Origin of the sequence: Streptomyces sp. NPDC096324, assembly GCF_044763015.1 — a bacterium.
In the GTDB taxonomy this organism is placed as follows: Bacteria; Actinomycetota; Actinomycetes; order Streptomycetales; family Streptomycetaceae; genus Streptomyces.
Genome location: NZ_JBIWFK010000011.1, coordinates 1 through 57,671 on the forward strand (window position 1 = coordinate 1; position 57,671 = coordinate 57,671).

The following is a 57,671-nucleotide window of genomic DNA, read 5'->3' on the forward strand; positions in this document are numbered from 1 at the left end:
GGTTACATTCCGAACCCGGAAGCTAAGCCTCACAGCGCCGATGGTACTGCAGGGGGGACCCTGTGGGAGAGTAGGACGCCGCCGAACAAATTTTATAGAGCTGGTCCCCGAACTTCGGTTCGGGGACCAGCTCTTTTTTGTTTGGTGTCACTTGAAGTTCACGTTACGCGACCAATATCCCCACCATGAGTACTGCTGCCATGCTCACCGCCGCGGGCGTCGGAGCCGGTGACGAGGTCGTCGTCCCGGCCTTCGGGAACGCGGAGGTCGCCGAGGCCGTCACCCGGGCCGGCGCCACCGTCGTCTTCGCCGACATAGACCCCGTGACGTACTGCCTCGACCCCGACGCGGTCGAGGCGGTCATAACCCCGCAGACGGCGGCACTCGTCGTCGTGCACCGCTTCGGGCGGACCGCCGACCTGGCGCGGCTGCGGGAGCTGGGGCAGCGGCACGAGGTGCTGGTGCTCGAACAGGGCGAGTCCCAGGCGCCGTACGACGAGATCGCGCAGCGCAGGGAGCGCGCCGCCTACCTCGACAGCCGGCTGAGGGGCGTCCGTACGCCGCTCAGCGGCGACGGACACACCTACCAGCAGTACGTGGTGCGGGTGCCCGGCAACGGGCGTCCGGACCGTGACGCCTTCGCAGCGGCCGTACGGGCCAGGGGAATCGAGTGCCGGGTGCCGGTGAAGACTCCGGTGCACCGCCTGCCCGCGTTCCGCCGGGACGTACACCTTCCCGAGACCGAGCGGGCCGCCGACGAGACCCTCTCGCTTCCTGTGGACGGGACGTTGACGAAGCGGGAGATGCAGCGGATCGTCTCCGCATGCAACGCGCTCGGCGGACTGCTGCAACCGGCCTTCTGATCAGGGCCGGACTGGTTGGGAACACGGTCCAATTCAGGGTATGATCTCTCTTGTTGCCGCGAGGGAAACCTCGAAAGCGACAGGCCCCCCTAGCTCAGTCGGCAGAGCGTCTCCATGGTAAGGAGAAGGTCAACGGTTCGATTCCGTTGGGGGGCTCAAGAAAGAAAAGGCCTCCGCCCTTGTGGGCGGGGGCCTTTCGCGTTTCCCGTGTTCCGAGCCGAAGGCCGAAGGACGTCGGCTCCCGGGATCCAATTCCCGGGAGCGTCGGTCCTGCGGTTCTCAGTCCGTGTGGAGGCCGGGGACGCGCATCGCCAGGATCGCCATGTCGTCCGACGGGGCGTCGGAGGCGAAGCGTTCGACCGCGCGCATGATGCGTGCGGCGACCGCGCCGGCCGTCAGCCCCGTGCAGGTGGTGAGGACGTCCGCGAGGCCGTCGTCGCCGAGCATGCGGGTTCCCTCGCGCCGCTCCGTGACGCCGTCCGTGACGCACAGCAGGACATCGCCCGGATCGAGCGTGACCCTCTGCTCGTACAGCTCCAGGTCCTCCATGACACCGAGGAGCGGCTGCGGTTCGGCGGCCGGCTCGACCGTTCCGTCCTGGCGCAGGCGCAGCGGGAGCGGATGGCCGGCGCAGACGACCTTCAGGACGGCGCTGCCGTCCTCCTGGGGCCACAACTCGCCGTAGAGGAGCGTCAGGAAGCGACTGCGGGCGCCCTCGTCGAGGATCGCGGAGTTCAGCCGCTCCAGGACCGCGGGGCCGCCGTAGCCCTCGCGGGCCAGCAGGCGCAGTGCGTGCCGTGCGAGGCCCGTGACCGCCGCCGCCTCCGGGCCCGTACCGCAGACGTCGCCGATGGCGAAGCCGTACGCGCCGTCACGGATCGGGAAGAGGTCGTAGAAGTCGCCGCCGACCTCGTTGCCCTCGCCGGCCGCCCGGTAGATCACCTCGACCTCGACGCCGTCGATCTGGGGGAGTTCGGGAGGCAGGAGGCTGCGCTGGAGGGACTGGCTGATGGCCGTGCGCTCCGAGTACAGGCGTGCGTTGTCCAGCGCGAGAGCCGCTCGCCGAGACAGGTCCTCGGCCAACTCCAGGATCTCCTGGCGGAAATGCTCGTCCGACGGCTTGCCGAGGGTCAGCATGCCGATGACGCGGTTGCGGGCGACCAGGGGAAGGACGACGGTCTCGCCGCCGACCGCCGCGGCCGTCGCCAGGGTCGGGCCGATGCCGGAGCTCACCGACGTCTGCCCGCCGAGGCCCAGGCTGCGCATCGACGTCCGCAGGGCGGCGTCGTGGGCGGACGCCGCCGGAGCCGACCAGACACGGGCGCCCGGGGTGGGCACCGGGTCCGGCGGGGCGATCTTGCAGAGCAACGCCTTGAGGCCGTCGATGAGTTCCTCGTCCTCGTGCAGGACGTACGAGAGGTACGGCTCGGAGGCCTGGTCGGCGATCGTGTACACGGCGCACCAGGTGGCCAGGGTCGGGACCGTCATCTGGGCCATGAGGGCGAGCGTCTGGTCGCGGTCCAGGGTGCCGGCGAGCAGGTCCGAGGCCTCGACGAGGAAGGACAGCGAGCCGCGGCGCAGGCGTTCCAGCTCGCCGAGGCGGGCCGATTCCACCGCCAGGGCGATGCGGTCGGCGGCGAACTGGAGGCGTAGGGCCTCCTCGTTGGAGTAGCGTCCCGGCGATTCGGCGGCGACGCCGAGGGAGCCGGTGAGGCGGCCCTCGACCTTCAGCGGGACGGTGACGACCGAGCGCATGCCGGTGCCGCCGAGGAGCGGTACGGCGCCGGGGACGAGGGTCAGGTCCTCGTGGACGGCGGGCATCCGGGCCGAGCCGTAGCGGCCGGGGCCCGCCTCGACGGGGACGCGCGCGAAACGCTGGCGGGCGGAGGGCAGGCCCGTGGAGGCGCGTACCTCCAACTCCGTCTCGTCGTCGGTGGCGAGGAGCAGGAAGGCGGAGTCCCCGTCGAGCATGTCGCGGGCCCGTTCCACCGTGCGCTGGAGGAGACCGTCGAGGTCGTCCGGGGCCGGTGATCCGATGAAGACCTCGAACGGATCGGTGGCCTGGCCCTCTGTGTGGGCGCCCGCGTCGGAGGCGGGTCCGCGCAACGGGGTCTGGAGCACGGCGCGTTCGTGGTCGCGGACGAGGAGGCAGACGGTGGAGGGTTCGCCGGTCGTGTCGCGGACCCGAAGGTGCGAGGCGTACACCGGGGTGACGCGGCCGTCGGCGCAGCGGACGCCGTAACTGCCTTCCCAGCGCGAGAGTTGGAGGGCCTCGGCGATGCCGGTGCCGGTGCCGGGGGTGTGCGGCCAGGCCGCGAAGTCGGTGAGCGGTTTGCCGATGACCTGCTCGGCCGCGTAGCCGAAGAGTTCCTCGGCGTCCTCGTTCCAGGCGTTGACGGCGCCGGTGCGGTCGATCTGGACGACCGCCACGCGGACGCGGCCGTCGGCCAGGGGGAGGAGGTCGGCGGGGAGCGAGGGGCCGGCGGTCCGGGTGCCGATGGCGCGCTCGGGGAGGTCGAGCTGGAACCAGACCTGCTTGTGGGTGGGCGTGTAGTCGACGCCCCAGCGGCGGGCCAGGGCCGCGCAGAGCTGGAGGCCGCGGCCGCCCTCGCGGTCGGGGCTTCCCATGTTGATGGCCGCGGCCTGGAGTGGAATCTCACGTTCCGGGTAGCGGTCCGCCACCTCGATGCGCACGCCGTCGTCGCTGCGCAGACACAGAACGTCGGCGGAGGTGCCCGCGTGCACGACGGCATTGGTGACCAGCTCGCTGGTCAGAACGACGGCGTCGTCGACGATGTCGGCGAAGCCCCAGCCCTGGAGGGTGTCCCGGACGAACGAGCGGGCGGTCGCGACGGACCGTCCCACGGGTTCGAAACTGGCGGCCGCGCGCGCGGTGATCACAGAACTCCTTGTCCGGTCGTCGGCGGCGTGCGGGCTTCCGTGGCCGACCCGCTCCTGCGTGGGCAGAGCGTGGTGCCCTGTCGGCCGGGGATCCTGGGGTGTCTCCCCGGGATGCAGTCCGGTGGTCATGGTGCGGTGCCCCTCCGATGCCTGCCCGCTCGTACTCGTGCCACCGCCCAGGCCGGACGGGACCGGCACGGCTGGACAGCCAATGCAAGGTTACTTACCTTCGCGGGCCCTGCGGATGCCGGTCACGGGTGTTTCCGTCTTGAAGAGTGCGGTGTTCCGTTCGGACAGGTGCGTGTGATTGCCTCCGACCGGGGCCGGAGGATTGTCCCGCGGGTGTGCGGACGATGTGCGAAGCTGCCGAACTGTTATGGCCTGGTTCGGCCGGGGTGAAACACTGGGCAGGCTCCAGGAGAAGGTCCGGGCAGGTCGCATGCCTCCCGCGCACCACGAGAAGAAGTACCCGAGTACGCCGAGCAGTATTGGTCGACCCTTGCGGGAGGGACACAGTGGAGTCTGGCGCAGCGACGCGGGGCGGTAGGACGCGCGCGAAGGGCGGACAGTCCCTGAAGAGCGGGCGCACACCGCGCACCGGCACCACCGAGGTGGACACGGCGGCCCTGAACCGGCTGCTGGCGGCCCTGGTGTCGATGAGGGACGGCAACTTCCGCAAGCGGCTCACTGTTTCCGGCGACGGCGTGATGTCCGAGATCTCGGCGGTCTTCAACGAGGTCGCCGACCGGAACATGCACCTGACGGGTGAGCTGTCGCGGGTGCGGCGCGTGGTGGGCCGTGAGGGAAAGCTCACGGAGCGCCTGGAGGCGGGCGCGGGTGAAGGCGCCTGGGCGGCCGCCATCGACGCGTCGAACGCGCTGGTGGACGATCTCGTACGGCCCGTCTCCGAGGTCGGCCGGGTGCTGTCCGCTGTCGCGGAGGGCGATCTGTCGCCGCGCATGGACCTGCGCGCGCAGGCGGCGGACGGGAACGGGCATCCGCTGCGCGGTGAGTTCCTGAAGGTCGGCCGGACCGTCAACAATCTGGTGGACCAGCTCTCGACGTTCACCGACGAGGTCACCCGCGTGGCCAGCGAGGTGGGTACCGAGGGCAAGCTGGGCGGGCAGGCCCGGGTCCGCGGTATGTCCGGTTCGTGGAAGGACCTCACGGACTCGGTCAACACGATGGCGTACCGGCTCACCGCCCAGGTGCGTGACATCGCTCTCGTGACCACGGCGGTCGCCAAGGGCGACCTGTCGCGGAAGGTCACCGTTCACGTGGCCGGCGAGATGCTGGAGCTGAAGAACACCGTCAACACGATGGTGGACCAGCTGTCCTCCTTCTCCTCCGAGGTGACACGCGTCGCTCGCGAGGTGGGTACGGAGGGTGAGCTGGGCGGTCAGGCGCAGGTGCCCGGTGTGGCCGGCGTGTGGAAGGACCTCACCGATTCGGTGAACCTCATGGCCGGCAACCTGACGGCCCAGGTGCGCGGGATCGCGCAGGTGACGACGGCGGTCGCGAGCGGTGACCTGTCGCAGAAGGTGACCGTCTCCGCGCGCGGTGAGGTCGCTCAGCTCGCCGAGACGATCAACCAGATGACCGAGACGCTGCGGACGTTCGCCGACGAGGTCACCCGCGTCGCCAACGAGGTCGGTGGCGAGGGCCGGCTCGGCGGTCAGGCGAACGTGCCGGGGGCGGCGGGGACGTGGAAGGACCTCACGGACTCCGTCAACACGGTCTTCCGGAACCTCACGACCCAGGTGCGCGACATCGCCGCCGTGACGACCGCCGTGGCCAACGGCGATCTGTCGCAGAAGGTCAGTGTCCAGGTCGCCGGCGAGATGCTGGAGCTGAAGAACACCGTCAACACGATGGTCGACCAGCTCTCGTCGTTCGGTGTCGAGGTCACGCGCGTGGCGCGCGAGGTCGGCGTCGAGGGTGAGCTGGGCGGCCAGGCACAGGTTCCGGGAGTGGCCGGCACCTGGAAGGACCTGACGGACTCCGTCAACACGGCGTTCCAGAACCTGACCGGCCAGGTGCGCAACATCGCCCAGGTGACCACGGCGGTCGCCAACGGCGATCTGTCGCAGAAGGTCACCGTCGAGGTCGCCGGCGAGATGCTGGAGCTGAAGGTCACCGTGAACACCATGGTGGACCAGCTCTCGAGCTTCGCCGACCAGGTGACGCGGATGGCCCGTGACGTGGGTACGGAGGGCCGCCTCGGCGGCCAGGCCCGGGTGGACGGTGTGTCCGGCACCTGGAAGGAACTCACGGACTCCGTCAACTTCATGGCGGGGAACCTGACCTCGCAGGTGCGGCAGATCGCGCAGGTGACCACGGCGGTGGCCCGCGGTGACCTGTCGCAGAAGATCGACGTGGACGCGCGCGGCGAGATCCTGGAGCTGAAGAACACCATCAACACGATGGTCGACCAGCTCTCCGCGTTCGCCGACCAGGTGACGCGGGTGGCCCGTGACGTGGGTACGGAGGGCCGGCTCGGCGGTCAGGCGCAGGTGCCCGGCGTCGCCGGTGTGTGGCGCGACCTGACCGACTCGGTGAACGGCATGGCCGGCAACCTCACCGCCCAGGTGCGCAACATCGCGCAGGTCGCGACCGCGGTGGCCCGCGGTGACCTGTCGCAGAAGATCGACGTGGACGCGCGCGGCGAGATCCTGGAGCTGAAGAACACCCTCAACACGATGGTGGACCAGCTCTCGAACTTCGCGGAGCAGGTGACGCGGGTGGCCCGCGAGGTGGGCACGGAGGGCATCCTCGGCGGGCAGGCCGAGGTGCAGGGTGTCTCGGGCACCTGGAAGGACCTCACCCAGTCCGTGAACTTCATGGCCAACAACCTGACCATCCAGGTGCGCAACATCGCCGAGGTCACGACCGCGGTCGCCATGGGGGACCTGTCCAAGAAGATCACCGTCGACGCCCGGGGCGAGATCCTCGAACTGGTCACGACCGTCAACACGATGGTCGACCAGCTCTCGTCGTTCGCGGAGCAGGTGACCCGGGTGGCCCGCGAGGTGGGCACCGAGGGCCAGTTGGGCGGTCAGGCGCGGGTGCCCGGTGTCACGGGCATCTGGAAGGACCTGAGCGACAACGTCAACCTGATGGCCTACAACCTGACCATGCAGGTGCGGAACATCTCGCAGGTCGCGGCGGCCGTCGCCAACGGCGACCTGACCCGCACGGTGACGATCGAGGCGCGCGGTGAGGTCGCACAGCTCGCCGACACCTTCAACACCATGGTGAAGACGCTGAGTTCGTTCGCCGAGCAGGTCACCAAGGTGGCCCGCGAGGTGGGTACGGACGGCATCCTCGGCGGGCAGGCGCAGGTCCCGGGGGTCGCGGGGACGTGGAAGGACCTCACCGAGTCGGTGAACGGCATGGCGTCCAACCTGACCGGCCAGGTGCGCAACATCGCGATGGTCACCACGGCCATCGCCAAGGGCGATCTGACCAAGAAGATCGACATCGACGCGCGCGGCGAGATCCTGGAGCTCAAGACCACCATCAACACGATGGTCGACCAGCTCTCGTCGTTCGCCGAGGAGGTCACCCGAGTCGCCCGCGAGGTGGGCACCGAGGGGCAGTTGGGCGGCCAGGCGCGGGTCCGTGACGTCGACGGCACGTGGCGCGACCTCACCGAGTCGGTGAACGAGATGGCCGGGAACCTGACCCGGCAGGTGCGCGCCATCGCGCGCGTGGCGACCGCGGTGACCCGCGGTGACCTGAACCTGAAGATCGACGTGGACGCCTCCGGCGAGATCCAGGAACTCCAGGACTACATCAACAAGATGATCGCCAACCTGCGCGACACCACGATCGCCAACAAGGAGCAGGACTGGCTGAAGGGCAACCTCGCACGCATCTCCGCGCTGATGCAGGGCCGCCGCGATCTCGACGACGTGGCCTCGCTGATCATGAGCGAGCTGACGCCGGTCGTCTCGGCCCAGCACGGCGCGTTCTTCCTGTCGATGCCACTGGTCGACGGCGCGGACGCGGGCACCGAGGACGAGGAGGCGTACGAGCTGCGCATGCTCGGGTCGTACGGCTACTCGATGGGTTCCATGCCGACGTCGTTCCGCCCCGGTGAGGCGCTGATCGGGACGGCCGCGCAGGAGAAGCGCACGATCCTCGTGGAGAACGCGCCGAGCGGTTACCTGAAGATCTCCTCCGGGCTGGGGGAGGCGCCTCCGGCGCAGGTCATCGTCCTTCCGGTGCTCTTCGAGGGAACCGTGCTCGGCGTCATCGAGCTGGCGTCGTTCACGCCCTTCACGCAGATCCAGAGGGACTTCCTGAACCAGATCGCGGAGATGATCGCGACGAGCGTCAACACCATCTCGGTCAACACCAAGACGGAGGTGCTGCTGCGGCAGTCGCAGGAGCTGACCGAGCAACTGCGGGAACGCTCGGCGGAGTTGGAGAACCGGCAGAAGGCGCTCCAGGACTCGAACGCGGAACTGGAGGACAAGGCCGAGCTGCTGGCCCAGCAGAACCGCGACATCGAGGTCAAGAACACCGAGATCGAGGAGGCGCGGCAGGTCCTGGAGGAGCGCGCCGAACAACTCGCGGTCTCCATGCGCTACAAGAGCGAATTCCTGGCGAACATGTCGCACGAGCTGCGGACGCCGCTCAACTCGCTGCTGATCCTGGCCAAGCTGCTCGCCGACAACGCGGACACGAACCTCACGCCGAAGCAGGTCGAGTTCGCCGAGACGATCCACGGCGCGGGCTCCGACCTGCTCCAGCTCATCAACGACATCCTCGACCTGTCGAAGGTCGAGGCGGGCAAGATGGACGTGTCGCCGACCCGCATCGCGCTCGTCCAGCTCGTCGACTACGTGGAGGCGACCTTCCGTCCGCTGACGGCGGAGAAGGGGCTCGACTTCTCCGTACGCGTCTCGCCGGAGCTGCCCGCCACGCTGCACACCGACGAGCAGCGTCTTCTCCAGGTGCTGCGCAACCTCCTCTCGAACGCGGTGAAGTTCACCGATTCCGGGGCGGTCGAGCTGGTGATCAGGCCCGCCGGGGCCGACGTGCCGGTGGCCATCAGGGAGCAGCTCCTGGAGTCGGGGTCGCTGCGGGACGCGGACGCCGACCTCATCGCGTTCTCCGTGACCGACACCGGCATCGGGATCGCGGCGAGCAAGATGCGGGTGATCTTCGAGGCCTTCAAGCAGGCGGACGGCACGACGAGCCGCAAGTACGGCGGTACGGGCCTCGGGCTCTCCATCTCGCGGGAGATCGCGCGGCTGCTGGGCGGCGAGATCTACGCCCAGAGCGAGCCGGGACGCGGCTCCACGTTCACGCTGTACCTGCCGTTGCACCCGAGCGAACTGCCGCCCCAGGGCTACGGGCAGCTCGCTCCGGCGCTGGAGGCCGGGGAGCTGCTGGCCTCGGAGGGCGAACTGCACAGCATCGGGATGCCGGCCGAGGTGAAGTCGTACCAGGACGCCCAGAACGGGCCCGCCGCGCTGTTCAGGAGGCGCCGCAGGGCGCTGCCCACGGCCGAGCAGCGCGCGGACGTCTCCGGGCAGCAGGACGGTGCCGCGGGCGCCGCTCAGGAGCCCTGGGCGACCGTGGGCCAGCAGGACGCGGGACCGCAGCGGGGCAGGGGCATCCGGTTCGAGGGCGAGAAGGTGCTGATCGTCGACGACGACATCCGCAACGTCTTCGCGCTGACCAGCGTCCTCGAACAGCACGGACTCTCGGTGCTGTACGCGGAGAACGGCCGCGAGGGCATCGAGGTCCTGGAGCAGCACGACGATGTGACGGTCGTTCTGATGGACATCATGATGCCCGAGATGGACGGCTATGCCACGACCACGGCGATCCGGCGGATGCCGCAGTTCGCGGGTCTGCCGATCATCGCGCTGACGGCGAAGGCCATGAAGGGCGACCGGGAGAAGGCGATCGAGTCGGGTGCCTCCGACTACGTGACCAAGCCGGTCGACCCCGATCACCTGCTGTCGGTGATGGCGCAGTGGATGCGCGAGGGGTGACACACTCGAGGCGGCGACGCGGGTCGTCACGGTGTGTCCGGGCGTCGGCACACCGTGCGGCACGGGCTTTCGTGCCGTCCGGCGTCGGATGACTGACTGTGCCCGAAGCCGTGTAGAAGCACGGGATACGGGGAACCTTCTGGTCCCCTGCCGCGTTTCTGCTACGTGCACAGTGACATCACGGTGACAGGGTGTGGCGACGGGCGGGGTGCGGCTAGCATGACCGGCACAAGGACGGACGGCGCAAGGGAGTCGTCCCCAGGGGCGGCGCCCGGCGCCTCCTCTAGTCCTGCGGACAGGGGAGGCCCCATGCCGGGGCGAGGAGGGCGGGCCATGGTGCAGAAGGCCAAGATCCTCCTGGTCGATGACCGGCCGGAGAATCTGTTGGCGCTGGAGGCGATCCTCTCCGCGCTCGATCAGACACTGGTACGGGCATCGTCCGGGGAGGAAGCGCTCAAAGCGCTGCTCACGGACGACTTCGCGGTCATTCTGCTGGACGTTCAGATGCCCGGCATGGACGGATTCGAGACCGCCGCGCACATCAAGCGGCGGGAGCGGACCCGGGACATCCCGATCATCTTCCTCACCGCCATCAACCACGGCCCCCACCACACCTTCCGCGGGTACGCGGCCGGCGCCGTGGACTACATCTCCAAGCCCTTCGACCCGTGGGTGCTGCGCGCGAAGGTCTCGGTGTTCGTCGAGCTCTACATGAAGAACTGCCAACTCCGTGAGCAGGCGGCCCTGTTGCGGCTCCAGCTCGAGGGCGGCGGCAAGGCGGCGCTCGGCGAGGCCAAGGAGCCCGCCGGACTTCTCGCCGAACTCTCCGCGCGGCTCGCGGCCGTCGAGGAGCAGGCCGAGGCGCTGTCCAAGCAGCTCGACGACGACTCCGCGGACGCGGCCGCCGTGGCGACCGCGGCCCATCTCGAGCGCAAACTCACCGGACTGCGCAGGGCGCTGGACGCGCTGGAGCCGGGCACCGGCAGCGGGGCACCCTCGGTGCCGTCGCAGAGCTGAGGCCCGCGCTCGGGCGGGCCCGGACGGTGCGTCAGACCCTGAGGGGGCTCCCACCGCACCGTGAGGGAACGCCCGTCACGTCGTGAGCGAACGCCCGTCACGTCGTGAGGAAGCGTCAGTTCCGCTCTCCACAAGGGCGACACGATCGGGTGAAGCACTGGGCACACGTGTCCGCTGTCGTCTCCACCGGTAACCTCACACACATGGCCTCACGTCAGTCCGCAGCCAAGAAGCCGCCCGCGAAGAAGGCGGCCGCTCCGACGAAGGCTCCGGCGAAGCAGGCCCCGGCGAAAAAGGCCCCCGCGAAAAAGGCGGCCGCCGGCAAGGCGCCCGCCAAGAGGGCCCCCGCCAAGAAGCCCGCCCCCGCGCCGGCGCCCAACCCGACCGCGGGCGTGTACAGACTCGTACGCGCCCTGTGGCTGGGCCTCGCCCATGCCGTCGGAGCCACCTTCCGCGGGATAGGGCGCGGCGCCAAGGGGCTCGACCCGGCGCACCGCAAGGATGGACTCGCGCTCCTGCTCATCGGCCTCATGCTGATCGTCGCGGCGGGCACGTGGTCCAATCTGCGCGGTCCGGTCGGCGACCTCGTCGAGATGCTGGTGACCGGCGCCTTCGGCCGCCTCGACCTGCTCGTCCCGATACTTCTCGCCCTGATCGCGGCGCGGCTCATCCGCCACCCCGAGCAGCCCGAGGCGAACGGCCGGATCGTGATCGGTCTGTCGGCGCTCGTGATCGGCGTGCTCGGGCAGGTGCACATCGCGTGCGGTTCGCCGGCGCGCAGCGACGGGATGCAGGCGATAAGGGACGCCGGCGGGCTGATCGGCTGGGGGTCGGCCACCCCGCTGACGTACACGATGGGTGACGTCCTGGCCGTACCGCTCCTGGTGCTGCTCACGATCTTCGGGCTGCTCGTCGTCACGGCGACCCCGGTCAACGCGATTCCGCAGCGGCTGCGGCTGCTCGGCCAGAAGCTCGGCATCGTCCAGGCCGACTTCGACGAGGACGCGTTCCGCGAGGACGAGGAGCGCTACGACGAGCAGTGGCGCGAGGGGATCACGGGGCGCCCCGGTGGGCGCTCGCGCGCCCCCGAGTCGTACGACCCCGACAGCGCCGAGAGTGAGGCGCTCACCCGCCGCCGGAGCCGCCCCCGGCGGCCCGGCGCGCAGCAGCCCGACATGAACCGGCCGATGGACGCGGTGGACGTCGCCGCGGCGGCCGCAGCGGCGCTGGACGGTGCCGTGCTGCACGGGATGCCGCCCTCGCCCCTGGTCGCCGATCTGACGCAGGGCGTCAGCGTCGAACGTGACGGGTACGAGGAGACGACGCCGGTACCGGCCGCCCGTGCCAAGGCCGTCCCGGGCGCCAAGCGGCCCAAGCAGGAGGCACTGCCGGTCCAGTCGGTCGTGCCCGACCTCACCAAGGCCGCGCCCGACGCGCCGCGCGAGCTGCCCCCGCGCGCGGAGCAGCTCCAGCTCTCCGGGGACATCACCTACGCGCTGCCCTCGCTCGACCTGCTGGAGCGCGGCGGCCCCGGCAAGACCCGCAGCGCCGCCAACGACGCGGTCGTCGCCTCCCTGCAGAACGTCTTCCGGGAGTTCAAGGTCGACGCCGCCGTCACCGGCTTCACCCGCGGACCGACGGTCACCCGCTACGAGGTCGAGCTCGGCCCCGCCGTGAAGGTCGAGCGGATCACGGCCCTCACCAAGAACATCGCGTACGCCGTCGCCAGCCCCGATGTGCGGATCATCAGCCCGATCCCCGGCAAGTCCGCGGTCGGCATCGAGATCCCCAACACCGACCGCGAGATGGTCAACCTCGGTGACGTGCTGCGTCTGGCGGACGCGGCGGAGGACGACCATCCGATGCTGGTCGCGCTCGGCAAGGACGTCGAGGGCGGCTACGTGATGGCCAACCTGGCGAAGATGCCGCACGTCCTCGTCGCCGGAGCCACCGGTTCCGGCAAGTCGTCCTGCATCAACTGCCTGATCACCTCGGTCATGGTCCGGGCGACCCCCGAGGACGTGCGGATGGTCCTCGTGGACCCCAAGCGCGTCGAGCTGACCGCGTACGAGGGCATCCCGCACCTGATCACGCCGATCATCACCAACCCGAAGCGGGCCGCCGAGGCGTTGCAGTGGGTCGTACGCGAGATGGACCTGCGCTACGACGACCTCGCGGCGTTCGGGTTCCGGCACATCGACGACTTCAACGAGGCCATCAGGAACGGCAAGGTCAAGCTGCCCGAGGGCAGTGAGCGCGAGCTGACCCCGTACCCGTACCTCCTGGTGATCGTGGACGAGCTCGCCGACCTGATGATGGTCGCGCCGCGCGACGTCGAGGACTCGATCGTGCGCATCACACAGCTCGCGCGCGCGGCCGGCATCCATCTGGTGCTCGCCACCCAGCGGCCGTCCGTGGACGTCGTCACGGGTCTGATCAAGGCGAACGTGCCCTCCCGGCTGGCCTTCGCCACCTCGTCCCTCGCGGACTCGCGGGTCATCCTCGACCAGCCCGGTGCCGAGAAGCTCATCGGCAAGGGCGACGGACTCTTCCTGCCGATGGGGGCCAACAAGCCCACGCGTATGCAGGGCGCCTTCGTCACCGAGGACGAAGTCGCGGCGATCGTGCAGCACTGCAAGGATCAGATGGCGCCCGTCTTCCGGGACGACGTCACCGTGGGCACCAAGCAGAAGAAGGAGATCGACGAGGACATCGGCGACGACCTCGATCTGCTGTGCGCGGCCGCCGAGCTGGTCGTCTCCACGCAGTTCGGGTCCACCTCGATGCTCCAGCGCAAGCTGCGCGTCGGCTTCGCCAAGGCCGGCCGGCTCATGGACCTCATGGAGTCGCGCGGGATCGTGGGGCCCAGCGAGGGTTCCAAGGCCCGTGACGTCCTCGTGAAGGCCGACGAGATTGACGGGGTGTTGGCCGTGATGCGCGGGGAAGCAGAAGCGTAGGCGGTGCCGTTCGGACCGGACCACCGCTTGGAACCCCCGGCAGGGGGGACGGGACAGCCGGCAACGGCGCGGTGGGCGCGTGGCGGTCGCTCAGGGAGCGGCGGTGGTGTCGGGCGGATGGCGGAACGTCATGTTCCGCACTCGGCCGATATGTGAATGTGACTCACCCGTAAGGAGTCGGTGGGCAACCGTTTCGCCTTGTCGCACGTCAAGTTGAGCGAGGGGACGCCACCATGTCCCTATATCAGGATGACCGGCCATTCTGATGGCGTACAAAGTCCCACCGCCCGGTTGCCCCACCCTTTCGTACCCCCCCTAGACTGTACTTCCAGCACAGGTGGCTACACGCTCGAAAGGCGCCCCCGTGTCCATCGTCAACTCACCTGACGGCAACTCCCCCGAAGACGAGCGTCCGTTCGAAGACGACCCCGCGGCCGACCGGCTCTCGATCGGACGTGCCCTTCAGAAGGCACGCATCGAGGCCCATCTGACCGTCGACGACGTCAGCAACGCCACCCGCGTCCGTATCACGATCATCCACGCCATCGAACAGAACGACTTCGCTCCCTGTGGTGGCGACGTCTACGCGCGCGGGCACATCCGCACCCTGGCCCGCGCCGTCCGGCTCGATCCGGCTCCGCTGCTCGCGCAGTACGACGCCGAGCACGGCGGACGTCCCGCGCCGACGCCCGCCGCCCCGCTGTTCGAGGCGGAACGTATCCGCCCCGAGCGCCGCGGGCCGAACTGGACGGCCGCCATGGTCGCCGCGATCGTCGCGGTGATCGGCTTCGTCGGGTTCACCATGGTCAAGGGCGGCGGCGCCGACGACGACTCGAAGACCCAGGTCGCCGAGGGGTCCACGCCGACCACCAAGAAGTCCGCCGCCCCGTCGGCGACCGCCACCAAGCCCGCCGACCCGAAGCCCGAGCCGTCCGACAGCGCCATCGCGGCCGCTCCGCAGGACAAGGTGACCGTTCAGGTCAGCGCCGCGGACGGACGGAGCTGGATCTCCGCCAAGGACCACAACGGGCGGATGCTCTTCGACGGGCTGCTGAAGCAGGGCGAGTCGAAGACCTTCCAGGACAGTTCCAAGATCAACCTCATCCTCGGCGACGCCGGAGCCATCCAGCTCTTCGTCAACGGCAAGAAGATCGAGGATCAGTTCCAGCCGGGCGCCGTGGAGCGTCTGACGTACACGAAGGGCGACCCGCAGGTCGGATAGGGGTCCCCAGCAGCACACCGTTAACGGGGTTGGCCAAGATCGGCCAACCCCGTCGACGTGGGGTGTCGGCCAGACAAAGTAGTCTTGAGCCCATGCCTGAACGCCGTACCGTCGCACTCGTCACCCTTGGCTGCGCCCGTAACGAGGTGGACTCGGAGGAGCTCGCAGGCCGCTTGGAGGCGGACGGCTGGCAACTCGTGGAGGACGCCGAGCAAGCGGACGTCGCCGTCGTCAACACCTGTGGGTTCGTCGAAGCCGCCAAGAAGGACTCCGTCGACGCCCTCCTCGAAGCCAATGATCTCAAGGGCCACGGCAGAACCCAGGCCGTGGTCGCGGTCGGCTGCATGGCCGAGCGGTACGGCAAGGATCTCGCCGAGGCCCTTCCCGAGGCCGACGGCGTGCTCGGCTTCGACGACTACGCCGACATCTCCGACCGCCTCCAGACCATCCTCAATGGCGGCATCCACGCCTCCCACACCCCGCGCGACCGGCGCAAGCTGCTGCCGATCAGCCCGGCCGAGCGGCAGAGCGCCGGCGAGGAAGTGGCCCTTCCCGGCCACGGCGCCCCCTCCGACCTCCCCGAAGGCGTCGCCCCGGTCTCCGGCCCCCGCGCGCCCCTGCGCCGCCGGCTGGACGGATCCCCGGTCGCCTCGGTGAAGCTGGCCTCCGGCTGCGACCGCCGCTGCACGTTCTGCGCCATCCCCTCCTTCCGCGGTTCGTTCATCTCGCGCCGTCCCAGCGACGTCCTGAACGAGGCCCGCTGGCTCGCCGAGCAGGGCGTCAAGGAAGTGATGCTCGTCTCGGAGAACAACACCTCGTACGGCAAGGACCTGGGTGACATCCGTCTCCTGGAGACGATGCTCCCCGAGCTGGCCGAGATCGACGGCATCGAGCGGGTGCGGGTCAGCTACCTCCAGCCCGCCGAGATGCGGCCCGGACTCATCGACGTACTGACCTCGACGCCGAACGTCGCCCCGTACTTCGATCTGTCCTTCCAGCACTCCGCGCCCGACGTGCTGCGCGCGATGCGCCGCTTCGGCGACACCGACCGCTTCCTGGAGCTGCTCGACACCATCCGCGCCAAGGCCCCGCAGGCCGGCGTGCGCTCCAACTTCATCGTGGGCTTCCCCGGCGAGACCGAGGCCGACCTCGCGGAGCTGGAGCGCTTCCTCACCGGAGCCCGCCTCGACGCGATCGGCGTCTTCGGCTACTCCGACGAGGAGGGCACCGAAGCGGCGACGTACGAAAACAAGCTGGACGAGGACGTCGTCGCCGAGCGCCTCGCGCGGGTGTCCCGGCTCGCCGAGGAACTGGTCGCCCAGCGCGCGGAGGAACGCGTGGGCGAGACCGTGCAGGTGCTGGTCGAGGGCATCGACGACGAGGACGGCGCGTACGGCCGCGCCGCGCACCAGGCGCCGGAGACGGACGGCCAGGTCCTGTTCACGAGCGGCGAGGGTCTGATCGTCGGCCGTATCGTCGAGGCCAAGGTGGTCGGCACGGAAGGTGTCGACCTGGTGGCCGAGCCGCTTCTCCTCGGCTCGCTCGCGTGTACTGAGGAGGCGGCCAGATGACCGGAGCCCCGGCATCCGCGGCAGGCGGCTCCCCGGGCGCGAAAGGCGCGACGGGCGCTCCCGGCGCATCCGGTGCTCCGGGAGCATCCAGTGGCTCGGGCGTATCCGGTGCCCCGGGCGCGTCGAGCGCTCCCGTCACCTCCGATGCCTCGGGTGCGTCCGACGCCCCGGGAGGCCCGAAGACGCCTCGTGGCGGGAAGCTGGGCGCCGCGGCCGTCAACCAGGCCAGCCTCTGGAACATCGCCAACATCCTGACCATGATCCGGCTGGTCCTCGTGCCGGGTTTCGTGGCGCTGATGCTGGCCGACGGCGGCTACGACCCCGCCATGCGGGCCTGGGCCTGGGCCGCTTTCGCCGTCGCCATGATCACCGACATCTTCGACGGTCATCTGGCGCGCACGTACGACCTCGTCACGGACTTCGGGAAGATCGCCGACCCGATCGCCGACAAGGCGATCATGGGCGCGGCGCTGGTCTGCCTGTCCGCCCTCGACGACCTGCCCTGGTGGGTCACCTTCGTGATCCTGGGGCGTGAACTCGGCGTCACCCTGCTGCGCTTCGTCGTGATCCGGTACGGCGTCATCCCGGCGAGCCGGGGCGGCAAGCTGAAGACACTGGCCCAGGGCACCGCGGTCGGCATGTACATCCTGCCGCTGACCGGGGCGCTGGCCAGTCTGAGGTTCTGGGTGATGGGCGTCGCGATCGTGCTGACCGTGGTCACCGGGCTCGACTACGTGCGCCAGGCCGTCGTGCTGCGGCGCGCCGGGATCGCCGAGCGGCGGGCGGCCGCGGCGGAGGCCGAGCGGTGAGTCCCACGGCCGCCGAAGTGGTGCGACTACTCACAGTGAGGGGCGAGACGCTCGCCGTCGCCGAGTCGCTCACCGGTGGTCTGGTGGCCGCGGAGATCACCGCGGTGCCGGGTGCCTCGAAGGCGTTCCGCGGCTCCGTGACCGCGTACGCCACCGAACTGAAGCACGAGCTGCTGGGTGTCGACGTCACTCTTCTGGCCGAGCGCGGCGCGGTGGACGCGCAGGTCGCGGCACAGATGGCGGCCGGGGTGCGTACGGCACTCGGAGCCGACTGGGGGATCGCGACCACGGGCGTCGCCGGTCCCGATCCGCAGGACGGACAGCCGGTCGGTACGGTCTACGTGGCCGTCGACGGGCCCTTCGAAGGCCCTTCCGGCACCGTTCGCGGTGGGAAAGTGGTGCCGCTGCGGTTGAACGGCGACCGGGCGGAAATCCGTATGGAGAGTGTACGCAGCGTACTCGCGGCGCTTCTTCAGGAGCTCGCGGGCGAACAGACCGGGAATGAGCGGGCACAGGATACGGAACAGAACGGGGGGTTTTGATGTTTGCAGCCCTGAGTGAACACGACATCGCTCCCCGCACGGCCGCGGCGCAAGGCGGTACGGTGGGGCGTGAAGGATGCGGCTACGCGGTCCGAGGAGGGAGCCACCGATGATTCTGCTCCGTCGCCTGCTGGGTGACGTGCTGCGTCGGCAGCGCCAGCGCCAGGGCCGTACTCTGCGCGAAGTCTCCTCGTCCGCCCGAGTCTCACTCGGCTATCTCTCCGAGGTGGAGCGGGGGCAGAAGGAGGCATCCTCCGAGCTGCTCTCCGCGATCTGCGACGCGCTGGACGTACGGATGTCCGAGCTCATGCGGGAAGTGAGCGACGAGCTCGCCCTCGCCGAGCTGGCACAGTCGGCTGCGGCCACCGAACCGGTGCCCGCACCGGTGCGTCGCCCGATGCTCAATTCCGTATCGGTGACCGGTGTGCCACCGGAACGGGTCACGATCAAGGCGCCTGCCGAAGCGGTCGACGTCGTCGCCGCCTGAGGCTCACCAGCTCGCGTTTCCGAGCTGCGAGACGTACCACCGAAGCCCCGGCCGGGGCTTCCCCGGGGAGACCCGGAGAAACCGGGCCGGGGCTTTCGCGTGCCCCGAGGTCCCTCATGGGCCCGTTTGCCGGTATCCGGCGCGGCCTCCATGGTGGAGAGACCGGCGAAGCCGATGCCGGCCGTCGTGAGCGTGCGGCCGTCGGACCGGCACCGGAGCCGTCGTCGATCGGAGGATGCGGATGTACGTCGTGAAGAGCTCCCTGTCGGACGCGGACCTGAAGACCGTTTCCGAGGCACTCCAGGGCGCCCTGGTCGACCTGGTGGATCTCTCCCTGGTGGCCAAGCAGGTCCACTGGACCGTGGTGGGGCCCCGCTTCCGGTCCGTCCACCTCCAGCTCGACGAGGTCGTGGACATCGCGCGGCTGCATTCGGACACCGTGGCGGAGCGCGCCTCGACCCTGGGCGTCCCGCCGGACGGGCGGGCCGCGACCGTGGCGTCGAGCAGTGGTGTCGGACACACCCCCGACGGCTGGATCAAGGACACCGACGCCGTACGGACGCTCGTGGAGGCGCTCGGCGCGGTGATCGCGCGGATGCGGGAACGGATGGCCGTCACCGCGGACCCGGATCCGGTGAGCCAGGACATCCTCATCGCCATCACGGCCGACCTGGAGAAGCATCACTGGATGTTCCAGGCGGAGAACGGGTGAGCGGTACCTGTTTCGCCCCCGGCGGGTGTGTCCCGCCGGTGTGCCCTGCTCGCGCGTGAGATCGGCGGCCCGGTGCCGCGCCGGAGGTGGTGCCATGGCGGGGCGGACGGTGCGCCGGGGGGCTTGTCTGGTGCTCGGTGCGCTGTGGTGGTTCAGCGTGCTCCGGCTCGTGCTGGCACCCGGTGCCGGAGTACTCGAAGGAGCGATAGCCGCCGGCGGGTGGGGGCTCAGCCTGCTGCCGGTGCACTGCGTACCGAAGTCCGGTGCCGCCGGTGCCGTCGGCTCGGACCGGTGGCGGGAGCACTGGAGGCGTCTCCGCCGCCGGCGCGCAGGCGGGCGGGCTACCAGGGCATCGCGACCCCGCCGTTGGGACGGAGGATCTGGCCGGTGGTGAAGGCCGAGGCGTCCGAGGCCAGATACAGCACGGCGTGGGCGATGTCCTCGGGTGCCCCGACGCGGCCCAGCGGCGACAGACGTGCCATGAACGCCTCGGTGTGCGCCTGGCGCTCTCCGTGGCGGTCGGTCATGGGGGTGCGGATCCAGCCGGGCGCCACGGCGTTGACGCGGATGCCGTGCGGACCGACCTCGGTCGCCAGCGTCTTCGTGAGCTGTACGACGGCCGCCTTGGCCGCGCTGTAGCAGAGCAGGCCCGGACCGCCGGAGTCGATCGCGCCCGACGCCATGGTGACGACGCTGCCGCGGACCCCGTTCGCGATCATGGAGCGCGCCGCCTCCTGACAGGCGTACAGGACCCCCTTGAAGTTGACGTTCAGGACCCGGTCCAGATCCTCGTCCAGGGTCTCCAGGACCGGGCTGCTGTGCATGATCCCGGCGATCGCCGCCATGACGTCGACACGGCCGCACGAGGCCACGGCCTGCCGGAGCCCGGCCCAGTCGGTGACGTCGAGCGGGTGGCCGAGCGCCGTGCCGCCCTGGCCCTCGATCAGCTTCGCCGTCTCGCGCAGGCCCGGCTCGTCGAGGTCCGCGCAGTGCACGGTGGCGCCCGCCTCCGCGAGCAGGACCGCCGTCGCGCGGCCGATGCCTCCGGCCGCGCCGGTGACGAAAGCGGTGCGTCCGGTGAGGTCGTACGCGGGAAGGCCCATGAAGGGACGGTACGAAGGAATCTGACGGGTCGTCAATTGGTCGTGCGCACATTGCCGTGCGGACGGGCCGGCGGCGGGGTGGGGCCCGTCTGGCAGCGGGGGCACCAGTACGTGGGGCGCTCGCGGGATCCGTCACCCTGGTTCCCCGACCGGACCGGCGTCCCGCAGCGCAGACACGGGCGCGGGGTGCGCCCGTACACGAACAGGTTCTGTTCGCGGCGCCCGGTCGTGACACGGATCGGACGGTCGCGGTTGAACTCCAGCAGCCTCTTGGCCAGGACCGGCAGCTGGGCGGCGCGGTCGGCGGGCAGCGCGCCGACGGGGAGCCAGGGCGTGACGCCGAGGAGGAAACACAGCTCGCTCTTGTACACGTTCCCGATGCCGGCGAGGTTGCGCTGGTCCAGGAGGGCTTCGCCGAGGGCGCGGTCGGGGTCGCGAAGGAGGTTCTCCAGGGCTCTGTCCGGGTCCCAGCCGGGACCCAGGAGATCGGGCCCGAGGTGACCGACCGCCCGGCTCTCGTCGGCGGTGCGGAGCAGCTCCAGCACGGGCAGGCGGTAGCCGACCGCCGTGCGGTCCGACGTGCCGAGGATGGCCCGGATCTGATGGGCCGGACCTCCGCTCCAGCGCCGGCCGGGCTCGTACACCTTCCACGAACCGTCCATCCGCAGATGCGAGTGCAGCGTCAGACCGCCCTCGATCCGGGTGAGGAGGTGCTTGCCGCGCGGGGTGACGTCCAGGACGGCGCGACCGGTGAGGTCGGCCGTGGCGTACCGGGGCACCCGCAGGTCGGAACGGGTCAGGACCTTGCCCGCGAGGGCGACATGCAGGCGCCTCGCGGCCTGCCAGACGGTGTCTCCTTCGGGCATGACTCCAGGGTGGCACGGTGGGAGGGGCCGGGTCAGGCGCGAAGGCGGAGTCCGCGCGGGGTGGCGATGAAGCCCGCTCCTTCCAGGAGAGTGCCGAGGGGTGAGGTGAGTGCCGAGGCGCCGTTGACGCGCTCGACGGTGACCGTGCCGAGCGAACCCGCGCGGGCCGCCGCGGCGAGGGCCTCCGCCGCGGCACCCAGACGGGTGTCCCGCGCGAGGGGGGTGTCCGCGTCGGCCGGCCAGGCCAGCAGGGTCTTGCCGCCGCGTTCCATGTACAGGGCCAGTTCGCCGTCGACGAGGACGACCAGGGAACCCGCCTTGCGGCCCGGCTTGTGGCCCGCTTCGGTCGGGGACTCGGGCCAGGGGAGGGCCGCGCCGTAGGCGTTCGCGGGGTCGGCGGCGGCCAGTACGACAGCGGGGGAGGTGGTACGGGGGCGGGCGCCCGGGAAACCCGCGCCGCCGGGGTGGCCGGAGCCGTTCGCCGGGTACGCCGTGCCGCCGCGGCCGGGCCGGGTGTTCCGGCCGTGGGGCGCGTAGGGGCGGGGAGCGTCGGGGTGAGGGGCGTCGGCCGCGAGGGCGGAATCGGCGGAGAACGTGTGGCCGTCGTCGAAATCGAAGTCGAGGGCGGAGCCGGGACCGAGCGGGGAGTCCGGGCCGAGGGTGAAGTCGCGGGTGGGATCGTTCAGGGAATCCGGACCGTCCTCGATGCCGTCCCGGTCGACGTACGCCTCGCCGTGGCCCTTGCCATCGAAGTCCCGGCCGGAGTGCGGGAGGACAGGAATGTCCGGGAAGCCGTGTGCCGCGGGGGAGTTGTCCGGGACGGCGGGATCGAGGAGGGCGGCGCCCCGGTCGCGGGCGTTCGCCGCGGCCCGGAGCCGGTCCACCGCGCCGTCCATGGCGAACTGGGCCGCGCCGAGCCCCTCGACCACGTAGCCCCGCCGCGCCTGACCGCTGTCCTCGAAGGCCGACAGGATGCGGTACACCGCCGAGAAGCCTCCTTCGACGCCCTCCGCCGCGACGGCTCCCCGGGTCACCACGCCGTGCCGGTCGAGCAGGGTGCGGGCCAGGGCGTGGGCGCGGACGGTGGCGTCCGGCTCCCGCTCGGGCAGCAGTGACCAGCGGCCCGCCACGGTGGGGGGACCCGTACGCGACTGGGGGCGCGCCCCGCCCGTCAGGGAGCCGTAGCGCCCGCGGGGGACCGAGCGCTTGGCGCGGTGGGCCGTCGAGCCCGCGGTGCGGCCCGAACCCAGCAGGGAGCGCATCGGCGCGAGCGTGTCGTTCGTCAGCCGCCCGGACCAGGCCAGCTCCCAGATCGCGTCCGCGAGCTGCGGATCCGTCGCGTCGGGGTGCGTGGTGGCGCGGACCTGGTCGGCGATCTGACGGAAGAACAGGCCGTAGCCCCCGGAGAGGGTGTCGAGAACCGACTGGTGCAGCGCCGTCGGCTCCAGAGGGTGCGCGGCCGGAAGGAGCAGGGGGGCGGCGTCCGCGAGATACAGCGACACCCAGCCGTCCTTGCCCGGCAGGGAACCCGCCCCGGCCCAGACCACCTCACCGGCGGCCGTGAGTTCGTCGAGCAGGGCGGGGGTGTAACCGGCGACCCGGGACGGCAGCACGAGCTTCTCCAGCGCGGACGCCGGCACCGACGCGCCCTGCAACTGCTCGACGGCGCGCACCAGTCCGTCGATGCCGCGCAGCCCGTGACCGCTGCCCACGTGCTGCCACTGCGGCAGGAACTGGGCGAGCGCGGCGGGCGGAACGGGTTCGAGTTCATGACGCAGCGCCGCGAGCGAACGGCGGCGCAGCCTGCGCAGGACCGCCGCGTCGCACCACTCCTGGCCGATGCCCGCGGGATGGAACTCGCCCTGGACGACCCGGCCGTTCGCGGCGAGGCGATGCAGCGCGCCGTCGGTGACGGCGGTGCCGAGACCGAAGCGGGCGGCGGCCGTCGCCGAGGTGAACGGCCCGTGGGTGCGGGCGTACCGGGCGAGGAGATCGCCGAGCGGGTCCTTGACCGGCTCGGTGAAGGCCTCCGGTACGCCGACGGGCAGGGCCGTGCCGAGCGCGTCGCGCAGCCGGCCGGCGTCCTCGACGGCCGCCCAGTGGTCGGCTCCGGCGATCCTGACCCGGATGGCGCGGCGGGCGGCCGACAGTTCCTTCGCCCACCCCGGCTCCGCGCCCCGCTCGGCCAACTCGGCCTCCGTGAGCGGCCCCAGCAGACGCAGCAGGTCGGCGACACCTTCGATGTCCTTGATGCGGCGGTCCTCGGTGAGCCACTGGAGCTCGCGCTCCAGCTCGGCCAGGACGTCCGCGTCCAGCAACTCGCGCAGTTCGGCCTGGCCCAGCAGCTCGGCCAGCAGACGGGAGTCAAGCGACAGCGCGGCGGCCCGCCGCTCGGCGAGCGGCGAGTCGCCCTCGTACAGGAACTGGGCGACGTACCCGAAGAGCAGGGAGCGGGCGAAGGGGGAGGGTTCGGGGGTGGTGACCTCGACGAGCCGCACCTTGCGGGACTCGATGTCGCCCATCAGCTCCGTGAGTCCCGGCACGTCGAAGACGTCCTGGAGGCATTCGCGCACCGCTTCCAGGACGATCGGGAACGAACCGAACTCGCTCGCCACCTGGAGCAGTTGAGCGGCGCGCTGGCGCTGCTGCCACAGCGGGGTGCGCTTGCCGGGGCTGCGGCGCGGCAGGAGCAGGGCGCGGGCGGCGCATTCGCGGAACCGGGCGGCGAACAGGGCCGAACTGCCGACCTGGTCCGTGACGATCTGGTTGACCTCGCCCTTGTCGAAGGCGACGTCCGCCGCGCCGACCGGCGCCCGCTCCGCGTCGTACTCCGTGCCCGCCTTCGTGGGTGCCTGGTCGAGCAGGTCCAGGCCCATCAGATCGGCGTCGGGCAGCCGCAGCACGATGCCGTCGTCCGCGTGCATGACCTGGGCGTCCATGCCGTAGCGCTCGGAGAGCTTGGCGCCCAGGGCGAGGGCCCAGGGAGCGTGCACCTGCGCGCCGAAGGGGGAGTGCACGACCACACGCCAGTCGCCCAGCTCGTCGCGGAAGCGCTCGACGACGATCGTGCGGTCGTCCGGGATGTGGCCGCACGCCTCACGCTGTTCGGTGAGGTACGCGATGACGTTGTCGGCGGCCCAGGCGTCCAGGCCCGCCGCCAGCAGCCGCAGCCGTGCGTCGTCCTCGGGCAGCGCTCCGACCTCGCGCAGGAACGCGCCCACCGCGCGCCCCAGTTCGAGCGGACGCCCGAGCTGGTCGCCCTTCCAGAAGGGCAGCCTGCCGGGGACGCCGGGCGCCGGGGAGACCAGGACCCGGTCCCTGGTGATGTCCTCGATGCGCCAGGAGCTGGTGCCGAGGGTGAAGACGTCGCCCACCCGGGATTCGTAGACCATCTCCTCGTCGAGCTCACCGACCCGTCCGCCGCCCTTCTTGGGGTCGGCCCCCGCGAGGAACACCCCGAAGAGTCCACGGTCGGGGATGGTGCCCCCGGAGGTGACGGCGAGCCGCTGGGCGCCGGGGCGGCCGGTCACCGTGCCCGCGACGCGGTCCCACACCACGCGGGGCCTCAGCTCGGCGAAGGCGTCCGAGGGGTAACGGCCCGCGAGCATGTCCAGGACGGCGGTGAACGCCGACTCCGGGAGCGAGGCGAAGGGGGCCGCCCGGCGGACCGTGGTGAGCAGATCGTCGACCTGCCAGATGTCGAGCGCCGTCATCGCGACGAGCTGCTGAGCCAGCACGTCCAGCGGGTTGGCCGGCACCCGGAGGGACTCGATGGAGCCGGTGCGCATCCGCTCGGTGACCACCGCCGCCTGCACCAGGTCGCCCCGGTACTTCGGGAAGACGACACCGGTGGACACCGCGCCGACCTGGTGACCCGCGCGGCCCACCCGTTGCAGCCCCGACGCCACGGACGGCGGTGATTCCACCTGGACGACGAGGTCGACCGCGCCCATGTCGATGCCCAGTTCGAGGCTGGAGGTGGCGACCACGGCGGGCAGACGCCCGGCCTTCAGATCCTCCTCGACCTGCGCCCGCTGCTCCTTGGAGACCGAACCGTGGTGAGCGCGGGCGATGACCGGCGGCGCCCCCTGCGCCGTGCCCGAGCCGCCCATCAGCTCGGCCGGGGCGTGCGCCTCCTCCAAGGGCTCGCCGGTCGCCCTCTCGTAGGCGATCTCGTTCAGGCGGTTGCACAGCCGCTCTGCCAGACGACGCGAGTTGGCGAACACGATCGTCGAGCGGTGGGACTGGACGAGGTCGGCGATCCGCTCCTCGACATGCGGCCAGATGGAGGGCTTCTCCGCGCCCTCCTTGCCGTCGGAGGCCGGGGAGCCGCCCAGTTCGCCCAGGTCCTGCACCGGGACGACCACGGACAGGTCGAACTCCTTGCCCGACGGCGGTTGGACGATCTCCACCTTGCGACGGGGCGAGAGATAGCGCGCCACCTCGTCCACGGGACGCACCGTCGCGGAGAGGCCGATGCGCCGGGCGGGCTTCGGCAGCAGCTCGTCGAGACGCTCCAGGGTGAGCGCGAGATGGGCGCCGCGCTTGGTGCCCGCGACCGCGTGCACCTCGTCCAGGATCACCGTCTCGATGCCCGTCAGGGCGTCGCGTGTGGCCGAGGTCAGCATCAGGAACAGTGACTCGGGGGTCGTGATCAGGATGTCCGGCGGGCGGGTGGCCAGCGCCCGGCGCTCGGCGGGAGGAGTGTCCCCGGAACGGATACCGACCTTCACCTCCGGCTCCGGCAGCCCGAGCCGCACGGACTCCTGGCGGATGCCGGTCAGCGGGCTGCGCAGATTGCGCTCCACGTCGACCGCGAGCGCCTTGAGCGGCGACACGTACAGCACCCGGCAGCGCTTGCGCGGGTCCGCCGGGGGCGGCGTCGAGGCCAGTTGGTCGAGCGCGGCGAGGAACGCGGCCAGCGTCTTGCCGGAACCGGTGGGGGCGACGACCAGCACGTCCGAACCCGCGCCGATGGCCGCCCACGCCCCGGCCTGGGCCGCGGTGGGCGCGGAAAAGGCCCCCGTGAACCAGCCGCGGGTCGCGGGGGAGAAGCCGTCGAGCGCGGGGTGCGCGGAGCTGACCATGCGTCCATCCTGCACCCACCCACTGACAATCGTGCCGACCTGCGAGAACGCCGTGACTGAGCGCGGCGGGGGAGACCGGTGCCGTGCCGGAGCCGGGCAAATACGGGCGAAGCCGGGCGGGTGGTGGCGGCGGTCGGTCGCGGCGAGGCGGCTCCGGTCGGCGGGCCGTCGCGGGGCCGGTGGTCCCCGGCCGGTGGGCCGTCGCGAGGCCGTTGCTTCCCGGTCGGTGGGCCGCCGCAGGGCTGTGGATTCGGGTCGGCGGGCCGTGGCGGCGCGGTGGGTTCCCGGTCGGCCAACCGTCGCGGCTAGGTGGTTCCCCGGTCGGCGAGCCGTCCCGGCGTGGTGGCGGACAATGAGGACGTGGCAGGTTCGGGGCAGGAGCGGGCGCGGCACTGGCAGTACGCGGAGCTGCCCGGTGTCGATCTGCTGCGGGCCCGCTACGTAGAGAAGATCTTCGTGCGGCACACCCACGAGAACTTCGTCATCGCCGCCATCACCGAGGGCGTCGAGGTCTTCCACCACGGCGGCGCCGACCAGTACGCGGGCCCGGGTTCGCTGGCACTGGTCAATCCCGACACCCCGCACACCGGCCGCGCGGGCGTCCCCGAGGGCTGGCGGTACGGGGCCGTGTACCCCTCGCCGGAGACGGTCGCCGAGATCGCCGCGGAGACCACCACCCTGCGCGGCACCCCCGGATTCAGCAGCCCGGTACTCGACGACCCCTACGCGGCGGGCCTGGTCCACCAGGTGCTGCGGGCCGCGGAGGAGGGCAACGCGCTGGCCGCCGACACCCTGCTGAGGGTCGCCGTGACCCGGCTGCTGCGCCTGAACGGGGGCCCCCTGCCGCAGCGGGCCGTGCGCACCGCCGGCGGCCGGCTCGCGGCACGCGCGCGTGGCGTGCTGGACGAGCGGATGGCCGAGCCGCCGACCCTGGAACGGCTCGCGGCGGACCTCGGCACCAGCTCGTTCGCGTTGCTCCGCGCGTTCCGGGACGCCTACGGCATGCCGCCCCACACCTGGCTGACCGACGCCCGGGTACGCCGGGCCCGCCACCTCCTGGACGCCGGGTCCACCCCCGCCGAGGCGGCCGTCGCCGTCGGCTTCACGGACCAGCCGCACCTCAACCGGCACTTCAGCCGGATCGTGGGCGTCCCTCCGGGCGCCTATCAGCGGGAGCGCAAGAACGTACAAGACGCCGGGGGCCGGCTCCTCGTACCGTCCGACGCGTGGCACAACAGACAGCTCTCCCAGACATACGCAGCGAAGAACACGGAAAACCCGACGCGGCCGTCGTCCGCGACGCCCTCGGAGTCGGGGTCGCCGTCGGACTGTCCGGTTTCGCCTTCGGGGTGACCTCGGCCGGCAGCGGGCTCAGCCTGCTCCAGACCTGCGCCCTCAGCCTCCTGGTGTTCACCGGGGCGTCGCAGTTCGCGCTCGTGGGCGCGCTCGCGGCCGGGGGCAACCCGCTGACCGCGGCAGCCGGCGCGTTCTTCCTCGGGGTGCGGAACGCGTTCTACGGGCTGCGGCTGTCCCAGCTCCTGGCCCTCCCGCGCGCGGTGCGCCCGTTCGCCGCGCAATGGGTGATCGACGAGACCACGGCCGTGGCGCTCGCCCAGCCCACCCGCCGCAGCGTCCGGATCGGCTTCACCGTCACCGGCCTGTCCCTCTACCTGCTGTGGAACCTCACCACCCTGCTCGGCGCGGCCGGGGCCGAGGCCATCGGTGACACCGACGCGTGGGGCCTGGACGCGGCCGGACCCGCGGTGTTCCTGGCGCTGCTCGCGCCGATGCTGAAGACGTCCACGGAACGCGCCGTCGCGGGAATCGCCGTCCTTCTGGGACTCGGTCTGCTGCCCGTCCTGCCTGCCGGAGTCCCGGTGCTGGTGGCCGCCCTGGCCGCCCCCGCCGTGCTCTGGGCGACCGGGCGCCGCCGCGCGGACACCGCCCGTGACGCGTCCGTCGGCGCGTCGCACGAGACACCGTCCGGTGCCGAGAACGGGGCACCGTCCGACGTGGAGAACCGTTCACAGGCCCGCGCGGAGCACGCATCACCGGCCGGTACGCACGGCAACGGGCCCGACGCGTCAGGAGACGTACGGTGAACATCTGGATCGCCATCGGCATCACCGCCGTCGGCTGCTACGCCGTCAAGCTCATCGGTCTGCTGATCCCCGCGGGCGTGCTGGAGCGGCCGCTCGTCCAGCGCCTCGCCGCCCTGCTGCCCGTCGCGCTCCTGGCCGCTCTCACGGCCCAGCAGACGTTCGCCGACGGGCGGGTCCTCGTCCTCGACGCGAAGGCCGCGGGGCTCGCCGCGGCGGCCGTCGCGCTGATCCTGCGCGCCCCGTTCCTGGTGGTCGTCGCCGCGGCCGTGGTGGTGACGGCCGGGGTCCGCGCGCTGACCGGCTGACACCCGCGCGCGGGGCTCGGACAGGGGGCGGGCGGGTGTGCCCCCTGTCCCTGGCGAGGGCCGGGCACGGGGGCACTCCGGTGTGCCCGGACACCGTCCGACACCGTCTCCCGCAGACCTCAGCCGATGGCCCTGCCGTACGCCCGGAGCGTGCGCAGGGCCTCGACGGTCACCATGGGACGGCACTCCAGGGCGGTGCCCGGAGCCCACTGACGCCAGCGGATCGGCCACCCGCCGTCCTCCTGCTGCTCGTCCGTGAGGTGGTCCAGCGAGCGGGCCATCTCCTCGTCGGTGAACCACGCGCGCGCGAGCGAGTCCGGCGTCCGCGCGTAGTCGTGCGGGAAGTGATGCTCGCCCGGCGCGTAACCGGGCGCGACGGGGTAGGCCTCCAGGCGCCCGGCGTCGAGCACGGCGAGCCGCTGCTCACGGACGAGCCGGCCCAGCCGGTCGGCGCTCGCCTCCGCGCGCGGGCGGTCGGCCGCCGAGTCCAGGAAGGCCACGGCCGCCTCGATCTCGTACGGGTGCGACTTCTCCAGGGACTCCACCGCCTGCCAGCAGAAGTCCGTGGCCCGGAACAGCCAGGCGTTCCACACCTCGTTGCGGTGCAGCAGGCCCACGACCGGGCCGGTGGCGAGGAGTTCGCTCGGCGGATCGTCGACGACCGGCACGAAGGGAGCCGCCGGATAGCCGCGCTGGCTCGGATGGACGGCGGGCAGCGCGCCGTCCAGGGTCGACACGGCGGTCAGATAGCGGCACACCCGTTCCACGCGCTGCCCGCCGCAGCGCCCGATCGAGTCGAGCACGCGCAGCGCGTGCGCCGTGTGCAGCGGCTGGCTGACCGGGCCGCGCAGATCGGGTTCGAGCGCGTGACCGTACCCTTCGTCGTCGTTGCGGTAGGCGGCCAGCGCCGTCTCCACCGCGTCGGCGCCACCGCCGAGGAAGTGATAGGCGAAGCGGCGCTGTTCCAGCACGCGCGCGGTGAGCCAGACGAAGTGCTCGGCGCGGGCGAGGGGGGAGTGCGCGGGGGGCGTCTGGGGGAGTCGGGATGCTCCGGTTTCGGCCATGCGTCAGACCGTAGGGCGGAAAGCGGTCTCGCCACGCGGCCCCGGCTCGGGGCCACTCTCAGGGGCGGGATACTGGTGTCATGCGGTTGACGGTCTTCTGGCAGCGAATGGCTGATCACTTCGGCGCGGGGTACGCCGAGACGTTCGCGCGCGATCATGTGATGACGGAACTGGGCGGGCGCACCGTCCACGAGGCGCTGGACGCCGGCTGGGAGGCCAAGGACGTGTGGCGCGTGGTGTGCGCGACCATGAACGTTCCGTACGAAAACCACTGAACGGGACAGGGGACCGGGAAAGTCCGGGGGGACGTGGATCGGGTGTCGGTGGCGTGGGCCAGACTTGGCGGGTGGCCCCGACAGACGAGAACACGCAGGTCGATCAGCAGTCATCACCGCTCGGCACGACGCCACCCGGTCCGCCCGATGCCGGCGCGGCCGGAGCGGGCGTGCGCATGCCGCGCTGGCTGCCCCGCGCCATGGTGCTCGCCCTCGCGCTCGTCGCCGTGTTCCAGCTCGGCAGTTGGGCGTTCCACCAGCTCACCGGCCTGCTGATCAACATCCTGATCTCGTTCTTCCTCGCGCTCGCGATAGAACCCGCGGTGAGCTGGATGGCCTCCCGGGGCATGCGCCGAGGGCTGGCCACATTCTTTGTCTTCCTGGGATCGTTGATCCTGATCGCCGGGTTCATCACCCTGCTCGGCTCGATGCTCGCGGGCCAGATCATCAAGATGATCGAGGGCTTCCCCGACTACCTCGACTCGGTCATCAACTGGATCAACACGCACTTCCACACCGACCTCAGGCGGGTCGACATCCAGGAGGGCCTGCTCCACTCCGACTGGCTGCGCAAGTACGTGCAGAACAGCGCCACCGGCGTCCTGGACGTGTCCGGCCAGGTCCTCGGCGGTCTCTTCCAGCTCCTGACGGTCGCGCTGTTCTCGTTCTACTTCGCCGCCGACGGACCCCGGCTGCGGCGCGCGCTGTGCTCGGTGCTGCCGCCGGCCCGGCAGACCGAGGTGCTGCGCGCCTGGGAGATAGCCGTCGACAAGACCGGCGGCTATCTGTACTCGCGCGGCCTGATGGCGCTGATCTCGGGCATCGCCCACTACATCCTGCTGGAGGCGCTGGGCGTTCCCTACGCGCCCGTGCTCGGTGTGTGGGTCGGTCTCGTCTCGCAGTTCATCCCGACCATCGGCACCTATCTCGCGGGCGCCCTGCCGATGCTGATCGCGTTCACGATCGACCCCTGGTACGCGCTGTGGGTGCTCGTCTTCGTCGTGGTCTACCAGCAGTTCGAGAACTACGTGCTCCAGCCCAAGCTGACCTCCAGGACGGTGGACATCCACCCCGCGGTCGCCTTCGGGTCCGTCATCGCGGGCACCGCGCTCCTCGGAGCCGTCGGCGCGCTGATCGCCATCCCCGCCGTCGCCACCCTGCAGGCGTTCCTGGGCGCGTACGTGAAGCGCTACGACGTGACGGACGACCCGCGGGTGCACGGGCACCGCACCCGCGGCTCGGCGGGCCTCCTCGCGCGGGTGCGGGGGCAGCTCGGCCGGTGACGTGCGCCGGAGGCCCGGTCGGCGACGTTCACCAGGTGAGGACGGCCTGGACACCGGTGAGGACGACGGCCGCCGTGTAGAGGCCGACCGCCGCCCACACCATCCGCTGCCGGGTCTCCTCGCTCCAGCCGGTGCGGGAGAGCAGCCAGGCCAGCGCGGGCAGCACCAGGACGGCGTGCAGGCTCACGCCGTGCAGCGGCTTGAGCGGAGCCGTCGAGTGGTACGCGGCCTCCTGGTGGCCGGTCCTGGTGAGAACGACCCCGCGCGCGATCATCGCGGCGCCCGAGGCCAGCGCGACGAGCAGAATCGCGAACCCCGAGCGCACGGCGAGCGGCATGCCCGCGGGCCCCGAGGGCCGGTGGCGGAACGAGGCGACCGCGAACGCGGTGAGCACCACGACCAGAATCCCGCCGCCCACCGCGAGCATCATGGACACCGCGGTGTCGAAGCCGGTCTCCATGTCGAGATGCGAGGGAACCCGGCGCCACGCCTGAAGGGTGATCCCGCCTACCTCCAGCACACAGTCCGCGGCGAACACGACGAGCAGCGCGGTGCGCGCCCTCGCCTCCATCCGCACGTACGAGGTGACCCAGGTGACCGCGATCAGGGTCAGCCCGAAGGAGAGCCCGAAGGTGACGGGCTTGCGCCAGGAGACGGGACCGTCCCACGGGCCGCCGTCGACGGCGAAGACCAGCAGATGCAGGAGGCCCGAGAGGACGAGCAGGGCGCCCGTGGCCCGGCACAGCCGCTCGGCCCACGGCCGGAGCGAGGGCTTCGGCGACGGCAGGGGGCGGGGCGGCAGGGGACGGGTGGTCGTCGGCATGGCCCACAGCCTGCCGGTCGGGCCCGTCGGTGTCGTCGTACGCCCGGAGGCAGCGGCCCTGCGCCCCGGGGAGTAGCCCGAGCCCGGGGCGGGTACCGGGCTCCCGGGGAGGTGCCCGGCGGGTACAGGGGCCCGAGGGCGTGGGATCCCCGGTCGTTGTCGGAGGACGACCGTACTCTCGGAAGTGCCGCGTGGTGCGCTTGACACGTAAATCGAACATCCATTCTCATGGAGGTTCCGGCGTAGCTCGCGATGGGTGATTCGGCAGGGTTTCGACAGGGATGTGCCCGAGTTATCCACAGGCCGGACGGGCGTCGGGGCGCATTGTCAGTGGCAGGCGTTAGCGTCTTTGACGTGAAGCGATCGACTCAAGCAAACCGGGTGGAACCCATGGCAGGAACCGACCGCGAGAAGGCGCTCGACGCCGCGCTCGCGCAGATTGAACGGCAGTTCGGCAAGGGCGCCGTGATGCGCCTGGGCGAGCGGCCGAATGAGCCCATCGAGGTCATCCCCACCGGGTCGACCGCGCTCGACGTCGCCCTCGGCGTCGGCGGCCTGCCGCGCGGCCGCGTGGTGGAGGTGTACGGCCCGGAGTCCTCCGGAAAGACGACCCTCACCCTGCACGCGGTGGCGAACGCGCAGAAGGCCGGCGGCCAGGTGGCGTTCATCGACGCCGAGCACGCCCTCGACCCCGAGTACGCGAAGAAGCTCGGCGTCGACATCGACAACCTGATCCTCTCGCAGCCGGACAACGGCGAGCAGGCCCTGGAGATCGTGGACATGCTGGTCCGCTCCGGCGCGCTCGACCTCATCGTCATCGACTCCGTCGCCGCCCTGGTGCCGCGGGCCGAGATCGAGGGCGAGATGGGCGACTCGCACGTGGGTCTCCAGGCCCGACTGATGAGCCAGGCCCTGCGCAAGATCACCAGCGCGCTCAACCAGTCGAAGACCACGGCGATCTTCATCAACCAGCTCCGCGAGAAGATCGGCGTCATGTTCGGCTCTCCGGAGACGACGACGGGTGGCCGGGCGCTGAAGTTCTACGCCTCGGTGCGCCTCGACATCCGGCGCATCGAGACGCTGAAGGACGGCACCGACGCGGTCGGCAACCGCACCCGCGTCAAGGTCGTCAAGAACAAGGTCGCGCCGCCGTTCAAGCAGGCCGAGTTCGACATCCTCTACGGGCAGGGCATCAGCCGCGAGGGCGGCCTGATCGACATGGGCGTGGAGAACGGCTTCGTCCGCAAGGCCGGCGCCTGGTACACGTACGAGGGCGACCAGCTCGGCCAGGGCAAGGAGAACGCCCGCAACTTCCTGAAGGACAACCCCGACCTCGCCAACGAGATCGAGAAGAAGATCAAGGAGAAGCTGGGCGTCGGTGTGAAGCCCGAGCAGCCCGCCGCGGAGCCGGGCGCGGACGCGGCGGTCTCGGCGGCCCCGGACGACGCCGCGAAGACGGTGCCCGCTCCGGCTGCCAAGGCCACCAAGTCCAGGGCCGCGGCGGCCAAGAGCTAGTCCATGACACGACGAACCGACTGGGCCGAGTACGCCCGTCCCCAGCCCTCCGAGAGGCGGCCGGGGCAGGGGTACGACGGGGGTGACGGCGGCCAGGCCGGAGACGGTGACGGGTCGTACGGCGGTGCCGGGGGGTACGGCGGCCAGCCGTACGGCACCGACGGCGGGTTCCACGAAGCCGACGGTGGGCTCCACGGCACCGACGGCGGGTTCTACGGAGCCGAGGGTTTCCACGGCGTCGGTCCGGACGACGGGGATCCGGACCACGGTGGTTCGACGGGCGGTGACGCACGGCACGGTGACGGCCTGCCGCGCGGTCACGGTTCGCCGGACGCGGTCTCCCGACGCGGTGGACGTGCCGCGGGGGGATCGCGTGGTGGAAGAGGTCGTCGACGGGGCGGCGGTTTCGGCGACCCGTCCGGCGACCCGCGGGACGGAGACACCCCCTCCTCGTCGAGGGCCGAGAAGGGGGAGTCCCCGGGGGACCCGGCTGAGCGGGCGCGAGCGATCTGCCTGCGCCTGCTCACCGGGACCCCGCGCACGCGGAAGCAGCTGGCGGACGCGTTGCGCAAGCGCGAGATCCCGGACGAGGTGGCGGACGAGGTGCTGTCACGGTTCGAGGAGGTCGGGCTGATCAACGACAGCGCCTTCGCGGACGCCTGGGTGGAGTCCCGGCACCACGGCCGGGGACTGGCCCGGCGCGCGCTCGTCCAGGAACTGCGGACCAAGGGCGTGGAATCGACGCTGATCGACGAGGCCGTCGGACAGCTCGACTCCGAGCAGGAGGAGGCGACGGCGCGTGAGCTGGTCGCGCGCAAACTGCGCTCCACCCGCGGACTGGACCGGGACAAGCGGCTGAGACGCCTCGCCGGCATGCTCGCCCGCAAGGGCTACTCCCAGGGAATGGCCCTGCGCGTGGTCCGTCAGGCGCTGGAGGAAGAGGGCGAGGACACGGAAGGGCTCGACGAGGGATTCTGATCCCACGGGCGTCCGTCACCGTGCCCTCGCGGGCTCCCGTACGAGGGCAGTTTGTCCGGGTGACCGGTCTCCGCGAGGCGGAGCGCGGTCAGCTCTCCGGGCCGGTGGCCGTCACCGGGAGGCCCGCGCTCTTCCAGGCCTGGAAGCCGCCGATCAGATCGGTGGCCCTGTGGAGTCCCAGCCGGCGCAGGGACTCGGCGGCCAGGCTGGAGGCGTACCCCTCGTTGCAGAACAGCACGACCCGCAGGTCATGACTCGTCGCCTCCGGGGCGCGGTGACTGCCCGTGGGGTCGAGCCGCCACTCCAGTTCGTTGCGCTCGACGACGAGAGCGCCGGGGATGAGGCCGTCCCGTTCGCGCAGGGCGGCGTACCGGGTGTCGACCAGAAGCGCCTCGCCGCGCCGTACGGCCTCGAAGGCTTCCTCCGCCTCCACCCGGTCCAGGCCCGCGCGGACCTGCTCCAGCAGGGCGTCGATGCCGATGGGCTGCCCGTTGCCGCTCACTGCCAGTCCTCCGGACGCTCGACGTGCTCCAGGCGCAGGATCTGGCCCGTACGGCTGTAGCGGCGGATCCGCGGGAGCGGTGGGTAGTAGGCGTGCACCGAGATCGCGTGCTCCTCGGTGGACTCGTTGAGCACCTCGTGCACGTGATGCCGGCCGAAGGCGCGGCCGGTGCCCGCGGGCAGCTTCCGCTGCCGGTCGATCTCCTCGGTGAGTTCCAGGGTCTTCCAGCCGTCGGCGGGCAGCCGGGCGGCGAGGGAGTTCTCCTTGAGCTCGCCGGCCGCGGCGAGGAAGGCGCCCACCGATTCGGCGTGGTCGTGCCAGCCGGTCCCGGTCCCGGGCGGCCAGCCGATCAGCCAGGCCTCACTGCCGCCCGGGCCTTCGAGCCGCACCCAGGTACGGCCCTCGGGGTCGAGGGGGAGCGAGGCGATCAGCTCGGCATCGGCCGCGGTACGGCGTACGAAGTCCAGGAGGTCGGCCTGGGTGGGGGGCTTGGGCTCGCCGGAGACGGCGGAGGGCACCGAGGCCGCGGCGGGGGCCGAGGGGGAGACGGGGACAGGCGTGGAGACAGGGGGTGGCACAGACACTCGGACCGTCCTGAGAATTCGCGAGAGGAGCGCGCGGAGGCACGGCGGCGGCGCGCGGGAGCTGAAGGATGCGAAGTCAGAAGGACGGGCGACACACGCAGCCCGCATAGCGGACGAGGTCCATATGGACCCTCCGCCACAGGCGCACACAGGTGTCGGTCACGATCCGGAGTAGACCATGGTGGCGCAGACCGGTCAACTCACCGTCACTATATGGACCATGAAGGCCCGAGGATCGGGGAAACCCGGGCCGGACGGTCACGGAGCGTTCAGCGCCTGCCCGCGGTCGCCCCCGCGGCGCTCTCCGCGTCCACCCGTGCCGGTCCGCCGAGGGCCGCCTCGGCCGCCTCGTACAGGTCGGCCGGCCGGACCCCGCCGAACGCGGCGACGAGGTGTCCGTCGGGGCGGACCAGCAGCACGGTGTGCGCCGCGGCACCCGGGTAGCTCTCCGCGACGAGCAGTTCGGCGGGGTGAGGCAGGGCGGTCACGGCGGCGGCGAGCCGCGGCATGACGCCGGCCGTCACCCAGTGCTTGCGCTCCCACACCCCCGTACCCGGAGCGATCAGCACGACGAGCAGCACCCCGCGACCGAGCCGCTCGCGCAGGGGTACGAACGAGCCGTCCTCCGCGGTCACCCGTACGTCGACGACCGGCGCGCCGGGCTCGGTGCCGACGACGGCGTGCGACTCGGCGGGCGGGGGCATGAGCGGGGAGGCGGTGTACGCCCCCGGCGCGCCGAGCGGACCGTGGCCCAGGTGGCCGTCCGTGAGCAACGCGTCGTGTCCCCGAGCGGTCCCGGGGACGTAGGAGCGCAGGCCGCCGCCGCTCCGCAGCAGGGGCAGCGCCTGGTCCGCGGCGCGCAGCCGAGCGGCGACCACCGCTCGCCGCTCCGTCTGGTAGCTGTCCAGGAGCGCGGTGTGCGGACCGTGGTGCCAGCCGAGCGCCAGCTTCCAGGCGAGGTTGTCGGCGTCCCGCAGCCCTTCGTCCAGCCCCTGGGTGCCGAGGGCGCCGAGCAGGTGGGCCGCGTCCCCGGCGAGGAAGACCCGGCCGACGCGCCAGCGGCGGGCCAGCCGGTGGTGGACGGCGTGGACCCCGGTGTCGAGCAGTTCGTACGCGGGTGTGGCGCCGCCGCTCCAGCCCGCGAGGGTCTCGCGGATGCGTGCCACCAGCAGGTCGGGCGTGACGAGGTCCTTGCCCGGGGGCAGCAGCCAGTCCAGCCGCCAGACGTCCTCGGCGAGCGGACGGGCGCTCACCTCTCCGGCCGAGGGTCCGGACGCGCGCCAGGGTGTCATCCGGTGCAGCAACGCTTCGCCGGGCCAGGGGAGTTCGGTGCGCAGGGCCGCCACGGCGTGCCGTTCGACGGCGGTGCGCCCGGGGAATCGGATGTCCTGGAGCTTGCGCACCGTCGAGCGCGGTCCGTCGCAGCCGATCAGATAGCTGCCGCGCCACCAGGTGCCGTCGGGGCCCCGCGTGTGGGCCGTGATGCCGGAGGCGTCCTGTTCGACGGAGTCGAGGCGGCTGTGCGCGGCGACCTTGATGAGCCGCTCGTGGATGATGGCCTCGCGCAGCGCGCCGGTCAGCGCGTGCTGGGCGATGTGCAGCGGAGCGCTGAACTCCGCTCCGTCCACCGGGTTTTCCGCGCCCCGGGAAGCGCCGGTGCCGCGTGCGGCGACGATCCCCCGAGGACCGTCGCCCCGCACGGCCTCGCCGCCGAGAGGATCGGTGGCGCTGTTCGCGCCCGTGGAACCCTCCCCGTCGAACACGATCTCGCGCATCACCTGCCTGCGCCGCATCGACCGCCATCCGGCCCAACGGAAGCCGGCGTCGTCGAGGGGCAGACCCGTCAGCCGTTCGACGAGCGCGACCGTGTCCTCGCGCAGCACCACGGTCCGCGCGAGCCGCTGTTCGTCCTTGCCGGGACCCTCGTCGAGGACCACGGAGGGGACCTCCTGGCGGGCCAGCGCAAGGGCGAGGGTGAGGCCCACGGGCCCGGCTCCGACGATGATCACCGGGTCCACGGCGCGGTGCCCCCTGCACGGAGCTGTGTCCTGAGGGACGTACGGGAACAGGCAGGTGGAGCAGGGTGCACGATCACAGAACGTATGCAACCCATTGCCGCTGCTTGCGTCAAGTGACGGGGTCAGTGGCGGTCCCGTCACTGACCCCTTCGGTCACACTGATCGACTGATGTTCGGACGATTCGTCAAAGGCTCCCGCTCGCGCCTCCGCCCGCGCCCGTCGCCGCGGTCCCGGCGATGGTCGCGTCGTTCGGCGAGAGCACCGCGCCGGTCGACTTCTTGCGGCGGCGCAGCCGCCCCTCCAGCCAGGAGGCGAAGCTGGTGATCGAGAAGTTCACGACGATGAAGATGACGGCGACCACGATGAAGCTCTGGACGACGTTCGCGTAGTTGGCCGCGAGGGTGCTGCGCGCGGTGAGGAGCTCCTGATAGCCGATCATCACACCGCCCAGTGCGGTGTCCTTCACGATGACGACGAGCTGGCTGACGATCACCGGCAACATCACGGTGACCGACTGCGGCAACAGGATGTTGGTCATGGTCTGGCCCTTGCGCAGACCGATCGCGTACGCGGCCTCCGTCTGCCCCTTGGGGAGCGCGAGGATGCCGGCCCGGACGACCTCGGCGAGGACCGAGGCGTTGTAGAGCACCAGGCCGGTGACGACCGCGTAGAACGGACGGTCCTCGCTCGCGATGTTCGCGGACCGGGCGTAGAGCTCGTTGGCGAACAGCATCAGCAGCAGGACCGGGATCGACCGGAAGAACTCGACCACGGCGCCCACCGGGACGCTCACCCAGCGGTGGTCGGAGAGGCGCGCGATACCGAGGACGGCGCCCAGCGGGAGGGCGATCACCATGCTCAGCGCGGCGGCCTTCAACGTGCCCCAGAGGCCCGGCAGCAGATACGTGTTCCAGGCGTCCGCCGTGGTGAACGGCTCCCAGAGGTCCCACTTGAGCTGGCCCTTGTCGTCCATGGCCAGCCATACCCACCACAGCAGCAGCCCGAGCAGGACGACGAAGAGGACCGAGAGGATCACATTGCGGCCCTTGGCCCGGGGGCCGGGGGCGTCGTAGAGAACGGAGGTCATCGCTTCACCGCCAGTCGCTTGCCCAGCCAGCCGAGGAAGAGGCCGGTGGGGAGGGTCAGGACCACGAACCCGAAGGCGAAGACCGCGGCGATGAGGACCGTCTGGGCCTCGTTCTCGATCATCGTCTTCATCAGGCTGGCGGCCTCGGCCACGCCGATGGCGGCGGCCACGGTCGTGTTCTTGGTCAGCGCGATCAGCACGTTCGCCAGCGGGACGACGGCGGAACGGAACGCCTGCGGCAGCACGATCAGCCTGAGGGTCTGCCCGAAGCCGAGCCCGATCGCGCGGGCCGCCTCGGCCTGGCCGACCGGCACGGTGTTGATGCCGGAGCGCAGCGCCTCGCAGACGAAGGCCGCGTGATAGCCGACGAGACTGAGCACCGCGAGCCGGAAGCCCTGGACCTTGAAGTCGTCGGCGCCCATCGTCACACCGAAGATGTCCGCGAGACCGAGCGAACTGAACACGATGATGACCGTCAGCGGGATGTTCCGGACGATGTTCACGTAGGTGGTGCCGAACCCGCGCATGAGCGGGACCGGGCTGACCCGCATCGCGGCCAGCAGTGTGCCCAGGACCAGGGAGCCGACGGCGGAGTAGACGGTGAGTTGCACCGTCGTCCAGAACGCCCCCAGGACGTCATAACCTTGAAGAAAGTCGAACACGATCTCCCGCGCTTCCGGGTGGTGGCGTACGTGGCGGACGGGGTGGGCGTGGCATGCCGCCGCCGTGATCGCGGCGGGCGGCGGCACACCCGCGCAACCCCGTGTGAACCGCGGTTTCCCGCGTTGCCCGAGGGCCCCGAGTTACCCGGTGATCCCCCTGCTGCTGGGCTGTGCCCGCGTTACTTGACGATGACGCCGATCTTCGGGGCCTGCTCGTACTTGTAGTTCGCGGGGCCGAAGTTCTTCTCGACCGCCTTCTTCCAGGAGCCGTCGCTGACCATCTTCGTCAACGCGGCGTTGATCTTCTTCTCCAGCTCGGCGTCGCCCTTCTTGACGCCGACGCCGTAGTTCTCGTTGCTCAGCTTGAGGCCGGCGAGCTTGAACTGACCCTTGTACTTGTCCTGCGCCGCGAAGCCCGCGAGGATCGAGTCGTCGGTGGTCACCGCGTCGACGGCGCCGCTCTGGAGGGCGGCGATGCACTCCGAGTAGCCGCCGTACTCCTTCAGGTTGGCCTTCGGTGCGATGGTGTCGTGGATGTTCTGCGCCGAGGTCGAACCGGTCACGGAGCACAGCTTCTTGCCGTTGAGGTCCGTGCCCTTGGCGATGTTCGAGTCCGTCTTGACGAGCAGGTCCTGGTGGGCCAGCAGGTACGGGCCCGCGAAGTCGACCTTCTGCTTGCGCTCGTCGGTGATCGAGTAGGTGGCCGCGATGAACTTCACGTCACCGCGGGCGAGCGCGTTCTCGCGGTCGGCGCTCTTGGTCTCGACGAACTCGATCTGGCCGGGCTTGTACCCGAGCTGCCCCGCCACGTAGGTCGCGACGTCCACGTCGAAACCGGCGAAGGAACCGTCCGGCTGCTTCAGCCCGAGACCGGGCTGGTCGTACTTGATACCGACCTTGATCTTGCCACCGCCCGAGGGCGAGGACCCGCTGTCGTCCTTGTCGCTCGAACCGCACGCGGTGGCGGTCACGGCGAGTGCGAGTACGGCGGCCGAGGCGGCGGCTGCCTTGCGGAGCTTCATGGTGAACATCCTTCGGGTAAGGGTGAAGTGCGGTCCGTCGACGGTCGGTCGACGCGCGGGGTCCCGCTGTACGGGGAGCCGCCCACGCTGTACGGGAGCGGGGCCCGCCGGTGCGGGGACGTGATCCCGCCGCGCGAGGACATCAGTGGTGCAGGATCTTCGAGAGGAAGTCCTTGGCGCGGTCGCTGCGCGGATTGCTGAAGAACTGGTCCGGCACGGCCTCTTCGACGATGCGGCCGTCGGCCATGAAGACGACTCGGTTGGCGGCCGAACGGGCGAAGCCCATCTCATGGGTGACGACGATCATGGTCATGCCGTCCCGGGCGAGCTGCTGCATGACCTCCAGCACCTCGTTGATCATCTCGGGGTCCAGCGCCGAGGTCGGCTCGTCGAAGAGCATGACCTTGGGGTCCATCGCCAACGCCCTTGCGATGGCGACGCGTTGCTGCTGGCCACCCGACAACTGCGCCGGGTACTTGTCGGCCTGGGTGCCCACGCCGACGCGGTCGAGCAGGGCGCGGGCCTTCTCCTCCGCCGCCTGCTTGCCGGTCCTGCGGACCTTGATCTGCCCCAGCATCACGTTCTCGAGCACGGTCTTGTGCGCGAAGAGGTTGAAGGACTGGAAGACCATGCCCACATCGGCCCGGAGCCGGGCGAGCGCCTTGCCCTCCCGGGGCAGCGGCTTGCCGTCGATCGAGATGTCACCCGAATCGATCGTCTCCAGACGGTTGATGGTGCGGCACAGGGTGGACTTCCCGGACCCGGAGGGTCCGATGACCACGACGACCTCGCCACGGGTGATCGTCAGGTCGATGTCCTGGAGCACGTGCAACGCGCCAAAATGCTTGTCGACGCTCTTCAGGACGACCAGTTCGTCGGTCCCGGCCATGGCGTCCTTGGCCACCGATGCATCGGTCATCGCTTTGGGGCTCCGTCCTCCTCGGTTTCCGAGGACAGTAGTGACCCCTTACGACCAGCGTCATTACATCTGAGGGGAATCTGAGCATCACGATCCGATAGCAATCGGACACGTGTCGTAGCGACCGCACGGACGCGCGTACCGGCTGGGTAACGGAAGCCCCGGGCAACCCGAAGCCCCTTGACGCCGTCCTTGTCCATCGGCGTGACTTCCTTGGTGCACGCGCGCGTGCACCGCTTTGTTGAAACGGGGACCGTTCGACCGATGAGACCCGAGACCGTACGACCGAGACGGTACGGACAAGACCGTACGACCGACGACAGCCGAGACCGTACGACCGATGAAACGGTACGACCGATGAGCCGGAGGGGGCCGGAATGAGACTGCTCCTCGTCGAGGACGACAACCACGTCGCCGCCGCCCTGTCCGCCGTGCTGGCGCGGCACGGCTTCGAGGTCACGCATGCCCGCAGCGGCGAGGAGGCCCTGCAGGCCCTCGTCCCGGAGAGCGACGGCTTCGGCGTCGTGCTGCTCGACCTGGGACTGCCCGACCAGGACGGCTACGAGGTCTGCGGCAAGATCCGCAAGCGGACCGCCACACCGGTGATCATGGTCACCGCGCGTGCGGACGTCCGGTCCCGCATCCACGGCCTCAACCTCGGCGCCGACGACTACGTGGTGAAGCCGTACGACACCGGTGAACTGCTCGCCCGGATCCACGCCGTCAGCAGGCGCACCGCCCACGACGACGGGTCGGCGCCCGGCGAGGACCTGGTGCTCCTGGGACCCGTGCGCATCGAACTCCCCAACCGCCAGGTCACCGTGGACGGTTCGGCGGTCCAGCTCACCCGCAAGGAGTTCGACCTCCTCGCACTGCTGGCCCAGCGCCCCGGAGTGGTGTTCCGCCGGGAACAGATCATCAGTGAGGTGTGGCGCACGAGCTGGGAAGGAACCGGCCGCACGCTGGAGGTGCACGTGGCGTCGCTGCGCTCCAAACTGCGCATGCCGGCGCTGATCGAGACCGTACGCGGCGTCGGGTACCGGCTCGTCGCCCCGGCCGCGTAGCGGGCACAGGTGCGTACCCGACTGCTGCCGCTGCTCATCGTCCTGATGGCGGCCGTGCTGCTCGCGCTCGGCATCCCGCTCGCGGCGAGTGTCGCCGCGCAACAGCAGCAGCGCGTCGTCGTCGACCGCATCGACGACACCGCGCGCTTCGCGGCCCTCGCCCAGTACGTCACCGACTCCCCGAGCCGGTCCCGGGCCGGCTTCCCGGACGAGCGCGGCGAGACCCTGCGCACCGAACTCACCCGCTACTACGAGGTGTACGGCATCCGGGTCGGCGTCTTCTACCGGGACGACGAGCCGATGGCCAACGCGCCGGCGAGCTGGCTCCTGCCCAAGAGCGGAGCGGCTCGCGACGCCTACAACGAGGCGCTCGTCAGCCGCCGCAGCCACGATCCCCAACAGGTCTGGCCCTGGCAGCACCGCCGTCTCGTCGTCGCCTCCCCGGTCGTCAGGGACGGCGACGTCATCGGCGTCGTCGTCACCGAATCGCCCACCGGGCAGATGCGTTCCAAGACCCTGCGCGGTTGGCTGATCATCGGCGCGGGCGAGATCGCCGCGATGCTCCTCGCGCTCGGCGCCGCGCTGCGCCTCACCGGCTGGGTGCTCAGGCCCGTACGCGTTCTCGACGCCACCACCCACGACATCGCGACCGGCCGTCTGAAGTCGCGAGTCGCGCCCGCCGGCGGACCGCCCGAACTCCAGCGTCTGGCACGGTCGTTCAACGAGATGGCGGACAACGTCGAGAGCGTGCTGGAACAGCAGCGCGCCTTCGTCGCCGACGCCTCGCACCAACTGCGCAACCCGCTCTCGGCGTTGCTCCTGCGGATCGAGCTGCTCGCCCTCGAACTCCCGGAGGGCAACGAGGAGATCGCGTCGGTCCGAACCGAGGGCAAGCGGCTGACCCAGGTGCTCGACGACCTGCTCGACCTGGCACTGGCGGAGCACGCCGAGGCCGACACGCGCCTGACCGACATCGGCGCGCTCACCGCCGAGCGCGTGGCGTCCTGGCAGCCGGTCGCCGACAGCCGAGGCGTACGGCTGGCGGGGAACTGCCCGCCCACGACGGCGTGGGCCGACCCCATCACCTTGTCCAGCGCCCTGGACGCGGTGATAGACAACGCGGTCAAGTTCACGCCGGAGGGGGAGACCGTCGAGGTGACGGTCGCCTCGAACGGCGAGTCCTCCACGGTCGTGGTCACCGACGGGGGCCCCGGCCTCGGCGACGAGGACCTGGCCCGGATCGGCGACCGGTTCTGGCGCAGCGCCGCCCATCAGAACATCAAGGGCTCGGGCCTCGGCCTCTCCATCTCGCGGACCCTGCTCGCCGCGGGTGGCGGCTCCATCGCGTACGGCCACCACGAACCGCACGGGTTGCGGGTGACGGTGACCGTGCCCAGGTCGGAGCCGACGGCCTGAGCGAGGCCGCGGGGCGCCCCCGTCGCGGGGGTACCGCTACGGCTTGATCGACCGGTAGTACCGGCGCGCGCCCTCGTGCAGCGGCAGCGGATCCGTGTAGATCGCCGTGCGCAGGTCCACGAGCTGGGCGGCGTGCACCACGTGGCCGATGCGGTCACGGCTCCCGATCACCGTGCGGGTGAGCTGCTCGGTGAGGTTCGCGTCCGCGTCCTCCCGGGTGATCAGGAAGTTGGCCACGGCCAGCGTCGGCACGGCGGAACCGCGCTGCGCCGCGGGGTAGGCGTCGGCGGGCATCACGGCCGACCGGTAGTAGTGGGAGGCGCCGCCCTGCTCGTGCAGCTTCGCGACCAGGTCGTTGCCGATCGGAACCAGCCGGATGTCATCGGCCTTCGAGAGCTCCTGAACGGCGTTCGTCGGCAGACCGCCCGACCAGAAGAAGGCGTCGATCTTGTGATCTTTGAGCAGCTTGGGCATGTCCCCGATACCGACGGCGAGCGGCTCGATGTCCTTGACGGGGTCGAGCCCCGCCGCCTCCAGCACATGGTTCGCGATCAGCCGGACCCCGGATCCGCCCGGCCCCACGGCGACCTTCATGCCCTTCAGGTCCTCGACGGACTGCACGGGCGAGGAGCGCGGGACCACCAGGTGCACATAGTCGTCGTAGAGCCGCGAACAGCCGCGCAGCCGACGCGCGCCCGGCTTGTGCTGGAGGAGGTACGTCTCCACGGCGTCGGCCGCCGCGATGGTGAAGTCCGCCTCGCCCGTGGCCACCCGGCTGATGTTCTGCTGAGATCCGTCGCTGTCCTGCAGTTGCACGTTCAGGTCGGGCATGTCCTTGGCGATGGCGCCCTGCAGGAGCTTGCCGTACATCTGGTAGACCCCGGTCGGGGTGCCGGTGCTGAAGGTGATCGTCCCGCTCGGGGACTCCTCGCCCAGCGGCAGCAGCCACCACAGCAGCAGCCCGACGAGCGCGCAGACGGCCGCCGAGCCGAACAGGGCGCGCCGTCGGCCGATACGGGTGAGTGCCTGGAACATGCGCGCGATCCTGCCAGCCCGGGCCCGGTCCTGGCCAGGGCAGCCGGTCCCGGGGTCGGGCTCCGGCGGATGGGTAGGCTCGCCGAATGCAGCCGTCCCCGCCGTCGCAGGTCCCGCCGTGCGCGTCGCCCGTGTCCCAGGTCCCGCCGTCCGCGCCCGAGGCCGCACCGGTCCCGCTGTCCGGATCTCCCGTGCCTCAGACCCCGCCGCTGCCCGGGTCTCCCGAGTCCCCGGTCGTGCCGGGGCCCTCACCGGCCTCCCTGGTCCGTGAGTTCCATCGCGCCTTCGGCCTCGACGTCCGAGCCGCCCCGACCGAGGTCTCACCGAAGCTCGCCGCGCACCGGGGCGAGCTGCTCGCGGAGGAGGCCGCCGAGGTCGCCGAGGTCTCGGTCGACGGCCCGCTCGACCGGCTGGCGCACGAGCTCGCCGACGTCGTGTACGTGGCGTACGGCACCGCGCTCGTCCACGGGATCGACCTCGACGCGGTGATCGCCGAGATCCACCGGGCCAACATGACGAAGCTCGGCCCCGACGGGCACGTCGCCCGCAGGGCCGACGGCAAGGTCCTCAAGGGCGAGCACTACCGGGCACCGGACGTGTCGGCGGTACTGCGACGGCAGGGGTGGAGCGCGCCGGACGCGTAGGACCTGGGAGCCGTCAGGGGGAGGCCGCACCGCCGCGCCCCTGACGGGAAGGCCGCACAGCCGCAGCCACCGCACCGGCACCAGCGACAAGCAGGAGAGCGCATGAACGAGCCGGCCGAACTCGATCTGCCCGTCGAGGGCGGAACCCTCCGTGTCCTCAGGTTCGGCGAGGGGCCGCGGACCGCTCTCGCGGCCCACGGCATCACCGGATCCGGGATGTCCTTCCGCGCCGTGGCCCGTCACCTCCCCGACGAGTGGACCCTGTTCGCACCCGACCTGCGCGGACGCGGCGGGAGCGCGGACACCCCCGGCCCGTACGGCCTCGACCGGCACGCCGGGGACCTGTGCCGCCTGGCCGAGGACCTGGGCGACGGCCGCCCGGTCGCCCTGACCGGGCACTCGATGGGCGCCTACACCGCGCTGAAGGCGGCCGCGCGCAGGCCCGGCCTGTTCGACCGGCTGCTGCTCGTCGACGGCGGCCTGCCGCTGCCGGTTCCGCCCGGCGCGGACCCCGATGCCGTCCTCGACGCCACGCTCGGACCCGCGCTGGCCCGCCTCGGCCGCACGTACGGGAGCGACGAGGCGTACGTCGACTTCTTCCGCGCGCACCCGGCGCTCGGACCGCACTGGAACGCGGACATCGAGGCGTACGTGCGCTACGACGTCACGGGGACCCCGGGCGCCAGGCGGTCGAAGGTGCGGGAGGAGGCCGTGCGGCACGACGGACGCGATCTGCTCACGTCGGCCGGCTCGTTCGGCGCCGCCCTCACGGGACTGGGCGTCCCGGCCCGGCTGCTGCACGCGCCGCTCGGACTGCTCGGCCAGGAGCCGCCCATGCTCGCGGCGTCCGTCGTCGAGGACTGGACCGGCGGCCCGGGGCGCCTGTCCGCCGAACCGGTCGAGGGCTCCAACCACTACACGATCCTGCTCGGCACCGCCGCGAGGACCGTCGCCGAACGGTTCGTCGCGCTGGGCGGATGACCGGCGGCCGCGAACCGCACGCCGGGTGCCGGAGGCCGCACGTCGTGTGACGGCCGGCGGCCGGCGGCGGCTCCGCCGTCCGGACGTACTCCCGGCACCGCCTACCCTTGTCCCATGAGCAGCGGCGACCGGAGTCAGGCAGTGGACGTTCAGGAATCCAAGACGTACGAAGTGCGCACCTACGGGTGTCAGATGAACGTCCATGACTCCGAACGGCTCTCCGGGCTCCTGGAGGACGCCGGTTACGTGCGGGCGCCCGAGGGCGCGGACGGGGACGCGGACGTCGTCGTCTTCAACACCTGCGCCGTACGCGAGAACGCCGACAACAAGCTCTACGGCAACCTCGGCCGCCTCGCCCCGATGAAGACGAAGCGACCCGGCATGCAGATCGCCGTCGGCGGCTGCCTCGCCCAGAAGGACCGCGACACCATCGTGAAGCGGGCGCCCTGGGTGGACGTCGTCTTCGGCACGCACAACATCGGCAAGCTGCCGGTCCTCCTGGAGCGCGCCCGCGTCCAGGAAGAGGCGCAGATCGAGATCGCCGAGTCCCTGGAGGCCTTCCCCTCCACGCTGCCGACCCGCCGCGAGAGCGCGTACGCGGCCTGGGTGTCGATCTCCGTCGGCTGCAACAACACCTGCACCTTCTGCATCGTCCCCGCGCTGCGCGGCAAGGAGAAGGACCGCAGGACCGGCGACATCCTGGCCGAGATCGAGGCACTGGTCGGCGAGGGCGTCTCCGAGATCACCCTCCTCGGCCAGAACGTCAACGCGTACGGCAGCGACATCGGCGACCGCGAGGCCTTCAGCAAGCTGCTGCGCGCCTGCGGGAAGATCGAGGGCCTGGAGCGCGTGCGCTTCACCTCGCCGCACCCGCGCGACTTCACCGACGACGTGATCGCCGCCATGGCCGAGACGCCGAACGTCATGCCGCAGCTCCACATGCCGATGCAGTCCGGCTCGGACACCGTCCTGAAGGCGATGCGCCGCTCGTACCGCCAGGAGCGCTTCCTCGGGATCATCGAGAAGGTCCGGGACGCCATCCCGCACGCGGCGATCACCACCGACATCATCGTGGGCTTCCCCGGCGAGACGGAGGAGGACTTCGAGCAGACCCTCCACGCCGTCCGCGAGGCCCGCTTCTCGGCGGCCTTCACGTTCCAGTACTCCAAGCGCCCCGGCACCCCGGCGGCCACGATGGAGGGCCAGATCCCCAAGGAGGTCGTCCAGGCGCGCTACGAGCGTCTCGTCGCCCTCCAGGAGGAGATCTCCTGGAACGAGAACAAGAAGCAGGTCGGCCGGGTCCTGGAGCTGATGGTCGCCGAGGGCGAGGGCCGCAAGGACGGTGCCACCCACCGCCTCTCGGGCCGCGCCCCCGACAACCGGCTGGTCCACTTCACCAAGCCCGACGCGGAGGTCCGCCCCGGTGACGTGGTGACCGTCGAGATCACGTACGCCGCCCCGCACCACCTGCTCGCCGAGGGCGCCGTCCTGGACGTGCGCCGCACCCGCGCGGGGGACGCCTGGGAGAAGCGCAACGCCGCCGAGGCCGCCAAGCCGGCCGGCGTCATGCTGGGCCTGCCGAGGATCGGCGCCCCGGAGCCGCTTCCGGTCGCCGCCGGCAGCGGCTGCGGCTGCGACTGACCACGACCGCCCCGAAGGCCGGCGCGCCCGCGCCGGCCCACGCGCGAGTCCGCCGCGCCGAAGCCGACCGGTGGTGTGCGGCGATACGCTGCGGGCCATGCTTGTAGCCGCCGCAATCTGCCCCTGCCCTCCGCTGCTCGTCCCCGATGTCGCCGCCGGAGCGGCCCCCGAGCTCGACGCCGCGCGCGCCGCGTGCACGGACGCGCTGGGCGTGCTCGCCGCGTCGCGTCCCGACCTGCTGGTGGTCGTCGGCCCGGCCGACGAGAGCGGTCGCGGGCCCCATCCGGAGGGCACCCGGGGCTCGTTCAGCGGCTTCGGGGTCGAGCTCGACGTGTGCCTCGGCCGTCCGAAGGCGGGCGACGCGCACGCGGACGCGGAAGGTGCCGGCGCCGCGCACCCGGACGGCGTCGACGCCGTGTCCCCGGAACGTGAGCTGCCGCCCTCCCTCGCCGTCGCCGCCTGGCTGCTGGAGCGCACCGGCTGGTCCGACGCCCCGGTGGAGGGGCTCGGGGTCGGGGAGCCGCTGGAGGCCGAGCGGTGCGTCCGGGCCGGGGAGCGGATCGGCGGGCGGGCCGGGCGAGTGGCCCTGCTGGTCATGGGTGACGCCAGCGCGTGCAGGACCCTCAAGGCGCCCGGCTATCTCGACGAGCGCGCGGAGGACTTCGACGCGGAGGTCGCGCGGGCGCTCGGGGAGGCGGACGTCGCGGCCCTCAAGGCGCTGGACACCTCTCTGGCGCACGAACTGAAGGCCGCGGGGCGAGCGCCCTGGCAGGTCCTCGCGGGCGCGGCCGAGGGCGCGGGACTCGGCGGCGCCCTGCTCTACGACGACGCTCCCTACGGGGTGGGCTACATGGTGGCGGCCTGGTCGTAGACGTATGGGTCCGCGGTCGCGCAGGCCCGTAGGCGCTGGAGTCGCGTAGGCCCGTGAGCCCGGAGTCGCGTAGACCGGCAGGCCCGTCGGTCTCGTGGGTTCCGTGGCCGCCCGGGGTCGCCACGGACAGGGCGGCCACGGAGCCCGCCCGCATGCCGGTGGTGGTGGGGTCCTTGGGCGGATTCACTCCGTCGGAGCCGGTAGTCGGTCAGGGCCGCCGATCCGGCCCGCCCCGGACCCGGCGTGCTGCGCGTCGTTCGCAACGCGCAGGTTCGGGCGAACTCGTGGACCGCGCGGGTCCGGACGCGGCGGACGGCCGGGAGGAGCCTTCGCTCTTCGCGGCCGTCCGCCGTCGCACGGGTCGTTCAGGAGGCCCCAGGCGGGGTCGGCGGACTCGCGTCCCCGCCGCCGTCCTTGTGCGCGAGGCGGTCCATGGCGTCCTTGGCCTTGCCCGTGCCCGTGTGGATCTTGCCGCTGTACTTGTGCTTGGTCTTGTCGTCGACCACCTTCGCGGCCTTGTCGAGGCCGTGGGCGACCTTGTGCCCGTGCTGCTGCGCGAGCCCGGAGACCTTGTCCTTGGCGGGCTCCAGCTTGGCTTTCAGATTGTCCATCAGACCCATGGTTCGCCTTCCCTGGCGGGACAGTTATGTGCGGGAGCCCTTGCCGGCCTCGTGGTCCGCGGCCTCTTCCGGCGTCTGCTGCCTGGGGATGCCGACGTCCTCCGCGGTGGCGGTGCCGGCGTCGCCCGCCGTCGTCTCGCCCTCGTCCCCGGACGAACCCTCGGCCTCCACGGCCACTCGCGCTTCGACGGCCGGTTCCTCCTCGGTGGCCTTCGACCTCCGGAGAAGCCGTTCAAAAACGCCCATATCAGCTCCTTACGTTACTCGTGAGGGCGAAGTTCCGCGTCGCCCGGTGCGGCCCGTTGCGTCACCCGGGTCGCCGGTCCTCGGAACCGGCGGCCGGAACCCCGCTTGAGGGAACGAACCCGGAACCGTCGCGTCACGCGGCTCGTTGCCGGAGTGGTCCCGGGGTTTGCGAGACTGGGACCGTGAGCAGCGCACCTCCCGCACCCCGGGTCATCGCCGTCGTCGGACCTACCGCGGCAGGAAAGTCCGATCTGGGCGTTTTCCTCGCCAGGCGTCTCGGCGGCGAGGTCATCAACGCCGACTCGATGCAGCTCTATCGCGGAATGGACATCGGCACCGCCAAGCTGACGCCCGCCGAGCGCGGCGGCGTCCCGCACCACCTCCTGGACATCTGGGACGTGACGGTCACCGCCAGCGTCGCCGAGTACCAGCGGCTCGCCCGCGCCCGGATCGACGCGCTGCTCGCCGAGGGGCGCTGGCCCGTCCTGGTGGGCGGCTCCGGACTGTACGTCCGGGGGGCCGTCGACAAGATGGAGTTCCCCGGCACCGACCCCGCCGTACGCGCCCGCCTGGAGGAGGAGCTCACCCTGCGCGGCGCCGGAGCCCTGCACGCGCGGCTCGCCATGGCCGACCCCGGGGCCGCCCAGGCGATCCTGCCCAGCAACGGCCGCCGGATCGTCCGCGCGCTCGAGGTCATCGAGATCACCGGCAAGCCCTTCACCGCCAACCTGCCCGGCCACGAATCCGTCTACGACACCCTCCAGATCGGTGTCGACGTGGCCCGCCCCGAGCTCGACGAGCGCATCGCGCGGCGGGTGGACCGCATGTGGGAGGCCGGGCTGGTGGACGAAGTGCGCGCGCTGGACGCACAGGGCCTGCGCGCCGGGCGCACCGCCTCCCGCGCGCTCGGATACCAGCAGGTCCTCGCGGCGCTCGCCGGGGAGTGCACCGAGGACGAGGCCCGCGCCGAGACCGTTCGCGCCACCAAGCGCTTCGCGCGCCGTCAGGATTCATGGTTCCGGCGGGACCCCAGGGTGCATTGGCTCAGTGGGGCTGCGGCGGATCTCACAGAACTCCCGGAACTCGCACTGGCGTTGCTCGAACGACCGGTCACAGCCTGATCACGTCATGGCATCGGGACGCTCCGGCCGTCATCCGGGCCTCCGGTGCCGTGCCATCATCAAGCTTCGATCGACCAGTGAAGTCCGAGTTTGGGAGGGCGCGTGGCGATGGAGGCCGGCCCTCGCGACACTGCACGCGGCACCGAGTACGGTGCCGATCGGGACGGAGTTCGTCTGAGCATCGATCCGGACGCCGACCACGGCGTCGAGCCGGAGCTGGGCGGAGAGCGACTGAGCTCCGACGGCCCCGAGGACACCCCTGGCGGGGTGATCGCCGACGGCCCCGGCCCCGGCGAGATGTCCCCGGAGCCGGAGGTCGAGGTCGAGCTGCGACCGCAGCGTCTGCTGCGCATCTGGCAGCTCGCGCCCATCGTGGCGCTGGGCGCGACGGGCTCCCTGATGTTCGCCTTCCCGCTCGCCTTCGAGTTCGGTGACGGCGGTGCCGTGGTCGCCATGCTCGGGCTGCTGATCTGCCTGTGCGCCGCGGGCTGGGGCATGATGGCCGCCCGCCGGGTCGGCTACACACTGCCCGGCCTCCCGCCGCGCGGCTCCGGCCGACGCCCCGACTGGCGGGTGGTCCTCGCGTACGTGGTGATCGTCGCCGCGGTGGCCGTGCTCGCCGTGGGACGCGTGGCCCGACTTCGCTGACCCCGGGTGCCCTCCCGGTACCCGCACCGCGCGGCGGGGCCGTCGTCGTGACCCCGTACGATCGAGGAATGAGCACGCGGATCGCCTTCCTCAAGGGCCACGGGACCGAGAACGACTTCGTGATCATCCCGGACCCCGAGAACGTCATCGACCTGCCTCCCGCCGCCGTCGCCGCCCTGTGCGACCGCCGCGCGGGCATCGGCGGAGACGGTCTGCTGCACGTCGTGCGGTCCGCCGCGCACCCCGAGGCCGCCGGGATGGCGGCCGAGGCGGAGTGGTTCATGGACTACCGCAACGGCGACGGCTCGGTCGCCGAGATGTGCGGCAACGGCGTGCGCGTCTTCGCCCACCACCTCCACCGCGCCGGACTCGTTCCCGAGGGCGACACCGCGATCGCCACGCGCGGAGGCGTGAAGCCCGTCCACATCGCCAAGGACGGGGACATCACCGTCGGCATGGGCAAGGCGCTCCTTCCCGAGGGAGAGGTCACGGTGAGCGTCGGCGGGCGGAGCTGGCCCGCGCGCAACGTGAACATGGGCAACCCGCACGCGGTCGCCTTCGTGGACGACCTCGCGCACGCCGGCGACCTGTTCACCCCGCCGCCGTTCGCCCCGGCGTCGGCCTACCCGGACGGGGTCAACGTCGAGTTCGTCGTCGACCGGGGGCCGCGCCATGTCGCCCTGCGGGTCCACGAACGCGGCTCGGGCGAGACCCGCTCCTGCGGCACGGGCGCGTGCGCCGTGGCCGTCGCCACCGCCCGCCGCGACAACGCCGACCCCGCCGTGACCGGCACTCCGGCGACGTACACCGTCGACGTGCCCGGCGGACGCCTCGTCATCACCGAGCACGCCGACGGCGAGATCGAGATGACGGGCCCCGCCGTCATCGTCGCCGAGGGCGAGATCGACGCGGAGTGGCTGGACGGCGCGCGGCGCTGAGCCGCACGGACGCCCCGCACCGAGCCGCACTGGACGGATGTCGTACGTCCTTGCCGTCCATTCCAGAAAATCGAAACCGTAAACCCCAAAACCTTCGCTCGAATGGGTGATCCGTTTCACGCTCGGCGAGAGGCGGTCAGCCGGGCGTGGTGGGGTCGGTAGCATCAAGCACCGGCCCGGACGGGGGATCGACACCATCCCCTGAGCCGAATACGCCATGGGGCACCCGTCCGCCGGTCTGACGCAGCCGGAGGTGCCCATGAGTGCGGAGGCGACGAATCCCGCGACGCCAGGCCCCGTTACGCCCGCCAGCCGGCGTTCGGCGTCTCTGGAGCCGGAGGTGCCCCCGGCGCACCGCAAGAAGGCCCGGCCCCGGATCGACCTGCGCCGGCTGGGGCGGGCCGCACTGCTCGGGCCCGCGGCCCGCGACCGGCTGCCCGACGCGATCGGTCATGTGGCCGAGGCCCACCGCGCGCACCACCCCGACGCCAAACTGGAGCCCCTGCGCCGGGCGTGGGTCCTCGCGGAGTCCTCGCACCGCGGCCAGATGCGCAAGAGCGGCGAGCCGTACATCACCCACCCGCTGGCGGTGACCCTGATCCTCGCCGAACTCGGCGCCGAGACGACGACGTTGACCGCCTCCCTGCTCCACGACACCGTCGAGGACACGGAAGTGACGCTCGATCAGGTCCGGGAGGAGTTCGGCGACGAGGTCTGCTACCTCGTCGACGGTGTGACCAAACTGGAGAAGGTCGACTACGGCGCCGCCGCCGAACCGGAGACCTTCCGCAAGATGCTGGTCGCCACGGGCAACGACGTCCGGGTCATGTCGATCAAACTCGCGGACCGGCTGCACAACATGCGGACCCTCGGTGTCATGCGCCCCGAGAAACAGGCGCGCATCGCCAAGGTGACCCGGGACGTGCTCATCCCGCTCGCCGAGCGTCTCGGTGTCCAGGCGCTCAAGACCGAACTGGAAGACCTCGTCTTCGCGATCCTGCACCCCGAGGAGTACGAGCACACCCGGGAGCTCATCTCCGAGAACGCGAACCGCGACGGCGACCCCCTCGCGGAGATCGCCGAGGAGGTACGCGCGGTCCTGCGCGACGCCGGGATCCAGGCCGAAGTCCTCATAAGGCCGAGGCACTTCGTCTCCGTGCACCGGGTGTCGCGCAAACGCGGCCCGATGCGCGGCGCCGACTTCGGACGCCTGCTGGTCCTCGTGAACGAGGACGCCGACTGCTACGGGGTCCTCGGCGAACTCCACACCTGTCTCACCCCGGTGGTCTCGGAGTTCAAGGACTTCATCGCCGTCCCCAAGTTCAACCTCTACCAGTCGCTGCACACGGCCGTCACCCGCGGCGACGGCCAGGTCGCCGAAGTCCTCATCCGCACCCACCAGATGCACAAGGTCGCCGAGGCCGGAGTCATCGCGCTCGGCAATCCCTACGCGCCGCCGTCGGAGGAACAGCCGGACGGCTCGGGCGAGCGCCCCTTCGACGGCGAGCGCGCCGACCCCACCCGCCCCGGCTGGCTGTCCCGGCTGCTCGACTGGCAGCAGGGCGCGCCCGACCCGGACACCTTCTGGTCGACGCTGCGCGAAGACCTCGCCCAGGACCGGGAGATCACCGTCTTCCGTGCCGACGGAGGCTCGCTCGGCCTTCCGGAGGGCGCCAGTTGCGTCGACGCGGCGTACGCGCAGTACGGCGAGGACGCGCACGCCTGCATCGGCGCCCGCGTCAACGGCCGTCTGGCGACGCTGAGTACGGTCCTGAGGGACGGCGACACCGTTCAGCTCCTCATGGGTCAGGACCCCGCCTCCGAGCCGTCCAGGGAGTGGCTGGATCACGCGCACACGCCCGCCGCGCGGATCGCCATCCAGCGCTGGATGGCCACTCACCCCGCCCCCGGCCACGAGGAGGCGGCCAAGGCCTCCGCCACCGGACCCCGGCCGTCCGCCGCGGCCCCGGCCCGCTCCGCCGAGGCGCAGGCCGCCCGCACCGCCGAGACCCAGGCCGTCCGTCCCGCGAGTGCCGTCGCCGACCTGCCCGGCGTGTCCGTACGCATGGCCGGCTGTTGTACCCCCGTATCGCCCGACGAGGTGACCGGCTTCGCCGTCCGCGGGGGAGTGGTCACCGTGCATCGCGTCGAGTGCGCCGGAGCGGCCCGCATGAAGAGCGCCGGGCGCCCGGAGGTGGGAGTGCGCTGGGGCGACACCACCGAGTGCCGCGTCACCCTGGTCGCCGAGTCGTTCGGGCGCCCGCACCTGCTCGCCGACCTCACCGAGGCCATCGCGGCGGAGGGGGTCGCCATCGTCTCCGCGACGGTCGAACCCCCGAGCCAGCAGCGCGTACGCCACACGTACACGCTCCAACTCCCGGACGCGGCCGACCTCCCCGCCCTGATGCGCGCGATGCGCAACGTACCCGGCGTGTACGACGTGAGCCGCCCTCAGCATCCGACGCCGTCGCCCCAGTAGTCGGGTGCCGGCGGGCTCGCCGGCGGGTCGGGCGAAGGTGTCCGGGGGTACGGACAAGGTGTCCGGGGGGCCGGACGACGGCAGCCCGGTGGACCGGACACCGGCGTTCGGGCGGGCCGGTCCCGCGGACCGGGCGTCGGCGTCCTGATGGGGCCGGGTCTCGGTGTTCGGGGCGGCAGGTTCCGGACCGGCACCGATGCGTCCCGGGAACCACCCGTTCGGGTGGGACGGATGCGAGTCGGCGGCGCCGAGGAGGTGCGCGCTGGTAGCCGTGGTCCATGTCGCACACCCCCACCCCCACGCCCGCACGCCCGAGGAGCCGCCGCGTCACCGCGGCCCTGCTCGCCTCGGCCGTCTCCGTCTGCCTGATCGCCGCGAGCGCCCCGGACCCGGCCGGACCCCTGGGGGTCGGCGACCGCCTCTTCCCCACCCTCGGCAACCCCGGGTACGACGTCGAGTCGTACGACCTCCACTTCACCTACCCCGGCAGCAACGACAAGCCCCTCACGGCCGTCACCACGATCGACGCCGTCACCACCGAGACGCTGGACCGCCTCAACCTCGACTTCGCGCACGGAAGCGTCCGGTCGGTCGACATCGACGGAACCCCCGCCCGCTTCACCCAGGCGGGTGAGGATCTGGTGGTGACACCGGACGAACCCCTGTTCGCCGGGAGCCCGCTGCGCATCACCGTCCGGCACACCAGCGACCCGGTGAGCGCGAAGGGCCAGGACGGCGGCTGGGTACGGACCAAGGACGGGCTCGCGATGGCCGGCCAGGCCGATGCCGCGCACCTGGTCTACCCCTGCAACGACCACCCCTCCGACAAGGCCCTGTTCACCATCCGCGTCACGGCCCCCGACCGGTACACGGTCGTCGCCAACGGTCTCCCCGCGGGCACCCGCCGTGCCCGCGGGGCCACGACCTGGACGTACCGGACCCAGCACCCCATGGCCACGGAGCTGACGCAGGTGTCGATCGGACGCTCCGCCGTGCTGCACCGGGAGGGGCCGCACGGCCTTCCCGTACGGGACGTGGTTCCCAGCGCCGACCGCGCGGCGCTCGAACCGTGGCTGCGCAAGACTCCCGGCCAGATCGCCTGGATGGAGAGCAAGGTCGGACGGTACCCCTTCGAGACCTACGGGCTGCTGATGGCCCAGGCCCAGACCGGCTTCGAGCTGGAGACCCAGACGCTGTCGCTCTTCGAGAAGGAACTCTTCACCCAGCCCGCCTACCCGAAGTGGTACGTCGACTCGATCATGGTGCACGAACTGTCGCACCAGTGGTTCGGCGACAGCGTCAGCCCCCGCACCTGGTCCGACGTGTGGCTGAACGAAGGACATGCCACCTGGTACGAAGCCCTGTACGCCGAGGAGAAGGCGCACAAGCCCATGGAGAAGCGGATGAAGGCCGCCTACCGGCTGTCCGACTCCTGGCGTGCCACGGGCGGCCCGCCCGCCCGGCCCAAGGGACCCAAGCCCGGCCAGAAGATCAGCATCTTCCGGCCGAACGTCTACGACGGCGCGGCCCTGGCCCTCTACGCCCTGCGCCAGGAGATCGGGCACAGGGACTTCGAGCGCCTGGAGCGCACATGGGTGAGCGTCAACCGCGACGGCGTGGCCTCGACGGCCGACTTCGTGGACCTTGCCTCGGCCGTCGCCGCGCGTGATCTGAGCGGCTTCTTCAAGGCGTGGCTGTATGCCGCGAAGACACCCCCCATGCCGGGGCACCCGGACTGGAAGAGCGACGCCCCGAAGGCGGGCAAGCACACGTGAGCGAGCCCCCCGGCCGGGGACACCGGGGCGACGGAAGCGCCCCGGAGCGCCGGGACCGGGCGGACGCGGCACCCCGCGGGCAGCGATGTCCGCGGGTGTCCGGTGATCTCCAGGGGGTCTGCGGGGGTGGCCGGGGGGTCACGATAAGTCGCGTGACGCGCCGTACCGTGCCGTGCGACCATCTTCGAGCCGGCGGCGCCGCCCCTTCGGAGTGTCGGCCCGGCCGGAACCGGGAATCTCCCGGTGGTCACGCACGTTGTTCCTTGTGACGGGCGGCATGCGTCGGCCCGCGGCTCTCCCCATCTACGTAAGGATCCAATGACCTCCTCTTCTTCCCCTTCCCAGGACGCGCAGACTTCCGCGCAGAACTACCCCGAAGGTCTTCGGGCCGATGCCCTGATGGAAGAGGACGTCGCCTGGAGCCACGAGATCGACGGAGACCGGGACGGCGAGCAGTTCGAACGCTCCGAGCGCGCGGCCCTGCGCCGTGTGGCGGGCCTCTCCACCGAGCTCGAGGACGTCACCGAGGTCGAGTACCGACAGCTCCGCCTGGAGCGGGTCGTCCTCGTCGGTGTCTGGACCTCGGGGACCATCCGGGACGCGGACAACTCGCTGGCCGAGCTGGCCGCACTCGCGGAGACCGCGGGAGCGCTCGTGCTCGACGGCGTCGTCCAGCGCCGCGACAAGCCCGACGCGGCCACGTACATCGGTTCCGGCAAGGCCAACGAGCTCCGGGACATCGTGATCGAGACCGGCGCCGACACCGTGATCTGCGACGGTGAACTGAGCCCCGGCCAGCTCATCCACCTCGAGGACGTCGTCAAGGTCAAGGTCATCGACCGTACGGCCCTGATCCTCGACATCTTCGCCCAGCACGCCAAGTCCCGTGAGGGCAAGGCGCAGG

General features: G+C 71.4%; 46 protein-coding genes, 1 tRNA gene and 1 rRNA gene (1 of these 48 running past the window's edge). 31 read left to right on the top strand and 17 right to left on the bottom strand.

The annotated features are described in order from the left end of the window. From rrf to ACIQ7M_RS28580, 3 genes are all read left to right on the top strand, one after another. Positions 1–87: ribosomal RNA gene (gene rrf, locus ACIQ7M_RS28570) — 5S ribosomal RNA — on the top strand; the annotation flags it as partial. A 113-nt stretch (positions 88–200) separates the two neighbouring features. Further along, on the top strand, positions 201–863 hold the full coding sequence (locus ACIQ7M_RS28575) for a DegT/DnrJ/EryC1/StrS family aminotransferase (protein ID WP_386982153.1): 663 nt from the start codon (positions 201–203) through the stop codon (positions 861–863). An 83-nt stretch (positions 864–946) separates the two neighbouring features. After that, positions 947–1,019 (top strand) — tRNA-Thr (locus tag ACIQ7M_RS28580). A 123-nt stretch (positions 1,020–1,142) separates the two neighbouring features. Here ACIQ7M_RS28580 and ACIQ7M_RS28585 read toward each other — a convergent pair. Continuing rightward, complete coding sequence (locus ACIQ7M_RS28585; protein ID WP_403649770.1) at positions 1,143–3,893, bottom strand: SpoIIE family protein phosphatase; 2,751 nt, start codon at positions 3,891–3,893, stop codon at positions 1,143–1,145. A 386-nt stretch (positions 3,894–4,279) separates the two neighbouring features. Between ACIQ7M_RS28585 and ACIQ7M_RS28590 the strand changes: the two genes are divergently transcribed. The 9 genes from ACIQ7M_RS28590 to ACIQ7M_RS28630 all read left to right on the top strand — a co-directional run bounded on the left by ACIQ7M_RS28590 (position 4,280) and on the right by ACIQ7M_RS28630 (position 19,092). After that, on the top strand, positions 4,280–9,775 hold the full coding sequence (locus ACIQ7M_RS28590; protein WP_403649773.1) for a HAMP domain-containing protein: 5,496 nt from the start codon (positions 4,280–4,282) through the stop codon (positions 9,773–9,775). A gap of 333 nt (positions 9,776–10,108) precedes the next feature. Continuing rightward, positions 10,109–10,792: a two-component system response regulator gene (locus ACIQ7M_RS28595; RefSeq protein WP_037620357.1), complete on the top strand. Its 684-nt coding sequence runs from the start codon at positions 10,109–10,111 to the stop codon at positions 10,790–10,792. A 203-nt stretch (positions 10,793–10,995) separates the two neighbouring features. Further along, positions 10,996–13,749 (top strand): DNA translocase FtsK, encoded by a 2,754-nt coding sequence (locus ACIQ7M_RS28600; protein WP_403649777.1) that lies wholly within the window; start codon positions 10,996–10,998, stop codon positions 13,747–13,749. Between the two features lie 364 nt (positions 13,750–14,113). Then, positions 14,114–14,971, top strand: a complete 858-nt coding sequence (locus ACIQ7M_RS28605; protein ID WP_355769959.1) for a RodZ domain-containing protein — start codon at positions 14,114–14,116, stop codon at positions 14,969–14,971. 92 nt (positions 14,972–15,063) lie between these two features. Next, the gene (gene rimO, locus ACIQ7M_RS28610; RefSeq protein WP_355769962.1) at positions 15,064–16,542 is read left to right on the top strand and encodes a 30S ribosomal protein S12 methylthiotransferase RimO; all 1,479 of its coding nucleotides are present in this window, start codon (positions 15,064–15,066) and stop codon (positions 16,540–16,542) included. After that, on the top strand, positions 16,539–17,351 hold the full coding sequence (pgsA, locus tag ACIQ7M_RS28615; RefSeq protein ID WP_355769965.1) for a CDP-diacylglycerol--glycerol-3-phosphate 3-phosphatidyltransferase: 813 nt from the start codon (positions 16,539–16,541) through the stop codon (positions 17,349–17,351). The genes rimO and pgsA overlap by 4 nt, the downstream gene beginning before the upstream one ends. Next, positions 17,348–17,893 carry a CinA family protein gene (locus tag ACIQ7M_RS28620; protein WP_355769967.1) on the top strand — a complete coding sequence of 182 codons (546 nt, stop codon included), beginning with the start codon at positions 17,348–17,350 and terminating at the stop codon, positions 17,891–17,893. The genes pgsA and ACIQ7M_RS28620 overlap by 4 nt, the downstream gene beginning before the upstream one ends. Before the next feature lie 109 nt (positions 17,894–18,002). Further along, complete coding sequence (locus ACIQ7M_RS28625) at positions 18,003–18,380, top strand: helix-turn-helix domain-containing protein (RefSeq protein WP_037620346.1); 378 nt, start codon at positions 18,003–18,005, stop codon at positions 18,378–18,380. Between the two features lie 241 nt (positions 18,381–18,621). After that, a complete protein-coding gene (locus tag ACIQ7M_RS28630; RefSeq protein WP_403649783.1) occupies positions 18,622–19,092 on the top strand; it encodes a Dps family protein in 471 nt (156 codons plus the stop codon). Positions 19,093–19,433: 341 nt separating this feature from the next. On the opposite strand, the gene ACIQ7M_RS28635 is transcribed toward ACIQ7M_RS28630, so the two are convergent. The 3 genes from ACIQ7M_RS28635 to ACIQ7M_RS28645 are packed head-to-tail and all read right to left on the bottom strand — an operon-like array spanning position 19,434 to position 26,148. After that, a complete protein-coding gene (locus ACIQ7M_RS28635; protein ID WP_403649786.1) occupies positions 19,434–20,195 on the bottom strand; it encodes an SDR family NAD(P)-dependent oxidoreductase in 762 nt (253 codons plus the stop codon). Between the two features lie 32 nt (positions 20,196–20,227). Beyond that, on the bottom strand, positions 20,228–21,061 hold the full coding sequence (locus ACIQ7M_RS28640; RefSeq protein ID WP_386982084.1) for an Fpg/Nei family DNA glycosylase: 834 nt from the start codon (positions 21,059–21,061) through the stop codon (positions 20,228–20,230). A 32-nt stretch (positions 21,062–21,093) separates the two neighbouring features. Continuing rightward, positions 21,094–26,148: an ATP-dependent helicase gene (locus tag ACIQ7M_RS28645; RefSeq protein WP_403649789.1), complete on the bottom strand. Its 5,055-nt coding sequence runs from the start codon at positions 26,146–26,148 to the stop codon at positions 21,094–21,096. A gap of 360 nt (positions 26,149–26,508) precedes the next feature. Here ACIQ7M_RS28645 and ACIQ7M_RS28650 point away from each other — a divergent pair, with 360 nt between their 5' ends. The 3 genes from ACIQ7M_RS28650 to ACIQ7M_RS28660 are packed head-to-tail and all read left to right on the top strand — an operon-like array spanning position 26,509 to position 28,555. Next, on the top strand, positions 26,509–27,501 hold the full coding sequence (locus tag ACIQ7M_RS28650) for an AraC family transcriptional regulator (RefSeq protein WP_403649792.1): 993 nt from the start codon (positions 26,509–26,511) through the stop codon (positions 27,499–27,501). After that, complete coding sequence (locus ACIQ7M_RS28655) at positions 27,402–28,250, top strand: AzlC family ABC transporter permease (protein WP_403650179.1); 849 nt, start codon at positions 27,402–27,404, stop codon at positions 28,248–28,250. The genes ACIQ7M_RS28650 and ACIQ7M_RS28655 overlap by 100 nt, the downstream gene beginning before the upstream one ends. Then, positions 28,247–28,555: an AzlD domain-containing protein gene (locus ACIQ7M_RS28660; RefSeq protein WP_355765984.1), complete on the top strand. Its 309-nt coding sequence runs from the start codon at positions 28,247–28,249 to the stop codon at positions 28,553–28,555. The genes ACIQ7M_RS28655 and ACIQ7M_RS28660 overlap by 4 nt, the downstream gene beginning before the upstream one ends. A 119-nt stretch (positions 28,556–28,674) precedes the next feature. On the opposite strand, the gene ACIQ7M_RS28665 is transcribed toward ACIQ7M_RS28660, so the two are convergent. After that, positions 28,675–29,619, bottom strand: coding sequence for a hypothetical protein (locus tag ACIQ7M_RS28665; RefSeq protein WP_355765987.1), 945 nt, complete (start codon positions 29,617–29,619; stop codon positions 28,675–28,677). Positions 29,620–29,699: 80 nt separating this feature from the next. On the opposite strand from ACIQ7M_RS28665, the gene ACIQ7M_RS28670 reads away from it, so the two are divergent. Both ACIQ7M_RS28670 and ACIQ7M_RS28675 read left to right on the top strand, forming a co-directional pair. Beyond that, positions 29,700–29,894, top strand: a complete 195-nt coding sequence (locus ACIQ7M_RS28670) for a DUF3046 domain-containing protein (protein ID WP_339131971.1) — start codon at positions 29,700–29,702, stop codon at positions 29,892–29,894. A gap of 71 nt (positions 29,895–29,965) precedes the next feature. Next, on the top strand, positions 29,966–31,177 hold the full coding sequence (locus ACIQ7M_RS28675) for an AI-2E family transporter (RefSeq protein ID WP_403649796.1): 1,212 nt from the start codon (positions 29,966–29,968) through the stop codon (positions 31,175–31,177). Positions 31,178–31,205: 28 nt separating this feature from the next. Here the strand turns inward: ACIQ7M_RS28675 and ACIQ7M_RS28680 are convergent, their stop codons facing one another. Further along, positions 31,206–32,000 (bottom strand): hypothetical protein, encoded by a 795-nt coding sequence (locus ACIQ7M_RS28680; RefSeq protein WP_403649799.1) that lies wholly within the window; start codon positions 31,998–32,000, stop codon positions 31,206–31,208. 390 nt (positions 32,001–32,390) lie between these two features. Here ACIQ7M_RS28680 and recA point away from each other — a divergent pair, with 390 nt between their 5' ends. Together recA and recX are read left to right on the top strand one after the other, a co-directional pair. Further along, complete coding sequence (gene recA, locus ACIQ7M_RS28685; protein WP_355765995.1) at positions 32,391–33,515, top strand: recombinase RecA; 1,125 nt, start codon at positions 32,391–32,393, stop codon at positions 33,513–33,515. A gap of 3 nt (positions 33,516–33,518) precedes the next feature. Continuing rightward, positions 33,519–34,493: a recombination regulator RecX gene (recX, locus tag ACIQ7M_RS28690; protein WP_403649802.1), complete on the top strand. Its 975-nt coding sequence runs from the start codon at positions 33,519–33,521 to the stop codon at positions 34,491–34,493. A gap of 88 nt (positions 34,494–34,581) precedes the next feature. On the opposite strand, the gene ACIQ7M_RS28695 is transcribed toward recX, so the two are convergent. The 8 genes from ACIQ7M_RS28695 to ACIQ7M_RS28730 all read right to left on the bottom strand — a co-directional run bounded on the left by ACIQ7M_RS28695 (position 34,582) and on the right by ACIQ7M_RS28730 (position 41,288). Beyond that, on the bottom strand, positions 34,582–34,995 hold the full coding sequence (locus tag ACIQ7M_RS28695; RefSeq protein ID WP_386982105.1) for a rhodanese-like domain-containing protein: 414 nt from the start codon (positions 34,993–34,995) through the stop codon (positions 34,582–34,584). Then, complete coding sequence (locus tag ACIQ7M_RS28700; protein ID WP_403649805.1) at positions 34,992–35,579, bottom strand: cysteine dioxygenase; 588 nt, start codon at positions 35,577–35,579, stop codon at positions 34,992–34,994. The genes ACIQ7M_RS28695 and ACIQ7M_RS28700 overlap by 4 nt, the downstream gene beginning before the upstream one ends. Before the next feature lie 76 nt (positions 35,580–35,655). Then, entirely contained in the window at positions 35,656–35,841 is a 186-nt protein-coding gene (locus ACIQ7M_RS28705) for a putative leader peptide (protein ID WP_386982110.1), read from the bottom strand. A gap of 7 nt (positions 35,842–35,848) precedes the next feature. Continuing rightward, entirely contained in the window at positions 35,849–37,597 is a 1,749-nt protein-coding gene (locus ACIQ7M_RS28710) for an FAD-dependent monooxygenase (protein WP_403649809.1), read from the bottom strand. Positions 37,598–37,782: 185 nt separating this feature from the next. Then, positions 37,783–38,685, bottom strand: coding sequence for an amino acid ABC transporter permease (locus tag ACIQ7M_RS28715; protein WP_403649812.1), 903 nt, complete (start codon positions 38,683–38,685; stop codon positions 37,783–37,785). After that, positions 38,682–39,347: an amino acid ABC transporter permease gene (locus tag ACIQ7M_RS28720; RefSeq protein ID WP_355766045.1), complete on the bottom strand. Its 666-nt coding sequence runs from the start codon at positions 39,345–39,347 to the stop codon at positions 38,682–38,684. The genes ACIQ7M_RS28715 and ACIQ7M_RS28720 overlap by 4 nt, the downstream gene beginning before the upstream one ends. 179 nt (positions 39,348–39,526) lie before the next feature. After that, complete coding sequence (locus tag ACIQ7M_RS28725; RefSeq protein WP_403649815.1) at positions 39,527–40,369, bottom strand: glutamate ABC transporter substrate-binding protein; 843 nt, start codon at positions 40,367–40,369, stop codon at positions 39,527–39,529. 142 nt (positions 40,370–40,511) lie between these two features. Next, positions 40,512–41,288, bottom strand: coding sequence for an amino acid ABC transporter ATP-binding protein (locus ACIQ7M_RS28730; protein WP_355766016.1), 777 nt, complete (start codon positions 41,286–41,288; stop codon positions 40,512–40,514). A 377-nt stretch (positions 41,289–41,665) separates the two neighbouring features. On the opposite strand from ACIQ7M_RS28730, the gene ACIQ7M_RS28735 reads away from it, so the two are divergent. Further along, the gene (locus ACIQ7M_RS28735) at positions 41,666–42,352 is read left to right on the top strand and encodes a response regulator transcription factor (RefSeq protein ID WP_382794288.1); all 687 of its coding nucleotides are present in this window, start codon (positions 41,666–41,668) and stop codon (positions 42,350–42,352) included. A gap of 9 nt (positions 42,353–42,361) precedes the next feature. After that, the gene (locus ACIQ7M_RS28740; RefSeq protein WP_403649819.1) at positions 42,362–43,768 is read left to right on the top strand and encodes a sensor histidine kinase; all 1,407 of its coding nucleotides are present in this window, start codon (positions 42,362–42,364) and stop codon (positions 43,766–43,768) included. A gap of 36 nt (positions 43,769–43,804) precedes the next feature. Here the strand turns inward: ACIQ7M_RS28740 and ACIQ7M_RS28745 are convergent, their stop codons facing one another. Continuing rightward, on the bottom strand, positions 43,805–44,803 hold the full coding sequence (locus ACIQ7M_RS28745; protein ID WP_386982128.1) for a TAXI family TRAP transporter solute-binding subunit: 999 nt from the start codon (positions 44,801–44,803) through the stop codon (positions 43,805–43,807). Positions 44,804–44,994: 191 nt separating this feature from the next. On the opposite strand from ACIQ7M_RS28745, the gene ACIQ7M_RS28750 reads away from it, so the two are divergent. The 4 genes from ACIQ7M_RS28750 to ACIQ7M_RS28765 all read left to right on the top strand — a co-directional run bounded on the left by ACIQ7M_RS28750 (position 44,995) and on the right by ACIQ7M_RS28765 (position 48,940). Continuing rightward, positions 44,995–45,447, top strand: coding sequence for a MazG nucleotide pyrophosphohydrolase domain-containing protein (locus tag ACIQ7M_RS28750; protein ID WP_403649822.1), 453 nt, complete (start codon positions 44,995–44,997; stop codon positions 45,445–45,447). A gap of 102 nt (positions 45,448–45,549) precedes the next feature. Then, on the top strand, positions 45,550–46,428 hold the full coding sequence (locus ACIQ7M_RS28755) for an alpha/beta hydrolase (protein WP_403649825.1): 879 nt from the start codon (positions 45,550–45,552) through the stop codon (positions 46,426–46,428). Between the two features lie 114 nt (positions 46,429–46,542). Continuing rightward, complete coding sequence (miaB, locus tag ACIQ7M_RS28760) at positions 46,543–48,069, top strand: tRNA (N6-isopentenyl adenosine(37)-C2)-methylthiotransferase MiaB (protein WP_355766034.1); 1,527 nt, start codon at positions 46,543–46,545, stop codon at positions 48,067–48,069. A gap of 97 nt (positions 48,070–48,166) precedes the next feature. Then, positions 48,167–48,940: a class III extradiol dioxygenase subunit B-like domain-containing protein gene (locus ACIQ7M_RS28765; RefSeq protein WP_403649829.1), complete on the top strand. Its 774-nt coding sequence runs from the start codon at positions 48,167–48,169 to the stop codon at positions 48,938–48,940. Positions 48,941–49,305: 365 nt separating this feature from the next. Here the strand turns inward: ACIQ7M_RS28765 and ACIQ7M_RS28770 are convergent, their stop codons facing one another. Then, positions 49,306–49,560, bottom strand: a complete 255-nt coding sequence (locus ACIQ7M_RS28770; RefSeq protein WP_403649832.1) for an antitoxin — start codon at positions 49,558–49,560, stop codon at positions 49,306–49,308. A gap of 24 nt (positions 49,561–49,584) precedes the next feature. Continuing rightward, positions 49,585–49,806, bottom strand: a complete 222-nt coding sequence (locus ACIQ7M_RS28775; protein ID WP_355763234.1) for a hypothetical protein — start codon at positions 49,804–49,806, stop codon at positions 49,585–49,587. A 182-nt stretch (positions 49,807–49,988) separates the two neighbouring features. Here ACIQ7M_RS28775 and miaA point away from each other — a divergent pair, with 182 nt between their 5' ends. From miaA to hflX, 6 genes are all read left to right on the top strand, one after another. Beyond that, a complete protein-coding gene (gene miaA / locus ACIQ7M_RS28780; protein WP_355763231.1) occupies positions 49,989–50,927 on the top strand; it encodes a tRNA (adenosine(37)-N6)-dimethylallyltransferase MiaA in 939 nt (312 codons plus the stop codon). Positions 50,928–51,035: 108 nt separating this feature from the next. Next, complete coding sequence (locus ACIQ7M_RS28785) at positions 51,036–51,575, top strand: hypothetical protein (protein WP_355763251.1); 540 nt, start codon at positions 51,036–51,038, stop codon at positions 51,573–51,575. A gap of 68 nt (positions 51,576–51,643) precedes the next feature. Further along, entirely contained in the window at positions 51,644–52,513 is an 870-nt protein-coding gene (gene dapF, locus ACIQ7M_RS28790) for a diaminopimelate epimerase (protein WP_355763228.1), read from the top strand. Positions 52,514–52,772: 259 nt separating this feature from the next. Then, complete coding sequence (locus ACIQ7M_RS28795; RefSeq protein ID WP_355763225.1) at positions 52,773–54,992, top strand: HD domain-containing protein; 2,220 nt, start codon at positions 52,773–52,775, stop codon at positions 54,990–54,992. Between the two features lie 278 nt (positions 54,993–55,270). Then, positions 55,271–56,767: a M1 family metallopeptidase gene (locus ACIQ7M_RS28800; protein ID WP_355763222.1), complete on the top strand. Its 1,497-nt coding sequence runs from the start codon at positions 55,271–55,273 to the stop codon at positions 56,765–56,767. A gap of 318 nt (positions 56,768–57,085) precedes the next feature. Then, a protein-coding gene (gene hflX, locus ACIQ7M_RS28805; RefSeq protein ID WP_355763220.1) for a GTPase HflX crosses the window boundary here: on the top strand, positions 57,086–57,671 show its start. It continues 911 nt past the right edge of the window; 586 of the gene's 1,497 nt are visible here — the first part of the coding sequence; the start codon lies at positions 57,086–57,088; its stop codon lies beyond the right edge, outside the window.

Bases quoted from the DNA above. Each gene is read 5' to 3' on its own strand.
- ACIQ7M_RS28575 (WP_386982153.1), top strand. From the start codon at position 201: ATGCTCACCGCCGCGGGCGTCGGAGCCGGTGACGAGGTCGTCGTCCCG.
- ACIQ7M_RS28585 (WP_403649770.1), bottom strand. From the start codon at position 3,893: ATGACCACCGGACTGCATCCCGGGGAGACACCCCAGGATCCCCGGCCG.
- ACIQ7M_RS28595 (WP_037620357.1), top strand. From the start codon at position 10,109: ATGGTGCAGAAGGCCAAGATCCTCCTGGTCGATGACCGGCCGGAGAAT.
- ACIQ7M_RS28600 (WP_403649777.1), top strand. From the start codon at position 10,996: ATGGCCTCACGTCAGTCCGCAGCCAAGAAGCCGCCCGCGAAGAAGGCG.
- rimO (WP_355769962.1), top strand. From the start codon at position 15,064: ATGCCTGAACGCCGTACCGTCGCACTCGTCACCCTTGGCTGCGCCCGT.
- pgsA (WP_355769965.1), top strand. From the start codon at position 16,539: ATGACCGGAGCCCCGGCATCCGCGGCAGGCGGCTCCCCGGGCGCGAAA.
- ACIQ7M_RS28625 (WP_037620346.1), top strand. From the start codon at position 18,003: ATGATTCTGCTCCGTCGCCTGCTGGGTGACGTGCTGCGTCGGCAGCGC.
- ACIQ7M_RS28630 (WP_403649783.1), top strand. From the start codon at position 18,622: ATGTACGTCGTGAAGAGCTCCCTGTCGGACGCGGACCTGAAGACCGTT.
- ACIQ7M_RS28635 (WP_403649786.1), bottom strand. From the start codon at position 20,195: ATGGGCCTTCCCGCGTACGACCTCACCGGACGCACCGCTTTCGTCACC.
- ACIQ7M_RS28640 (WP_386982084.1), bottom strand. From the start codon at position 21,061: ATGCCCGAAGGAGACACCGTCTGGCAGGCCGCGAGGCGCCTGCATGTC.
- ACIQ7M_RS28645 (WP_403649789.1), bottom strand. From the start codon at position 26,148: ATGGTCAGCTCCGCGCACCCCGCGCTCGACGGCTTCTCCCCCGCGACC.
- ACIQ7M_RS28665 (WP_355765987.1), bottom strand. From the start codon at position 29,619: ATGGCCGAAACCGGAGCATCCCGACTCCCCCAGACGCCCCCCGCGCAC.
- ACIQ7M_RS28670 (WP_339131971.1), top strand. From the start codon at position 29,700: ATGCGGTTGACGGTCTTCTGGCAGCGAATGGCTGATCACTTCGGCGCG.
- ACIQ7M_RS28680 (WP_403649799.1), bottom strand. From the start codon at position 32,000: ATGCCGACGACCACCCGTCCCCTGCCGCCCCGCCCCCTGCCGTCGCCG.
- recA (WP_355765995.1), top strand. From the start codon at position 32,391: ATGGCAGGAACCGACCGCGAGAAGGCGCTCGACGCCGCGCTCGCGCAG.
- recX (WP_403649802.1), top strand. From the start codon at position 33,519: ATGACACGACGAACCGACTGGGCCGAGTACGCCCGTCCCCAGCCCTCC.
- ACIQ7M_RS28715 (WP_403649812.1), bottom strand. From the start codon at position 38,685: ATGACCTCCGTTCTCTACGACGCCCCCGGCCCCCGGGCCAAGGGCCGC.
- ACIQ7M_RS28725 (WP_403649815.1), bottom strand. From the start codon at position 40,369: ATGAAGCTCCGCAAGGCAGCCGCCGCCTCGGCCGCCGTACTCGCACTC.
- ACIQ7M_RS28730 (WP_355766016.1), bottom strand. From the start codon at position 41,288: ATGACCGATGCATCGGTGGCCAAGGACGCCATGGCCGGGACCGACGAA.
- ACIQ7M_RS28735 (WP_382794288.1), top strand. From the start codon at position 41,666: ATGAGACTGCTCCTCGTCGAGGACGACAACCACGTCGCCGCCGCCCTG.
- ACIQ7M_RS28745 (WP_386982128.1), bottom strand. From the start codon at position 44,803: ATGTTCCAGGCACTCACCCGTATCGGCCGACGGCGCGCCCTGTTCGGC.
- ACIQ7M_RS28755 (WP_403649825.1), top strand. From the start codon at position 45,550: ATGAACGAGCCGGCCGAACTCGATCTGCCCGTCGAGGGCGGAACCCTC.
- miaB (WP_355766034.1), top strand. From the start codon at position 46,543: ATGAGCAGCGGCGACCGGAGTCAGGCAGTGGACGTTCAGGAATCCAAG.
- ACIQ7M_RS28765 (WP_403649829.1), top strand. From the start codon at position 48,167: ATGCTTGTAGCCGCCGCAATCTGCCCCTGCCCTCCGCTGCTCGTCCCC.
- ACIQ7M_RS28770 (WP_403649832.1), bottom strand. From the start codon at position 49,560: ATGGGTCTGATGGACAATCTGAAAGCCAAGCTGGAGCCCGCCAAGGAC.
- ACIQ7M_RS28775 (WP_355763234.1), bottom strand. From the start codon at position 49,806: ATGGGCGTTTTTGAACGGCTTCTCCGGAGGTCGAAGGCCACCGAGGAG.
- ACIQ7M_RS28785 (WP_355763251.1), top strand. From the start codon at position 51,036: ATGGAGGCCGGCCCTCGCGACACTGCACGCGGCACCGAGTACGGTGCC.
- dapF (WP_355763228.1), top strand. From the start codon at position 51,644: ATGAGCACGCGGATCGCCTTCCTCAAGGGCCACGGGACCGAGAACGAC.
- ACIQ7M_RS28795 (WP_355763225.1), top strand. From the start codon at position 52,773: ATGAGTGCGGAGGCGACGAATCCCGCGACGCCAGGCCCCGTTACGCCC.
- ACIQ7M_RS28800 (WP_355763222.1), top strand. From the start codon at position 55,271: ATGTCGCACACCCCCACCCCCACGCCCGCACGCCCGAGGAGCCGCCGC.